Source organism: Streptomyces sp. NPDC006012 (genome assembly GCF_042871185.1).
Taxonomy (GTDB): Bacteria; Actinomycetota; Actinomycetes; order Streptomycetales; family Streptomycetaceae; genus Streptomyces.
In genome coordinates this window covers 56,899-111,831 of record NZ_JBIAIE010000022.1, presented here as the reverse complement: position 1 = coordinate 111,831, position 54,933 = coordinate 56,899, and the positions used below count along the sequence as shown (strand labels likewise).

The window sequence follows — 54,933 nt, the reverse complement described above, 5'->3', positions numbered from 1 at the left end:
GATCCCTGGCCACCCGGCGCCGCCTCCGCGGATCCGCGCCCACCCGGCGCCGCGTCCTCGGGCACCCGGTCGGTGGGGGGCGGGTTCTCGCTCGTGTGGTCGGCGAGCGGTGTCCACGGGTCGGACGTCGCCCCGTCCGACCCGGCCGACGCCGAAACCGGGGCCCAGCCTCCGCTCGTGTCCCACACCCCGGTGTCCGCACTGGCGGGCGCGGGCCAGGACACCACCGCCGCGCCGCCGCTTGCCGACCCGCCGCCGGGTCCGGCCTGCCCACCGGTGGCCGCACCGCCCTTCGCCGCCGCACCACCGTCGGCGGCGGGCACCGCGGAACGGTCATCGGGCGAGGGCGTGGGCATGGGCATGGGCCAGCCGGATCGCGAGGGCGAGGGCACGGCAGCGTCGCCGGGCGTCGCTCCGCTCTCCGCGGCGTTCTGCGGTGCCTCGTCGGACATTGCGCACGGTCCCCTCTCCTCAGCGTGCTGTCATGCTACGGGCAGCCGGGGCTGCCCCGGGCCCGGGCCTACGATGAGCCCCGAACCACCGATCAGCCGATCACCGTGCCCGGACCCCGGTCCGCCGGCGCCGCTCCCGGGGAGGGACCCCTTGACCGACGACACCACACCCGCCGCCCGCGACCTGCGAACCTTCATCGCCGGACTGCCCAAGGCCGAACTGCACGTCCACCACGTCGGCTCCGCCTCCCCGCGCATCGTCTCCGAACTCGCCGCCCGCCACCCCGACTCCAAGGTCCCCACCGACCGGGACGCGCTGGCGGACTACTTCACCTTCACGGACTTCGCCCACTTCATCGAGGTGTACCTGTCCGTCGTCGACCTCATCCGCACCCCGGAGGACGTCCGGCTGCTCACCTACGAGGTGGCCCGCGACCTGGCCCGGCAGCAGGTGCGGTACGCCGAGCTGACCATCACGCCGTACTCCTCGACCCGCCGTGGCATCGACGCGCGCGCCTTCATGGACGCGATAGAGGACGCCCGCAAGTCGGCCGAGGCGGAGTTCGGGACCGTACTGCGCTGGTGCTTCGACATCCCCGGCGAGGCGGGGCTCGACGCCGCCGAGGAGACGGCACGGCTCGCCACCGACGACGGGCTGCGCCCGGCGGGCCTGGTCTCCTTCGGGCTCGGCGGACCCGAGATCGGCGTGCCCCGGCCGCAGTTCAAGCCGTACTTCGACCGGGCCCTCGCCGCCGGGCTGCACTCCGTGCCGCACGCCGGTGAGACGACCGGTCCCGAGACGGTCTGGGACGCGCTGAACGAACTGCGCGCCGAGCGCATCGGGCACGGCACCAGCGCGGCCCGCGACCCCAAGCTGCTCGCGCACCTCGCCGACCACCGCATCCCGCTGGAGGTCTGCCCGACCTCGAACATCGCCACCCGCGCGGTCCGCACCCTCGACGAGCACCCCATCAAGGAGTTCGTCGACGCAGGCGTCCTGGTCACGGTCAACTCGGACGACCCGCCGATGTTCGGCACCGACCTCAACAACGAGTACGCGGTGGCCGCCCGGCTGCTCGGCCTCGACGAGCGGGGTCTCGCCGGCCTCGCCAAGAACGCGGTCGAGGCGTCCTTCCTGGACCCGGCGGGCAAGGCCGCGATCACCGCCGAGATCGACACGTACACGGCTGGGTGGCTCGCCTCCTGAGCCCGTCGGGCACCGGTCGACCCGCAGAATGGGGTCCATGCAGACCGTGACCGCCGTGGCGCACCGCGGCGACCCCTACCGCTTCCGTGAGAACACGATCGACTCGCTGCGTTCCGCGCTCCTCCAGGGCGCGGACGCGGTCGAGATCGACGTACGGCTCACCCGCGACGACGTACCCGTACTGCTCCACGACGCGACGCTGGAGCGGCTGTGGGGGCAGGACCGGCCGCTCAGGGCGCTGTCCGCCGCCGAGGTACGCGGGCTCACCACGGGCGGTGTGCCGACCCTGGAGGAGGCGCTGGCGGCGACGGACGACGGCCGGGTGATGGTCGACCTGCCGGGCCTGACCGAGCGCCGGGCCGCGCGGCGGATCGTGGAGGTCGTCCGCGCGTCCGGGGCGCAGGACCGCGTCTACTACTGCGCCGGCGCCGAGGCGATGCTCGCCGTCCGCGCCGCCGACCCGGCCGCCGAGATCGCCCTCACCTGGACGACCCTGGCGCCCCCGCGCCCCGCCCTGCTGGCGGCGGTGGGCCCGCGCTGGCTCAACTACCGGTTCAGCCTGGTCGGCCCGGACCTCGCCGCCCGCGTCCACCACGGCGGCCACTTGCTGTCCGTGTGGACGCCCGACACCCGCCGCGCCATGCGCCGCCTGCTCGCCCTGGGCGTCGACTCGATCACCACGAACCGCATCGACACGCTGTGCACCCTCCGCCAGGGCGCGTGGCCGGACGGGCGGCGCTGAGCGGCGGTACCTGCGGGTGCGCAGCACCTGCGGGTACCGCCGGACCAGCACCGGTCCTACGCGGTACCGCCCGACCGCAGCGGGACCCCGTTCGGCCCGCTCTGCAACGGGCGGTCGCGGCGGCCGGCGAACTCCATGGGCGGGGCGATGGCCTGGGCGTCCGCGCCCTCGCCCAGCCAGAGCCCGATGAGCAGCGCGGCCGTCGCCTCCAGCAGCCCCGCGCGGTCCAGCCCGCCGGCGTCCAGCGGGGTGCAGCCGAGGTCGCGTACGAGCCGGCGTACGACGGCCAGTGCCGCCGCGTCGTCCCCGCACAGCGGTACCGCGAGCGGCCGGCCGGCGAAGACCGGCGGGGTCAGCCGCCAGACGTCCTCGTGGCAGAGGTTGAACGCCTTGACCACACGGGCTGCGGGGGCCGCCGCGGCGATCCGCTCGGCCGCCGCAGGGCCACCCGCGGTGAGCAGGGCGAAGCCGGACCCGACCGGGTTGGTGCAGTCGATCAGCACCCGCCCGCGCAGCGCCGCTCCGAGCCCCGCGACCACGTCCACAGCGGCCGCGTACGGGACGGCGAGCAGCACCGCGTCGGTGCCGAACGCCGCCGCCTCACCGAAGCCGCCGCGCGAGCGGCTGCCCGCGACGACCTCGTGCCCCGCCTGCCGCCACCGGGTGCCGAGCGCGTCCGCCATGCCGCCGACGCCAAGAATTCCGATCCGCACAAGTCCCTCCCACTGTCCAGGCCCCGGGTGTCCCGGTCTCCGTACGACCTGACGGTAGGCGGCGGCTCGGGCACCATTCGGTGCGTGACCGACGACCAGGCGTTCCTCGCCGACTGCCGTGCCCGGCTCGCTTTCGACCTGCTCGCCAACACCTGGAACTGCGTGGTGCTGTGGGCGCTCAAGGACGAACCCGCACGACCCGGCGCGCTGCGCGTGCGGATCGGCGGAATCAGCCAGAAGGTACTGACAGAGACCCTGCGCCGGCTGGAGTCCAACGGGCTGGTCGCGCGCCGCGCGTACGGCGGCTCGCCGCCCCGCGTCGAGTACGGGCTCACTCCACTGGGACGGACGTTGCTCACCCCGATCGACGCCCTCGGCACCTGGGCCTTCGCTCACGGCGACGAGGTGGCGGCCGCCCAGGAGCGCTCCACGCGCACACCCCAGCGCCCCTGAACGGTTGGCGCGGGAGCGGATCCCCGGTCAGCCCCTTCGGCAGCACGGCAGCACCCGCACTGCCCTTGCGACCCGGTCGCCCCTGGCCTCAGGAAGCGACGGCGGCCCGTGCCCGGGCCGCCCGTACCGCCGCCGACAGACTGTCGATGTCGTACGCGCCGTAATGCCTGCGGCCGTTGACGAAGAACGTGGGTGTGCCCGCCACCGTGCTGAGATCCGCCGAGTCCACGTCCTCGGCGACCCAGGGCGCACCGGCGTGAGCGTCCAGGTCCTTCTCGAACCGCGTCGGGTCCAGCCCGGTCTGCACGGCGTAGTCCCGCAGGTCGTCCAGGTCCAGTGCGCCCTGATGGCCGAGCAGCAGATCGTGCATCTCCCAGAAACGCCCCTGGCGGGCGGCGGCCTCCGCGGCCTCCGCGGCGAGTTGCGCGTGCACATGGACATCGGTCAGGGGCAGGTGCCGCCATACGTAGCGGACGTCCCCGAAGTCCTGGAGCAGTTCGCGGACGATCGGTTCGGCCAGCCCGCAATAGGGGCATTCGTAGTCGCCGTACTCGACGACGGTCACGGGCGCGTGCCGCGGTCCCCGGACGTGGTCCCGGTCCGGGTCGACGGGCACCGCCAGGTCGACGAGCGTCTCCGCCTTCCCGAGCAACGCCCGCAGCCGCGCGGGGCGGGGCAGCGCCCCGATGACCCCGGTGACGAGCCGGCTGGTCAGGAAGGAGCAGATCAACGTACTGAGGATGCCGATCTTCGCGTACTCCAGGTCGGTGCCGCGGAAAGCGAGCGTGGCGATCAGCAGGGAGACCGTGAAGCCGACTCCGGCGAGCGTGCCCGCCGCGGTGACCGACCCCCAGCCGACCGGGAGCCGCAGCCGTCCGCGGCTGAGGGCGGTGGCCAGCGCCGACGCACCGAGGATGCCGATCGGCTTGCCCAGGACGTAGGCCAGCAGGATGCCCAGTGTGACCGGTGAGGTGAAGGCGCGGACCAGTTGCTCGCCGCCGATCGGGATGCCCGCGTTGGCCAGCGCGAACAGCGGGACCACGACATAGCTGGTCCACGGGTGGTACATGCGCTGCAGGCGTTCGTTCGGGGAGACGGCCGAGGCGAGACCGGCCCGCAGGGAGCGCTCCAGCTCGGGCGTGGGCTGCTCGCGGAACTTCCGGAACAGGCCGCTCGCCCGCTCCAGGTCGCTGCGCGACGCCGGGTACGCGTACGTCACCAGGCCCATCGCGAGACCGATGACCACGGGATCCACTCCGGATTCGAGCAGTGCGGCCCATGCCACGACCGCGAGGAGGGCGTACACGACTCCGCGATGCACCCCGGCCCGCCGCACGAGCAGGACGACGACGAAGACACCGACAGCCATCAGGAGCGCCGTCACGTCGAGGCGGGTGCTGTAGGCGACGGCGATGACGGCGAGCGCCACGAAGTCGTCCACGACCGTGATCGTGAGGATGAAGACCCGCAGCCCGGCGGGCATGCGCCGGCCGACCACGGCCAGCATGCCCAGGGCGATGGCGGTGTCGGTGGACATCGCCGCGCCCCAGCCCTGCGCCGAGCCGTGCCCTGCGGTGACCGCGAGGTAGATCACGACGGGCACGATCATGCCGCTGACACCCGCCACGAGCGGCAGCGCGAGCCGCTTGCGGTCGCGCAGCTCCCCCATGTCGAATTCGCGGCGGGCCTCCAGTCCGACGACGAAGAAGAACAGCGCCATCAGGCCGCTGTTCACCCATTCCCGCAGGCCGAGGGAGATCCCGTGGGCGCCGAGCCGGACGGACAGGTGCGTGTGCCAGAAGGACTCGTAGCCGGCCGGTGCGACGTTCGCCCAGACCAGCGCGGCGAGCGCCGCCGTCATCAGGACGGCGGCGCTGCCGGTCTCGGTCCGCAGGAAGTCGCGCAACGGTGAACGCGTGTCCATGCCGCATGCACTCTGGCCGGTGTAATCAGTGGCTTCCAAGGCCGTCCTCAGCCGCTCGTCGGTCGGTCGTCGGTCAGTCGTCGTCGGTCAGTCGGTCGGTTGCTGCTCGTACGTCGGTCGGTCGTGGCGCGTACGCCGGTGGGTCAGTCGGTCGTGGCGCGCGCGTCGGTGCGTGTCCGGGCGGTCGGCGGGTGACCCGTCGGCATCCAGTACACCGGCAGGCGCTGCCCGCTGCCCGCGGAGCGCCCCGCCACCCCGGTGGCATCACCACCCGGTCCGCGCCGCCACGACGGATCACGCCGCCACGACGGTGCGCACCGCACGACCCGTCACAGATGGCCCACCCGCCACATCCGATGGTGGAACAACAGCAGGTCCAGGGTTCATCCCCGGGCACCGAGCGGGCCGCGGGGTCCGCCAGTCGTATGACCTGGGCACCGGGTTCCGGCCGTCCCGTGGGCGGATGCTGATATCCCTTGGTCGTCGGCTGTCCCTTGGTCGTCGGCCGACCTGCGCCGGCCGGGCACGCCGCCCACGGGTCCCCGCGAAGCACTCGTCCGCCCTGGAGGTCGGCCATGGCTCCGGTCGTGCACCACCGCACCGTCGAGATCGACGGTCTGAACGTCTTCTACCGGCAGGCCGGTCCGAGCGACGCGCCCGCCGTCGTACTGCTGCACGGCTTCCCGTCCAGTTCGCACATGTTCCGCCATCTGATCCCGGTCCTGGCCGACCGCTACCACGTGCTCGCCCCCGACCACATCGGCTTCGGGTACTCGTCGATGCCCGCGCTCGGCGACTTCCCGTACACCTTCGAGGCGCTGACGGACGTGACGGAGGCATTCCTCCGGCGGGTCGGGGTCGACAGGTTCGCGATGTACGTCCAGGACTACGGGGCGCCGATCGGCTGGCGGCTCGCCACCCGCGGGCCGGAACGGGTGACGGCCGTCATCACCCAGAACGGCAACGGCTACGAGGACGGCTTCGTGAAGTCCTTCTGGGACGGCCTCTTCGCCTACGCCGAGGCCCCGGGTCCGGACACGGAGCCCGCCGTACGCGGTGCCCTCACCCTGCCGGTCACCCGGTGGCAGTACGAGAACGGCGTGGCCGACCCGAGCCTGGTCAGCCCCGACTCCTGGACCCTCGACCAGGCCCTGCTGGACCGGCCCGGCAACGACGAGATCCAGTTGCGGCTGTTCCGCGACTACCCGGCCAACGTGGCGATGTACCCGCAGCTCCACGCGTACTTCCGGACCAGCCAGGTCCCTCTGCTGGCCGTCTGGGGCGCGGGGGACGAGATCTTCGGCCCGGACGGCGCCCGCGCCTTCCGCCGCGACCTGCCCGACGCGGAGATCCACCTCCTTCAGGCGGGCCACTTCGCGCTGGAGAGCCACCTCGACGCCGTCACCGGATACATCCGCGGTTTCCTCGGCCGCGTCCTGGCGTGAGGCCGCCCCGCTGCGCCTCGCCCAGCCGAGGCGGACGAACCGCGCGCACATCCAGTCGCTGATGACGATCAGGTCGCGGAGTTGTCCGGCCCGGCGCGGTCGGCGGAGTCGACGAAGGCGGCGGGCACCCCTGGTGCCCGCCGTCATCTTCGAGCCGTCGTCCCCGAGCCGTCGTCTGCGAGCCGCCATCTGCGGGCAATCGCCCGGCAGTTGACACGGAACGGCCCCGGAGGGGCGGGATGCCCGTCCGGGGCCGTGCGACAGACCGTTCACGGCCGTACGGCAGACCCTCCGCCGCCGTACGGCAGGCGATCCGGGGTCCGATCCGGGGTCTCGCGGCAGACGTACCGGGGCCCGCCGCGGACGGGTCAGCCGTCCAGGGACGTCATGACGTGCTTGATGCGGGTGTAGTCGTCGAAGCCGTACGCCGACAGGTCCTTGCCGTAGCCGGACTTCTTGAAGCCGCCGTGCGGCATCTCGGCGACCAGCGGGATGTGGGTGTTGATCCACACGCAGCCGAAGTCGAGCTTCTTGGACATCCGCATGGCACGGGCGTGGTCCTTGGTCCACACCGAGGAGGCGAGGGCGTACTCGACGCCGTTGGCCCACTCGACCGCCTGGTCCTCGTCGGCGAAGGACTGGACGGTGATGACCGGCCCGAAGACCTCGTGCTGGATGATCTCGTCGTCCTGCTTGAGGCCCGATACGACCGTCGGGGCGTAGAAGTAGCCCTTGTCGCCGACCTGCCGGCCGCCCGTCTCGACCTTGGCGTGGGCGGGCAGGCGCTCGATGAAGCCGGAGACCTGCCGCAGCTGGCTGGGGTTGTTCAGCGGGCCGTAGAGGACGTCCTCGTCGTCCGGCTGCCCGGTCTTGGTGTCGGCGGCCGCCTTGGCCAGCGCGGCGACGAACTCGTCGTGGATGGACTCCTGGACGAGGACGCGGGTCGCGGCGGTGCAGTCCTGGCCGGCGTTGAAGAAGCCCGCCACGGAGATGTCCTCCACGGCCTTCGGGATGTCGGTGTCCTCGAAGACGACGACCGGCGCCTTGCCGCCCAGCTCCAGGTGGACCCGCTTGAGGTCCTTGGACGCGGACTCGGCGACCTGCATGCCCGCGCGCACGGAACCCGTGATGGAGGCCATCGCCGGGACCGGGTGCTCGACCATCAGGCGGCCGGTCTCGCGGTCGCCGGTGACGACGTTGAAGACGCCCTTGGGGAGGATCCCCCCGAGGATCTCGGCGATGAGGACGGTGGACGCCGGGGTGGTGTCCGACGGCTTCAGCACGACCGTGTTGCCCGCGGCGATCGCCGGGGCGAACTTCCACACGGCCATCATCATCGGGTAGTTCCAGGGCGCGACCTGCGCGCAGACGCCGACCGGCTCGCGGCGCACGATGGAGGTCAGGCCCTCCATGTACTCGCCGGCCGCACGCCCCTCCAGCATCCGCGCGGCACCCGCGAAGAAGCGGATCTGGTCGACCATCGGCGGGATCTCCTCGGAGCGGGTCAGCCCGACCGGCTTGCCCGTGTTCTCCACCTCGGCCGCGATCAGTTCCTCGGCGCGCTCCTCGAACGCGTCGGCGATCTTCAGGAGGGCCTTCTGCCGTTCGGCGGGCGTGGTGTCGCGCCAGCCGGGGAAGGCCGCGGCGGCGGCGGCCATCGCGGCGTCCACGTCCGCCTGGCCGGACAGCGGCGCGGTCGCGTACGCCTCGCCCGTCACGGGGTTGACCACGTCGGTGGTCCGTCCGTCTGCGGCGTCCCGGAACTCACCGTCGACGTAATTGCGGAGCTTGCGCAGCCGCGCCTGCTCGGTGCTCACTGCCGGCCTCCTGTCGGGTCAGAACTGTCCAATCACTGAGACACCCACCCTAATCCGGGAGCCGACGTTTTCAACACCCCCGTTCGGGCTACGGCTGCGAAATCCGCAAGTCTCGACAGCGTAAACAACGAATTTCATCGATAGCGCCTTGCGGAACTGTCGAGACCTCGTGCACAGTGAGACCGTGGCCAGTAGAAGCGCAGACCAGAAGGGCTCGTCCCGCGAGTCCCGCAACGGCACCCCGCACCTGGATGCCGTCTCCCTCGCCATCATCGAGCAGCTCCAGGAGGACGGCCGCCGGCCCTACGCCGCCATCGGCAAGGCCGTGGGCCTGTCCGAGGCGGCCGTGCGCCAGCGCGTCCAGAAACTGCTCGACCAGGGCGTGATGCAGATCGTCGCCGTCACGGACCCGCTCACCGTGGGCTTCCGCCGGCAGGCGATGGTCGGCATCAACGTCGAGGGCGATGTCGAGGCCGCGGCCGACGCGCTGACCGCCATGCCGGAAGTCGAGTACGTGGTGATGGCTGCGGGCTCGTTCGACATCCTCGCCGAGATCGTCTGCGAGGACGACGACCACCTGCTGGACGTCATCAACAGCCGCATCCGGGCCCTGCCCGGCGTGCGCTCCACCGAGAGTTTCGTCTATCTGAGGCTCAAGAAGCAGACCTACATGTGGGGAACCCGATAACCGTGAGCACAAAGGACCTGAGCCGCAGCGCGTACGACCACCTGTGGATGCACTTCACCCGCATGTCGTCGTACGAGAACGCGCCCGTCCCCACCATCGTCCGGGGCGAGGGCACCTACATCTACGACGACAAGGGCAAGCGCTACCTCGACGGTCTCGCGGGTCTGTTCGTGGTCCAGGCCGGTCACGGACGTACAGAACTCGCCGAGACCGCCTTCAAGCAGGCCCAGGAGCTGGCGTTCTTCCCGGTGTGGTCCTACGCCCACCCGAAGGCCGTGGAGCTGGCCGAGCGCCTGGCTGGCCACGCGCCGGGCGATCTGAACAAGGTCTTCTTCACCACCGGCGGCGGCGAGGCCGTCGAGACCGCCTGGAAGCTCGCCAAGCAGTACTTCAAGCTGACCGGCAAGCCCACCAAGCACAAGGTCATCTCCCGCGCTGTCGCCTACCACGGCACCCCGCAGGGCGCCCTGTCCATCACCGGCCTGCCGGGTCTGAAGGCCCCGTTCGAGCCGCTGGTGCCGGGCGCGCACAAGGTCCCGAACACCAACATCTACCGGGCGCCGATTTACGGTGACGACCCGGAGGCCTTCGGCCGCTGGGCCGCCGACCAGATCGAGCAGCAGATCCTCTTCGAGGGCCCGGAGACCGTCGCCGCGGTCTTCCTGGAACCGGTGCAGAACGCCGGCGGCTGTTTCCCGCCGCCGCCCGGCTACTTCCAGCGGGTGCGCGAGATCTGCGACCGCCACGACGTGCTGCTCGTCTCCGACGAGGTCATCTGCGCCTTCGGCCGCCTCGGCACCATGTTCGCCTGCGACAAGTTCGGCTACGTACCGGACATGATCACCTGCGCCAAGGGCATGACCTCGGGCTACTCCCCCATCGGCGCCTGCATCGTCTCCGACCGCCTGGCCGAGCCGTTCTACCAGGGCGACAACATGTTCCTGCACGGCTACACCTTCGGCGGCCACCCGGTCTCCGCCGCGGTGGGCCTCGCCAACCTCGACCTGTTCGAGCGCGAGGGCCTCAACCAGCACGTGCTGGACAACGAGAGCGCCTTCCTGACCACCCTGCAGAAGCTGCACGACCTGCCGATCGTCGGCGACGTCCGCGGCAACGGCTTCTTCTACGGCATCGAACTGGTCAAGGACAAGGCCACCAAGGAGACCTTCGACGAGGAGGAGACCGAGCGCGTCCTGTACGGCTTCCTCTCCAAGGCACTCTTCGACAACGGCCTGTACTGCCGGGCCGACGACCGCGGCGACCCGGTCGTCCAGCTCGCCCCGCCGCTGATCTCCGGCCAGGCGACCTTCGACGAGATCGAGCAGATCCTGCGCGCGACGCTGACCGAGGCGTGGACCAAGCTCTGACCCCGCGACGCCGACCGGGGCAGGGAACAAACCCTGTCCCCGCGACACCGACCGGGGCACGGACCGGGCTCTGGTCCCCGGCCCGCGGCCCCTGGCCGGACCGCGCGCCCGTACCCGGCCCCGCACCGCTGATCAGCTGATCGACACCGGCCCCGGAGCCGCCCGTTCGAGTGAGAACGGCGGTCCGGGGCCGTGTGCTGTCCGGCCGGCCGGCGACGGCTGCCTAGCGTGCCAGTGACCGATCGGCCCAGCCTTCGTTCCCCCGGAAGAGGGATAAAGCGCCGGGAAACCCGGGAAAAGCGGATCAGAAGCGAGGTGTACGCCCATGGAAGCCCCGCCGGACGACAACGTGCTCTGGGCACGGTCCCTGCACTTCACCCACCACGACGGCTCGCCCGCCCTGGGCGGTGTCTCGCTCGGCGTTCGGGAGGGCGAGATCCTCGCCGTCAGCGGACCCCGCGGCAGCGGAAAAACGACCCTGCTGCGCTGTCTGTCCGGGCTGCTGCCGACCCGGCACGGCGAGATCTGGTTCAACAGCACACCCGTGCACACCCTGCGCCCGACGGCCCGGGAGCGTCTGCGCCGCGACCGGTTCGGCTGGATCGACCCGGAACCGGCCCTGGTCCCCGAACTGAACGTCTGGGAGAACACGGCCCTGCCCCTGATGCTGCGCGGCGCCGACCGCCACCGGGCCAGGACCACCGCCCTGGAGTGGCTGGAGCGGCTGGACGTCGGCGAGAGGGCCCGCAGCCATCCGCACGAGCTGCAGCAGGCCGAACGCCAGCGCGTCTCGATCGCCCGCGCGCTCGCCCCGGCCCCCACGGTGCTGTTCGCGGACGAACCCACGGCTCCCCTGCACCGCGCAGACCGCGCCCAGGTGCTGCGTACGCTGACGACGGCCGCCCGCTCGCACGGCATCACGGTCCTGCTGGCCACGCACGAGGCGGAGACCGCGGCCCTCGCCGACCGCACGGTGGCGCTGCTGGACGGACGGTGCGTGACGACCGTGCACCTGCCTCCGGTCACCGAGTCGGAAGGCCGGGCCGCGTGCTCGCTCTCCGTCTGACCCGCGGTGCCCGCCCCGCGGTCCAACTGCGCCGCCTGCTGGTGGCGACCGCCGCGGCGGGCACGGGCTTCCTTCTGCTGAGCACCCTCGGCTACGCGCTGGGACACCCCGGGCAGCCCACGGATTCGGCGACCCGGCTGGCCTGGTGCGCGGTACCGCTGGCCGCCACCGTCCACTTCGCGGTGGCGGTCGCCCGCACCGACCCGGGCACCAAGCCCCGCCCGGGGCTGTCGGCCCTCGGCCTGGGCCCGGCCCGGCTGATGGCCGTCTCGGTCCTGACGACGGCCCTGTCCTGCACGCTGGGCTCGCTGCTGGCCCTCTTCGCCTTCCTCCATCTGCGCGGCGACCTCACGGGCACACCCTTCGACGGAGCGGCGGCGACGTTCCTGGCCGCGGGCGAGCCGCTGCCGCTGCCCGCCGCCCTCACCCTCCTGGCGCTGGCACCGGTGATCGCGTCGGGCACCGTGGCACTGGTCCTGCGGCCCCGGGACGCCCGCCCCGCGGCGCGCGGCGCGGCCTGGACGTACGGCCGCTTCGGCTCCTACGGCCGGGCGCGCTCACCTGAGGCCCTGGGAACCCACACCGGGTTCAGCGCGCAGGTGCGGGACGGCGCCGCCCGCCCGGCCACCGGGACCCGGATCGTCGCCACGGTGCCCGTCCCGCAGAAACCGGTGCCGGCCCCGCAACGGGGCGCTTCCGGGCAAGCGCTCGGTCACAACGGCGATCCGACGGCGTCCGCGGACGGCGAACCGGACGCCGAGCGGCCCGCCCCGGCCGACGGGGCGACGGACCCGGGCACCGGCTGGAGCACGGCCCTCGCCGATCCGCGCCGTTCCCCGGCCGGCTTCCCGTGGGGCATCGCGCTCCTCGCCGTCGGCCTGGCCGTGGAGGCGTACGCCGGGTTCGCGGACGAGCCCGGTCCGGCGCTCACCGGCGTGCTGGCCGGCTGGGCCCTGGCCGCGGTCGGCCTGGTCCTCGCCGGGCCGGGCCTCACGCATCTGTGCGGCCGGCTGCTGCAGGCGGTCCAGCCGGGCGCGCTGCGGCTGCTGGCCGGGCGGGCGCTGATGGCGGAGGCCGTCCGCATCGGCCGCCCGCTCGGCGTGGTGTGCGTGGTCGTCTCGGGCGCGCTCGCCATGACCGCCTTCAGCTCCGAGGACGCCGCGCCCTACGGCCAACTCACCGCGTTCGGCCTCCTGCTGGTCATCGGCTGCACCGTGGGAACCTTGCTGACGGCGGCCGTGGAGGCCCGGCAGTCCCGCGCCGACACCGTCGCCGCCCTGCTGCGCCTCGGCGCCCCCTCGACCCTGCTGCGCGGCGCCGCCGCGCTGCGCGTGGGCGCGCTGCTCGCCCTGTTCGGCCCGCTCACCGTGGTGGTGGCCAACCTGGTGGTGCTCCCGCTGGACAGCTGAACCGGCCGGGCGGCTGAACCGGCCGGGCAGTTCCACCGGCTCAGCCGGCCGGGCCGCTCATCCGGCCAAGCAGCCCGACCGGCCGTTCCGTCCACACCGGATCGACGGCCGGCCCGTCCCCTCCGGAGTGACAACCGCACAGCAGTACGAAAAAAGTCCGTGGCCGCCGATGAGTTTCCCGACGGCCACCGGTCTACCCTTCGAACAGTACGAATCCGAGGGGAGAGGCCCCATGTACCAGCAGATGATCTTCGTGAACCTGGCCACCAACGACGTCGAGGCGTCGAAGAGGTTCTTCACGGCGCTCGGCTACACGATCAACCCGCAGTTCTCCACGGACGACTGCGCCTGCGTCGTGATCAGCGACACCATCTTCGCGATGCTGCTCAGCAAGCAGCGCTACGCGGACTTCACGAAGAAGGAGATCGCGGACTCCACGAAGACCAGCGAGACGCTGATCTGCCTGAGCGCCGAAAGCCGTGCCAGCGTCGACGAGCTGGTCGACAAGGCGATCGCGGCGGGCGGCACGGAGACCGGCGAGACCCAGGACCAGGGCTTCATGTACGGCCGCGCCTTCGACGACCTCGACGGCCACACCTGGGAGGTCATGTGGATGGACCCGGCGGCGGTACAGGGCTGAGGCCGTGCAGAGCTGAGGCCATGCAGAGCTGAAACGGCGCAGAGCTGAAACGGCGCAGAGCTGAAGCGGCGCAGGCATGACGCGGCAGGCCAGACGCGCCGAAGGGCCGTCCGGCACAGGGCCGACCCCGTGAATGGCCGGTCCGCTGCCGGGCCGGCACGGTGCAGGGCTGAGACCGTCCCCGGCCGAGCGGGCCGGGCCGACCCCCGAGGCGTTGAAACGCACCGGGAGTTAACAACACGGTAAAGCCAACACCGGTGGGGGGCATATGCGTTGACAGTGCTTATGGAACACTTATAGACCTGTGATTCTCCTGGGGATGGTGACGCCGTCTTCACAACTGCTTCACCTGCCCCCCAAGCCCCCCCGCAGATGCACTCTGTAAAGGACAAACGTGTCCATAACACGCCGCAGCGCACGTCGTTCCGTGCGCATTCTGGGTGTTGCCTCCGCGACTGTCGCGCTCGCGCTGGGCGTCAGCAACTCCGCATTCGCGTGCAACATCAGCGAGTTCACCGCCAAGGCCGACTGTGACGGCACCAACGGTGTCATCGTCGTCACCGACAAGGACGCCTCCGGCACGCCGGTCACCATCTCCGTGTTCCTGAAGAACAACGGTTCCGACGAGCAGGTCGGAGAGCCTCAGGAGCTCAAGGGCTCCCGCGAGGGCACCACCGCCACGTTCACCGCGGACTGGAAGCCGAACGCGACCTACCGGGTGCACGTCAAGGGCGGACCGGTCGACGAGGACATCAAGCCCGACCTCGTCACCCCGTCCACGGCCTGCAAGACCGAGGAGACGCCGACCCCGACCCCGACCCCCTCGGAGACCAGCCCGTCTCCGTCGGAGTCCGAGTCGACCCCGGCCGAGACCCCGACTCCGTCGGCCTCGCAGAGCAGCACCGCCCCGGCGGGTACGCCGAGCAACGCGCCGTCCCCGGCGGCCGGTGACTCGAACCTCGCCGAGACCGGTGCGAACTCCAACACCACTCTGATCGCCGGTATCGCCGCTGCCTTCGTCGTCGTCGGCGGTGGCGCGGTGTTCTTCGGCATGCGCCGCCGCGGGGCGAACAGCAACCGCTGACGCCTCACTTCGGCACCCGGCCGTGGCCCGTCCCCGCACCGCGGGGGCGGGCCGCAGTCGTTCAGCCGAACGTGGCCCGCTCCAGCCAGAAGTCCAGCACCTCCCGCTCGCCGACGATCTCCAGCCCCGGTCCGGCCGGCGGGATGCGGAGGTAGAAGGCGAGCAGTACCGAGGTGAGCGGACCGCGCAGCGCGACCGTCGCCTTCTCATGGCCACGGCGCCAGACGATGCCGTCCTCGGCGAACTCGACGAGCCACTCGGCGTTCAACTCCGGTGCGGTGTCGGTGGCGTGCAGATGGATGCTGCGGCCCGGCCCGCGCAGTTCCCCGGCCGTCTTGCTCAGCCCCGACCGCTGCACCAACTCGATGATCTGCAACCACTCGTCGATCGCGTCGACGGCCACGTCCGGGGCGACGTCGTACGACAGTCCGGCGGCGAGCGCGGCATCGGCCCGGTGAATGGTGATCTCGTGGGTCATACGACGGGCCCAGAAGCCGGCGTCGAGGGTTCCGGCCCACGTCCACACCTTCGTGTCCGGCCCGGCCTCGCGCAGGGTGTCGACGAGCAGCCGGCCGCTCTCCGCGAGCCACGCGTCCAGGGCCGCGGCGTCGCCGCGCGCCTCGGGCCGCCCGGCATCGGGGACCCGCTCCGCGGGGATGTCCTCCTGGGCCCGGGTCCTGACCAGCACCTCCACCCAGCGCAGAGCGCCGCCCAGGTGCCGCAGCAGGTCCTCCAGCGACCAGTCGGGGCAGGTGGGCACGGTGGCGGACAGATCGGCGCCGGAGCTGAACACGGCCCTCAACTGCCCCATCTGGTGAGCGATCTCGTCGCAGTAACGGTCATGCGTGAGAAGCGTCATACTCCGAACGCTACGGCCCCGCGGTCATCCCAGCACGACGATTTCCGCCGGGTCGAACTCCACCCCGACCTCGTCCCCGGTCTCCGGCGCCGCCCGCAGCGCGCACGCCGCCTCAAGACGCGGACCGCCCTCCGGCTTGAGGCGTACGGCCACATGGGTGCCCTTGAAGGTGCGGGCGGTCACCGTGCCGCGCAGACCCTCGCCGGCCGGTCCGAGCCGCACACCGGCGGGACGCACCAGCAGCGTGCGCCGGCCCTGGGGCGCGGGCTCGGGCACCGGGAGCTTGCCCCACTCGGTGACCGCCACCGCTCCGGTGATCTCCGCGGCGACGACGTTCTCGAAACCGAGGAAGCGGGCGACGAACTCGTCCGCGGGCCGCTGCCACACCTCAAGGGGCGTACCGGACTGGGCGATCCGGCCGTCCCGCATCACCACCACCCGGTCGGCCAGCGCGAACGCCTCGCCCTGGTCGTGGGTGACGGCGAGCACGGTGGTGCCCAACCGGCCGAACAGCTCGCGCAGTTCGACCACGAGCCGTTCCCGCAGCGAGCGGTCGAGCTGGCCGAGCGGTTCGTCGAGCATCAGCAGCCGCGGCCGGGGCGCGAGGGCCCGGGCGAGCGCCACCCGCTGCTGTTCGCCGCCGGAGAGCCGGGCCACGGCCCGCCGGGCGGCCCCGGGCAGCCCCACCAGTTCCAGCAGCTCCGCCACCTCGGCCCGCTGCCGCTCCTTCGAGGCACCGCGCATCCGCAGCCCGAACGCCACGTTGCCGCCGACGTCCCGCTGCGGGAACAGCTGGTGGTCCTGGAACATCAGCCCGACCTCGCGCCGGTGCGCGGGTACGCCCGTCTGGTCCCGCCCGTCGAGCACCACCCGCCCGCGGTCCAGGGGCTGCAGTCCGGCCACCGCCCGCAGCAGCGTCGACTTGCCGCTGCCGCTGGGTCCGAGCACGCAGACGGTCTCGTGCTCGGCGACCTCCAGATCGACGGCGTCGAGCACGGCCCGCCCGCCGAAGCGCACGGTCGCGGACGTGAGGCTGAGCAGCATCAGAACTCCCCCCGGTCGACCGGGTTCCCCCCGGTCGCCTCTGTTCGAGACGAGGGGTGCAGGCGCTCCAGGACCAGCAGGGACGCCGCGCACACCACCATGAGAATCGTCGAAAGGGCCATCGCCTGGCCGTAGTTGAGGTCGCCCGGCCGGCCGAGCAGCCGGGCCACGGCGACCGGCAGCGTGGGATTGTCGGGCCGCGCGATGAACACGGTCGCGCCGAACTCACCGAGCGAGACGGCGAACGCGAATCCGGCCGCGATCAGCAGCGCCCGCCGCACCAGCGGCAGATCGACCTCCCGCCACACCCGCCAGGGCGATGCACCGAGCACGGCCGCCGCCTCCCGGAGCCGACCGTCGACGGCCCGCAGCACCGGCAGCATGGTCCGTACGACGAAGGGCACGCCGACCAGCGCCTGGGCGAGCGGAACGAGGATCCAGGACTGCCGCAGGTCCAGCGGCGGCTTGTCCAGCGCGATCAGGAAACCGAAGCCGACGGTCACGGCGGAGACGCCGAGCGGCAGCATCAGCAGCGCGTCGAAGCCCCGTACGATCCGGCCCGCGCCGCGGGAGAGCGCCGCGGCGGCGAGGGAACCGATCAGCACCGCGATGGCGGTGGCGACGACGGCGTACCGCAGGGAGTTGCCGACCGCGGCGATCGGCGCCACCAGGAACGTACCGCCGTCCTCGCGGGTCAGCGCCCGGTAGTAGCCGAGGCCGGGGGCGGCGAGGGAGCGCTGCACCAGCACCCCGAGCGGCAGCAGCACCAGCCCGCCGACGGTGGCCAGGACACCGGTGAGCAGCGCCCACTGGCCCGCCCCGCGCGGTGGACGCGCCGTCAGCGACGCGTCGACCAGGCGCAGCGCGCTCTCCCGCCGCCGTACCGTCCAGGCGTGCACGGCGAGGATCACGCCGACCGCCGCGAACTGGACCAGGGTGAGGACCGCGGCCGTGGGCAGGTCGAAGATCTGGGACGTCTCCCGGTAGATCTCGACTTCGAGCGTGGCGAAGGTGGGGCCGCCGAGGATCTGCACCACGCCGAAGGAGGTGAAGGTGAACAGGAACACCATCAGCGCGGCGGCGGCCACCGCCGGGGCCAGCGCCGGCAGGGTCACCGTGCGCCAGGCGGTCAGCGGCGACGCGCCCAGCATCCGCGCGGCCTCCTCCTGGCGCGGGTCAAGGCCGGACCACAGTCCGCCGACCGTGCGAACGACGACGGCGTAGTTGAAGAAGACGTGCGCGAGCAGGATCGCCCAGACGGTGGTGTCCAGCCGCACGCCCCACAGGTCGTCGAGGAGGCCGCCGCGCCCGACGAGGGCGAGGAAGGCGGTGCCGACGACGACGGTCGGCAGCACGAACGGCACGGTGACCACGGCCCGCAGGACCCGTTTGCCCGGGAAGTCGAGGCGGGCGAAGACATACGCGCCGGGCAGCGCGACCAGCAGGGTGAGCACGGTGGAGGCGAGCGCCTGCCAGGTGGTGAACCACAGCACGTGCCGGATGTCGGAACGGGCCACGACGTCCGCGATCCGGCCGGGTTGCCAGGCGCCGTCCGGTTTGAGCCCGCGGGCGACGATCGCGGCCACCGGCCAGGCGAAGAACACGGCGAAGAACACGACGGGCCCGGCCAGCAGCGCGAGCCGCACCAGGCTCCCGCTGCCGCGCCGCCCGCGCGGCAGGGAACCGGCCGCCTTCGCCGGCGCGGTCCCCTCGTCCGCGCCGGTCAGTTCAGTACGAGTGAGGTCCACGACTTGACCCACTGGTCACGGTCGGCGGCGATCCGGTCGGGCGCCATGGTCTCGGGGTCCTTGGCCTGCGGACCGTAGGTCCGGAACTCCTGCGGCACCGCGGCATCCGCGCGCACCGGGTAGACGAACATGTTCAGCGGCATGTCCTCCTGGAACTCCTTGCCGGTCAGGAAGTCCAGGAACGCCTTGCCGCCCGCGCTGTTGCGGGCGCCCGAGAGCAGGCCGGCGTACTCGATCTGCCGGAAGCAGGTACCGGCGGCCACTCCGGTGGGCGCGGTGGCCGGTTTCGGGTCGGCGTAGACGACCTCGGCGGGCGGCGAGGAGGCGTACGACACGACGAGCGGCCGGTCGCCGCCCGCCTTCCTGCCGCCGGCCGAACCGGAGAACTCCTCGTCGTACGCCTGCTCCCAGCCGTCGACCACCTTGACGCCGTTGGCCTTGAGCTTCTTCCAGTACGCGTCCCAGCCGGCGTCGCCGTACTTCGCGGCGGTGCCGAGCAGAAATCCGAGGCCGGGCGAGGAGGTGGCGGCGTTCTCGGTGACGAGCAGGTCCTTGTACCGGGGTTCGACCAGGTCGTCGAAGGTCCGCGGCGGGGCCAGCCGGTGCTGCTCGAAGTACGCCTTGTCGTAGTTGACGCAGATGTCACCGGTGTCGATGGGCGTGACCCGGTGCCCGGACGTGCCGTCGCGGTACTCGGGCCGGATCCGGTCGTAGTCCTTCGGCTCGTACGGCTGGAACGTCCCGTTGTCGAGCGCGCGGGACAGCAGGGTGTTGTCGACGCCGAAGAAGACGTCGCCCTGCGGGTTGTCCTTGGTCAGGATCGCCTTGTTGACGGCCTGCCCCGCGTCGCCGTCCTTGAGGACCCTGACGGTGTAACCGGACTGCTTCTCGAAGTCCTTGAGCACGTTCTTCGAGACCGCCCACGAATCGTGGCTGACGAGGGTGACCGTCCTGGAGTCGGCGCCCCCGTCGTTCGTGGTCCCGCACGCGGACAGCGTGACCAGGCCGAGCCCGACCGCGACGGCCACGAAGGTCTTGGTGTGCAACTGATGTCCTCCTGGGGTTGACCAGGAAGAGACGCGGCCCTGCCCGGACCGTACGAGGCGGATCCGGGCAGGGCGCAACAGCTTGAGTGAGAACCGATCTCCCTACCCAGAATGACCTGGGCGAGGTTCGGAGGGTCTGCGGCCGGTGTGCCGCACTCTCAGCGCTGTGGCGCTCCCCTGTCGGAATATTCAACATGTTCGGAACACGAGGTTCCCGATATGACGTTATGACCGGGCTCAGACTACCGTCCGGCTACCGTTCGGCGGCAGCCAGCTGACCGCAGGCGCCGTCGATCTCCTGCCCGCGGGTGTCCCGGATGGTCACCGGCACCCCGTGCGCCTCGATGGCCGCCACGAAGGCCCGCTCGTCCTCGGGCCTGGAGGCGGTCCACTTGGAGCCCGGTGTCGGGTTGAGCGGGATGAGGTTGACGTGCACCGGCTTGCCCTTGAGCAGCCGGCCGAGCCGGTCGCCCCGCCACGCCTGGTCGTTGATGTCCCGGATCAGCGCGTACTCGATGGACAGCCGACGCCCGGACCTGGCGGCGTACTCCAGCCCGGCGTCCAGCACCTCACGCACCTTCCACCGCGTGTTCACGGGGACGAGGGTGTCGCGCAGTTCGTCGTCGGGCGCGTGCAGGGAGATCGCGAGGCGGCACTTGAAGCCCTCGTCGGCGAACCGGTGGATGGCCGGGACGAGCCCGACGGTCGAGACGGTGATCCCCCGCTGGGACAGCCCGAGCCCGTCCGGTTCGGGATCGGTGAGCGCCCGGATAGCGCCCACGACCCGCTTGTAGTTGGCGAGCGGCTCGCCCATGCCCATGAACACGATGTTGGACAGCCGCGCGGGGCCGCCGGGCACCTCGCCGTCCCTGAGGGCCCGCATGCCGTCCACGATCTGGTGCACGATCTCGGCGGTCGACAGGTTCCGGTCCAGACCGGCCTGCCCGGTGGCGCAGAAGGGGCAGTTCATCCCGCATCCCGCCTGCGAACTGATGCACATCGTCACCCGGTCCGGGTACCGCATCAGCACCGACTCGACGAGCGTCCCGTCGAACAGCCGCCACAGCGTCTTGCGCGTGGTTCCCTCGTCGGTCGACAGATGCCGCACGACCGTCATCAGCTCGGGGAACAACGCCTCCCGCAGCCGGCCGCGGGAGGCAGCGGGAATGTCGGTCCACTGCTCGGGGTCGTGCGCGTACCGCGCGAAGTAGTGCTGCGAGAGCTGCTTCGCCCGGAACGGCTTCTCGCCGATCGCGGCGACGGCCTCCTTGCGTTCGGCGGGCGAGAGATCGGCGAGATGCCGCGGCGGCCGCTGGGCGCCGCGCGGGGCTGTGAAGGTGAGTTCTCCGGGTTTAGGCATGGCCGTATCAGTGTCGCAGATCCACTCGGGTGACCTGCGGCGGAAGGCCCGAACGGTGGTCGTTATCTGTCGTTCTCGGTCGCCGTTGGCCGCCCTCGGACGGCCCACAGACGGCCCGGCGGAAGCGCCGAGAGACACTGCCCTCACGCCTGTGACCTGCGATTTCCGGGCCTGGCCAACGGCATGGGACATCCTTCCGCGACGGGCCGTCTGTCGGCCCGGCCCATGCTGGCGGTAGCGTCGGCCCCATGATGTCGGGCGACGGAGACACCCAGGGCAGCGTGACGCCGTTCACGGCGGAGGCAGCGGAAGACGTTCTCAGGGAGGCATGCCGACAGGCCGAGCTCGATCCGACGGATGCCGAGCTGCTGAGGCTCGGGTCAAACGCCGTGTACCGGCTCAACCACTCCCCCGTCATCGTGCGCATCGCCCGTGACCCTGACGCCCTGCTGGAGATGGAGCGGGCTGTCGACGTGGCCCGCTGGCTGGCAGAGCACGACTTTCCTGCCACCCGTGTACTGCCCGGCGTCCGGCAATCGGGGGCAGAGTCGTCACGTACTGGGAGAGCGCCCAGGACCGCGAGGAATACGCGACCGTGACCGAGCTGGGCGACCTCCTTCGGCGTCTGCACTGGCTCGAAGAACCGCAGTCACTCGGTCTCCCCTACCACGACCCGATGGCCAAGGTGACGGCAAGCCTCGGGGAACTGAAAGGCGTCACGGACGACGACCGGGCGTTCTTGGAGGAGCGAGCCGAAAAGCTCGGCAAGGAGTACGGCCGGTTGGATTTCGTGCTCCCCTTCGGAATGATCCACGGGGGACGCGAGCATCGGAAACATCCTTCGCCACCGGAACGGCCAAGCCATTCTGAGCGACCTCGACGGCTTCACCCTCGCTCCGCGCGAGTGGGATCTCATCCAGACGGCGATCTTCTACGACCGGTACGGCTGGCACGATCGATCACAGTACGAAGGATTTGTTCACCACTATGGGTTCGACATCATGAACTGGCCGGGCTACAAGGTGCTGGGCGACATCCGCGAACTCATGATGACGCTGTGGATGGGGCACCAGGGCGCCACGAACGAGAAGGCCGCGGAGGAGTTCACGCATCGTGCGGCTGAGATCAGGAGCGGCGACCGTCGGCACGACTGGCAGCCTTTCTAGGTTTTTGCAGGTCGGGCTGGGCTGGGGAGCGTAGGTACTCACTGAGATACCTCTTGCCTACGGCTCCCGTGGCGATCTCGATCATGATGAGCAGCGTGACCAATACGGTAGTTATCTCACGATTCCTGGGCCACTACTACCCAAGGCTTTCCGTGCCGCCTCCATGAAGGAATGGCGATACTCACGCTTCGTGGGTTCCCCCTGAGGTGGAACGGCGCCGCGCATACGAATGTGTAGCGCCTGGGTGTAATCCTGGGCAGCCTGAGCTGTCTCATGTGAACAGGTCAGCTCTAATGTCTTCTTTGCCAGCCACAGATCGTGCAATTTCTCATCTGCCGGATCTTCAGTGACCAGTAGACCAATTTCTCGGCGGTCAAGTATCAACTCGACGCGTTGCGCGGCAGTGAGGAAGTCAACGATTGCTGTCTTACGTTCGGCACGCTGCAACGCCGCGCGTTGCCCTCGATCACGTTGTCTCTCGACACGCGTGGCCAGGTACTGACCTACGAGCGTGCCCGAAGTCCCAAGAAGGACACCAGCCAGAGCCAGAACCGTTCCGCCAGTAACCCCGTCCATGGCGTACAGACTGTTCTAGGGCAGCTGCCTCAGGGCAGGGTTCGCGAAAAATCGCCCTGCTCTGATTCTGCGATCACGGCTGAGAGGGGATCGAGCTCTTGGGCCTATACGAGTCTGTGGCGCTCCACAGTCTGTGTTCCCTGGCCTGCTCATGGAAGTACTGAACAGAAGCCACGTCACTGAATCGCCCGAGGTGCTGACGGAACTCGCCGAGATAGGCCACGCAGCGCGCGGACTTGAGCTGTTCCCCCAGGTCCAGGGCATCGAGCGCCACGCGGCACGCCTCATCGGGCTCTCCCGCGTGCAGGTGAGCGTCTGCCAGAACCATGGTCACGAAGAAGTCGCTTCGGACATGGCTGCCGCTCATGGCGTTCTCGGCGTGCGCCACGGCCTGACGAGCGCTCTTCACGTCGCGGAAGCAGTGAGCGGACTCGGCTGCGAGTTCAGTTTGGTCGAAGTACGTGATCCACTCGGGCTCGTCATCGCTGTTTCACGCTCTCCAACGCCTTTGCCGACGCTGCAAGGGCAAGCTCACAGGCCCGTACATCACCCGTACGGGCAAGGGCACGAGCCTCCATCGCGTGGAACTGGGCCCGGAGAGTAGGAGTCGCTACGCCCGAGATGCCCATGAGAGCACCGCGTGCCAGCGTGGCACCGTGTGTGAAGTGGCCGAGGAAGGTTGCCTGATGGCTCATGGCTGACAGGATGCTGTGAGGTGACCCCTGCAGTGTGGACACTCTGATGGCGGATCTTGATGGTCCGGGAAGATGGTTCACATGGCAGGGCGGATATACACCCCGGAGTTTCGGGCGGATGCGGTGGCGTTGTGGCGGGCCTCGGCGGGACAACGGACGATGAAGGCCATCGCCGCTGACCTGGGCATCACCCGCGAGACGCTGCGGCTGTGGGTGCGAGCGGCAGAGGGCGGCGGCCAGGCCGCGGCGGGAGGTTCGGGGCAGGCCGGATCCCAGGAGGCCGAAGTGGCCCGGCTGCGGACGGAGAATGCCCGGCTGCTGAAGGCCGAGGAGGAATGGCAGCTGGAACGGGAGATCCTGCGCCGGGCAGCCCAGTATTTTGCCAGGGAGATGAAGTGAAGTCCCGCCGCTGGGACTTCATCTCCGCACAGGCCGGCGAGTTCGGCGTCCAGCGGCTGTGCCGGGTGCTTCAGGTCTCCCGCTCGGGCTACTACCGGTGGGTGGCCGGCACGGATGCCCGGGCCGCCCGGCAGGCGGCGGACGACGCCCTGGTGGCCGAGATCCGCGAGATCCACACCGAATCCGGTGAAGCGTACGGAGTCCTGCGGGTCCACGCTGACCTGATGGGATTCGGACACCACGTGAACCGCAAACGGGTGGCGCGGCTGATGCGCGAGCGCGGCATCATCGGCCGCCACCTGCGCCGCAGGCAGCGGACGACGGTTCCGGACCCGGTCGCACCGCCGGCGCCGGACCTGCTGCAGCGGGATTTCACCGCTGCCCGCCTCGATGAGCGGTGGTGCGGCGACATCACGTACATCCAGGCGGGTGGGCGGTGGCTGTTCCTGGCCTGCGTGATCGACATCTGCTCGCGTCGGGTGCTCGGCTGGTCCATGGCCTCGCACATGCGGACGGAGCTGGTCATCGACGCGCTGCAGATGGCGGTGGCCGCCCGGGGCGCCAACGTGGCCGGTGTGGTATTCCACTCCGACCGCGGGTCGCAGTACACCTCCGCGGCGTTCGCGCAGGTCTGCAGCCGGTTCGGGGTCCGCAGGAGCATGGGCCGGGTCGGCTCCAGCTACGACAACGCGCTGGCCGAGAGTCTGTGGCAGAGCCTGAAACGAGAGGCTGTGTACAAGACGGTGTTCCCGACGATGAGTCAGGCCCGACTGGAGATCTTCCGATGGCTCACGTACTACAACGCGTGACGGCGGCACAGCGCACTGGCCTACCTCTCTCCCATCGAGTTCGAACAGCAGCACCACAACACGGCTAAACTCTCACTCGCGGCATAAACCCCTGTGTCCACATTCCGGGGGTCACCTCAGATCATTTACGGGACAACACTTAGACCGTACCCAGTCACGACGGTTTGCACGATCCTCGGCTGAAGCCGCTCGAGGCGAAACTCTTGCGTCCGTAGCGCTGTTCGACATCCGGACGGGGGTAGATCAGGCGGAAGCGTTCGCCGGGGTTGTAGCAGGTCACAGTGGCAATCGAGATGAGGCGTCGGGGGCGGCCGCGGACCCGGATGACCGGGCGCGGCCGCGCCACCTGTCACGTTCGAGGGCGCGCCCGACCGGGATCTGGTAGGAGAAGCTGTGACGTATCAGTAGCTTGCGGACGCCCTGAAGTCAGCCCACCGCCCTGTGCATACCTCATGACAACGGCGTACCGCGACGATCAAGGCTCGTCAGCAGCTACGACTTCACGCTCAATAGCACCTCAAAGAAGGGAATGCGTCAGAGGGCGAGAAATTGGTTGAACGCGACATGACCCCCGATTGTTCACCTTGGCTTTTTTTCGACTTTGCTAAATGTTCACTCGCCCCGTACGCTCAGGGGGCGCAAAATGCGGAGTCAGGACGCAGTCCCTTCGGCGAGATTGTTCGGTTTTGCGCTCATGTTTCTCTAAACAACGGAGAGCGATAAAGATGAGAGCGACGACGCGACGCATCAGTACGGCACTCGGTTTAGCTGCGGTGACCATGCTCGCCCTTGCGTCCAATGCGCAGGCGAATTGGACTGGAAGTTTGAAGAACGTCTCCCAGGGCTACGAATCCACACGATGGAAGGACGAGCTCTATTCTCAGATCACGTGGCACGGATGCGAAGCCGGTACGCCTATCGATGGGAGCCAAGAGCGATTCACGGCTCAAATATGGGAGGACATCAGTCTTCAGCCGGATGAGTCCTACGACCGCAAGAGCTTCACTGCTTGTTTCAATAACGAGGTCAGCAATGGGGAATGGACGGACCTGCCCAGCGGCATAAAGGATTACTACTTCCAGATCATGGACATCAATGGATGGAGTGAAGGCGGATACGACCTGTCTGTAGAGAAGTTTGTGCAGGATACCACCAAGGCAGATGGATAACACCAAGGCAGACTAACTACTTCGGTATTAATTACTTCGAAAATAGGCAGGAAGGGGTCGACCCCAAGAGGGTCGACCCATTCTGCATTGTCACCCCCCCACATCCTGAGGGATACAATGAAGTTCAGTACTGCCGTGCGCAGTGGCATCACTCTGTGGGCAGCGCCATTCGCTATCCTGCTAACACTCTTCTACTACTTTGCAGGTAGTAGTGTTCCGCTTGACAGCTACTTGGGGTATGCGCCATCGCTCGTGGCTGAGCCACTGAGAGCCACCTATGCACTCGCATACGCGATTGCGGCTTCCCTGGCTGTCTGGGAAAGCGGCCGTGTCCGACGTGACGGCGTCTTTCTGCTTGCACCTGCCCGGTCACGATTTCGAGTTGCAGCCAATGTTATCTGGCCAACCGTGACGATCTCCTGGCTTGTTGTTCTCCTACCGCCAGCTATTTCTCTGGTTCGAACTGGCACGATGCCGACAGCGGTAAGCTTGCGCCTTCCTCTAGTTGCCCTGTTGCTCTGCGTGGCGCATACCATCATTGGCTTTGGTATCGGGCTCAGGGTGTCTCGGGTGATCGCAGCACCCCTAGTGGCGGTTACTATCTGGGTGTTGGTTGCGTTTTCTCGAACCGTTCAGCCGTACTGGATTCGTCACGTGTCAGGGCAATTCGGCTCATTCGGGTTCAGCGAAATCCCCAGCATCATTACGCTGCTGCCGCCACTCTTTCTGGCAGGAGGGATAGCTACTGGCGTGATCCTCCTCTGGCTTCCGCTGCGGGACAGGAGGGTCCCCCGCGTTCTCGCTTGCGTCATAGCGGTAGCTGGTATGAGCGTTGCCTACTCGGTTTCGAATAGCTGGCCACACACCCCACCCTTGGTCGTGGGACAGGCTGCAACCACCTGCCTCGGAACCAATCCGCGTGTTTGCATGCCGGAGGTCACGGCTGGAAACCTTGCCGAGGTGAGGAGGGACGTTGTGGCCGTTATGGCAGACCTACGGAAGAGCGGGATCGATGCGAATCCATCTCTTGTCACCGACCGGATGCTTGATGGTCGTAAGCAGAAATCATCTACATCGCATACGTGGTATCTGGACCTGTCCGCAGCGGATAGGTCGAAGGCAGTCCGCTACGAGACCATGCGTTCGGTCGTGAAGTTTCCCTGCGCTTCTCCGGATCCATTTGCACAAATGGTAGCTTTGCGATGGGCCGCATCGGTCACGGGGCAAGGTGATGTTTACGACAAGAACAGTAAGCGGACCGTCACTGGTTCTGCGGCCACAAAAACTGAGCAGCAGATTCGCACGGTCGTTGCCGATGTGCTTACGGAGCCAATCGCGGCACAGGCGAACTGGTTCAAGCGCACCCTGACGCTGGGTTGTTCCGGGAGCCAGTCTTGATCTACTGGTTCAAAGTACGACGGGCCCACACGGTCCTCCCGGCGGCAATAGTTGCATTTGCGATTCTTGCCGCGCTGGTTCAGAACGTCACCATCATGCTGCCGTCGATTATGGGTAGAAGTCAGGTAGCACTTTCCCTGTTCATCCCGATTCCGCTAGTCGCCGGCCTGATGCTGAGCCTCGAATCACGGTTGTCTTCCTTCGAGATGTCTGGAAGCCGTCCAGTGCAGGTCCTGGATGCCCTTCTCGTTCTGGCTTGCGCGGGTACGGCCCTGCTAAGTAGTGCTTTCGTAGGCTTCCTATTCGATGTCCCACAAATTTCTACAGCTGGACGAAACGCGTGCTTCCTCATGGGGCTCATGCTTTGCGGAAGCGCTTTTGCCGGTGAAGCAGCTGTGATGTTTCCCGTCGCGTGGCTGCTTCTCGTGGTCTTCTTTGGATTTCGCGGTCCAGGCGACCCCTACCCTTGGACGATCATTCCGGAGCCTCGCGGAACCCTCCATGCAACCGTTGGTTCGACGCTTCTTTTCGCTGTCGGTAATCTTATCCAGCTGCGCCCTTCGAGGAAAATCTCATGACTCTAGAACTCGTTTCCTGCACGTACGGTTACAGGCGCCGCCAAGCTCCGGTACTTGAGGGATTGGACTATCGTCTTGAAAACGGAATGACGGTTCTCCTCGGCCCTAATGGTGCGGGAAAATCAACGCTGCTCAAGCTCGCCGCTTCCGTTACCCGTCCTCGCTCGGGAACCGTTTCCCTTGACGGTAAGGCTGCTGGCACGAATGAGTTCCGCACCGCCGTTGCCTGGATGCCGCAGGATGTCGTCCCGATGCCCAGTCTGACGGCGCGCGAATACGTCTCGTATGTCGGTTGGCTGAAGGGGATGAGCCGTAGCGACGCATGGGACGGTGCCCGTGAGGCTCTAATGCGCGTCAACCTCAGCAAGGAGTCTGAGACGAAGAGCAACCGTCTGAGTGGAGGTCAGCTCAGGCGGGTGGGTGTCGCGAGCGCGCTCGTTCACGAGGCGCGCGTACTTCTCCTAGATGAGCCGACGGCGGGAATGGATCCGCACCAGCGCAGGGTATTCCGGGACATTCTCAGTTCCCTCACTGGCGATGTGAAGGTTCTCTTGTCAACTCACGATGTGGCAGACCTGGCAGAAGAGGCAGATCACGTCACCGTATTGCACAGTGGTCGAGTGCTTCACCATGGCACCACGGACTCATTCCTCAACTACGCTCCGGCGGAAGTTGCTGCGGGGCGTATGGCTGAGGGCGCATACTCGGCTCTCCTTGCCCAGCACAGTGCCGAGTACCGGTACTGAGCTATGAGCGGCAGACGGCCCAGAGACGGCCCAGCAACACGGAACAAGCCCCCTACCGGTTGCTAAAGACCAGGTAGGGGGCCTGTTGCTGCCGGATCGCTGCCAGTTCTCCGGGTTTAGGCATGGCGCTATCAGTGTCGCAGATCCAATTGGGTGGCCTGCGACTGTCGGTCCGGACGCCTGTCGTCACTGGTCGTCACCGGTCGTCACTGATCACCCTCGGACGGCCCACGGACGGCCCAGAGCTGGAGCGCTTCCGCACTACTCGAAGCCGGGGCCCGCCAGCTCTGTATCTGACTCATCCTCCTGCCGCCGGACCCGACCCTGTTCGGAAGCCAGGCCAGCGGCAACCGCGACGGCAATAATTCGAACGTAGTTACGAATATGGTCGCCGGCGCCTACGCTAAGCAGCGCCCAGTACGCTCGTAACGACTGGACCAACACCGCAGCGCCCTCCCCTTTGACCACCCCGGCGGAGGGCGCTGCGTGCGTGTGGGCCGCCTGCCGGACAGCCCCTAGTGGGGTTTAGTCGACCATCTGCCCGTCGTACGTACCGCCCCTGCAAGTGTTGTTCGCCCAATTGACCGTTCCGCCGCCCTGCTCGCACTCACCCGGGGTGAGGCTGGCGGCGGTGGCGGTGGCGGCGCCTGTGAGGCCGAGACCAGCGAGGGCTGCCGTGGCAATGACGGCGGCGAGGATTCGTCGAATACGCATTTGGTTCCCCTTTCACGGATTGCCTCGGTGGGGCACTAGCCAGCTTGATCTTCACCCATGTGGGTGGCACGTCATGTTGCGCCGTTCGAGTGACATTGCTGTCGGGTGCGGGGTCGGTGACGCGACCCGTCAGACAGGCCCTGGTGGCGAATCGGCGTTGAGGTCCTTCAAGAACTTGGAGCGCTCTGCGTCGGCCATGAATCGAGAGCACGAGGGCATCGCCACTGCCAACAGCCGCTTTTCCCATCTCAGCCCACCACTCACCCCGACTCTCATCCCGTACGCACGCCGGCCACGGCCACACCCCCGGCGAATCCTGGCTCGCCGCCAATATCCGCCGCGACATCCAGCACAACCGCAAAACCGCCCGCGAAGAACTACCCGCTCCGCTCGTCGACGAAAGGAACTGTTGACCATGGCTTCAGAGTTGCCGAACCGGTTCCTGACCCCTGAGGACCTGGTCGAGATGTTCGAGCTTCCCCGCGTGGAGACGGTGTACCAGTGGCGTAGGAAGCACACCGGTCCGCGCGGCTTCCGGGTCGGGCGGCACCTGCGCTTCGACCCTGGTCATGTGCGGGGCTGGGTGGAATCCCAGCTTGGGGAGGCTGCCTGATGGCCGGCCATATCCCAGACCGCTGGTACAAGACCGAGACCGGACCGGACGGTGTAGAGGTCAAGGTCAAGACCGACCGGTACGGCACCGGTATGCGCTACCGCGCTCGGTATATCGGGCCCGACGGCACCGAGAAGTCCAAGAGCTTCCCGGATCGTCAGAAAGGCCTCGCCGAGAAGTGGCTGATCGGCTCGCGTCCGCTCGATTCATTCCGCCCGGAGCACATCCGTGGGTTGGTGAGCGCACTGGAGAATGACCCGGCTGTGAGTGGCGGCTATGCGCGGAACATCTACGGCGACGTTCAAACCGTGCTCAGTGCTGTTGTTGACGACGGACTGTTGCCCCGAAAGCCGTGCTCGGGTAAGTCCGTCCGTCGGTGGCCGAAGCCCTCCGTTCCCACATGGCCGCACACAAGCCCGTCGAGATCACGTTGCCCTGGCGCAAGCCAGACGGTCCGAAGGTGACCGCTCGCCTCCTGTTCACCAATACGGCGAGCGGGTAGAGGGAGCAGTGATCCCGCAGCATCTCGCCGAGCGCCTGACGCTGCCGGACTGTGGGGCGAAGGAGGAACTTGCAGGCGCGTATCAAGCCCTGTCCTCCTTCTGCTTCTTCGTCCAGGGGCGTTCCCACTGGGTGTTGATGCACTGCTAGACGGCGCCGACCGAGGCGACGAAGAACGACGACGACCACAACGTAGGCATCTGGCTCTTGAGGTGCGGGAACTCTGAGCGGAGCACGCGGGAGGTGAAGCCCTTGAACTGGTTGGCGACGTAGGAAGCGGAAGCCTTCGGCCCCGTGCTTGACGAACAGGTACACGTGATCGGGCATCACCTCAAGGGCGATGACCTCCCAGCCCTTCTCTCCCGCCTTCTGCTCGATCAGCTTCGATCAGCTCACGCAACCGGACCGCGACCCGGCCACCGAGCACGCGACGGCGGTACTTGGGGCACCACACCACGTGAAGCCCCAAGTCATACACGCCGCCGGAGTACCGGCGAACCTTCCGCGTCACGGTCACGACGATCACTACACACATGACGCATATCTAGCCAGCACGGGGTCAACAGCGCAGACCCATGGGCACAGGTGAAGTCAGATCAGCAGCGCCCGTCGATTCGACGTTCTGACCCGGCTGCGGACGACGTAGCGCCAACCAGCGCTCCACCGGGAGACAGCGAGGAAGTGGACGCGGTCGGCCCCAGGCCGGCCTCCGGCCAAAACCCCCGCACCATGCACCGCAACGGACGAACCCCCCGCCCGACGACGGGCAAGGGGTTCGCATGCGTACCGGATGTGTACCGGCTGCCGTGTCCGTCAGGCGGATCCGACGAACAGCACCAGCAGCAACCAGACCACGGGCGCCGTCGGCAGGAGCGAGTCGAGCCGGTCCATGATGCCGCCGTGACCGGGGAGCAGGGTGCCCATGTCCTTGATGCCCAGGTCCCGCTTGATCATGGATTCGCCGAGGTCACCGAGGGTGGCGCTGGCCGCGACCGCCAGGCCGAGGAGCAGGCCCTGCCACCAGGTGCCGTCGTCGATCAGGAACTGCATGCACAGGGCACCGGCGACCATCGCGAACAGCACGGCACCGAGCAGTCCCTCGCGGGTCTTGCCGGGGCTGATGCGCGGAGCGAGCTTGTGCTTGCCGAAGCGCCAGCCGACGGCGTACGCGCCGGTGTCGCTGACGACCGTGAGTATCAGGAAGGTCAGCACCCGGAACGGGCCGTCGGCGGCGTCCAGCATCATCGCGACGAACGTGGCGAGGAACGGCACGTAGAACGCCGCGAAGACGCCCGCCGTGACGTCCTTCAGATAGCCCTCCGGTGGCTGCGTCATGCGCCAGACCAGGACCGCGAGCGCGGTCAGCGCCATGGCCACCCAGGCGCCCTGGGCACCGCGGACGTATCCGGCGACGACCATCGCGGCGCCGCCGACGGCCAGGGGGACCAGGGGCGCCTTGATGTTCTTGCGCTCCTGGAGCCGGTTGGTCAGCTCCCACAGCCCCACCACGACGGCGACCGCTATGACGCCGACGAAGACGGCCTTGACGATGAACAGCGACGCGACGATGACCACGCCGAGTCCGACGCCGACGCCTATGGCCGCGCCCAGGTCCCGGCCCGCGTTCTTCTTCTGCGGTGCGGGGGCGGGTTGCGGTGCGTCGGACATGGGCTCCGGATTCTGCGGCGGCGCCCCGTGGGGGTACGCCGAGGGGGGCTGCTGGTAGTACGCACCGTGGTGGTGCGCACCGCTGCGAAACGTCTCGTCTCGGGTCGGGGAGCCGCCCGGCCGAGCAGCCCCCCGGCCACCGTCCTGGTCACCGCCGTGCGCGGGTACGCCGTCCGGGACGATGGGCATGGGGCGAGTCTGCTGGGCGTCCTGCGCATCGTACGCGGGAGCCGCCGGGGCGGCTCCTTGGGCGTACGCCTGCCCGGGCCCGTCGTGGGTGGGCCCCCAGTACCCGGCCGGTGGCGGCGCCCCCCAGGAAGAGTCGTTCATCAGACCTCAAGCAGCTCTGCTTCCTTGTGCTTGAGGAGTTCGTCCACCTGGGCGACGTACTTCGCCGTGGTGTCGTCGAGCTCCTTCTCCGCACGCCGGCCCTCGTCCTCGCCGACCTCGCCATCCTTGATCAGCTTGTCGATGGTCTCCTTGGCCTTGCGGCGCACGGAGCGAATGGAGATCTTGGCGTCCTCGCCCTTGCCCTTGGCGACCTTGATGTACTCGCGGCGACGCTCCTCGGTCAGCTCGGGGAACACCACGCGGATGATGTTGCCGTCGTTGGTGGGGTTGACCCCCAGGTCGGAGTCGCGGATCGCCTGCTCGATGTTGCGCAGCGCGCTCTTGTCGAACGGGGTGACGACCGCCATGCGCGGCTCCGGCACGGAGAACGAGGCCAGCTGGTTGATCGGCGTCGGTGCGCCGTAGTAGTCGGCCACGATCTTGTTGAACATCGCCGGGTGCGCACGGCCGGTGCGGATCGCGGCGAAGTCCTCCTTGGCGACCACGACGGCCTTCTCCATCTTCTCCTCGGCTTCGAGGAGGGTCTCTTCGATCACCACTTGCTCCTGCGTGTCTTGAGTAGGCCCGGCTGCGGATCCCTGTCGGGGTTCACGGCCGGCTGCGTCGCGTCTTCTTCCTGCACGGTTCCCGACCGGCAGGTCCTTGTCCATCCCCCGGTCAGGGTCGGGGTGGTTCTCCGGTCAGTGCCGAGCGTCCTGGTCGCCCACGAGTGTGCCGATCTTCTCACCCTTGACGGCCCGGGCGATATTGCCTTCCGCGAGAAGCTCGAAGACAAGGATCGGCAGCTTGTTGTCGCGGCACAGTGTGATGGCCGTGGCGTCGGCGACCTTGAGGTCGCGGGTGATGACCTCGCCGTAGCCGAGGGAGTCGAACTTGACGGCGTCCGGGTTGGCCTTCGGGTCGGAGTCGTAGACCCCGTCCACCCCGTTCTTGCCCATCAGCAGCGCCTCGGCGTCGATCTCCAGGGCACGCTGGGCCGCGGTGGTGTCGGTGGAGAAGTACGGCATGCCCATACCGGCGCCGAAGATCACCACGCGCCCCTTCTCCAGGTGACGCACGGCGCGCAGCGGGATGTACGGCTCGGCCACCTGGCCCATGGTGATGGCCGTCTGCACCCGGGACTGGATGCCCTCCTTCTCCAGGAAGTCCTGGAGGGCGAGGCAGTTCATCACCGTACCGAGCATGCCCATGTAGTCGGAGCGGGCCCGGTCCATGCCGCGCTGCTGGAGTTCGGCACCGCGGAAGAAGTTGCCGCCGCCGATGACCACGGCGATCTGCGCGCCGTCCCGGACGACTGCGGCGATCTCGCGCGCGATCTTGTGCACCACGTCGGGATCCACGCCCAGGCCGCCACCGCCGGAGAACGCCTCTCCGGACAGCTTCAGCAGAAACCGGCCGCGTACTTTGCCGTCGTCACTCTTCTGGGCCTTGGTGGTCATGGGATCCGCCTCTTTCACCTCGTGCGCATACGAAGAAGGCCATTGCCGGTGGGGTCGCTTCTCGCTCCCATGCGCGGCAATGGCCTCCTCGTCAGATCTGCTGCCGTCCGCCGCGCGCCCGGGTGCGGCGCTGTGCGCGGACGACTGCTGTCGACCCTATCGGGGTCGCGTGTCGATCGCGGTACGGACTCAGATGCCGACCTTGATGCGCGAGAAGCGCTTCAGGGTGACACCGGCCTCGTCCAGAACCTTCTGGACCGACTTCTTGTTGTCGAGCGCGTACGGCTGGCCGAGCAGCGTCGCGTCCTTGAAGAAGCCGTTCAGACGACCGTCGACGATCTTGGCGATGGCAGCCTCCGGCTTGCCCTCCGCGCGCGTGGTCTCCTCGGCGATGCGGCGCTCGGACTCGACGACCTCGGCCGGGACGTCCTCCTTGGCCAGGTACTTCGGCGCGAAGGCGGCGATGTGCTGGGCGATGCCCTTGGCGACCTCGGCGTTCGGCTTGTCCAGCTCGACCAGGACACCGATCTGCGGCGGCAGGTCGGGCATGGTGCGGTGCATGTACGCGGTGACGAAACCGTCGGCGAACTGCGCGAAGCGGTCCAGGACGATCTTCTCGCCCAGGTTGGCGTTGGCCTCGTCCACGAACGCCTGGACGGTCTTGCCGGCCTCGATCTCGGAGGCGAGCAGGGCCTCCAGGTCGGCCGGGGAGGTCTTGGCGACGTGCTCGGCGATGGCGGTGGCGACGGCCTGGAACTTCTCGCCCTTGGCGACGAAGTCCGTCTCGCACTTCAGCTCGACGATGACGCCGGAGGAGTTGTCGTCGGCGATGATCGAGACCACGGCGCCGTTCTCGGCGGAGCGGCCCTCGCGCTTGGCGACGCCCTTCTGGCCCCTGATGCGAAGCGCCTCGATGGCCTTCTCGACGTTGCCGTCGGCCTCGTCCAGCGCCTTCTTGCAGTCCATCATGCCAGCGCCGGTGAGCTCACGGAGCTTCTTGACGTCGGCGGCGGTGTAGTTCGCCATGAGTGTGTGAATCTCTCTCGAAGTCTGAAGGATCGAAGATCTGCACGGTCCGTGGTCCACATGCAGGTGCAGATCCCCGACCTGGTGCTGACCTACGGGTGAACGGCGGGAGCGAACTTCATGTCGCCGCTCCCGCCGTCGACGCGGCGCTGACGGGTCAGGCCTGCTCGCCCTCGGCGGCCGGGGCCTCAGCGGCGGGAGCCTCAGCGGCAGGGGCCTCGGCGACGGGAGCCTCAGCAGCCGGGGCCTCGGCTGCCGGAGCGTCCTCGGCCTTCTTCTCGCCCGCGAGCAGATCGCGCTCCCACTCGGCCAGCGGCTCGCCCGCGGCCTTCTCGCCCTTGCCTTCGGTCGCGACACCGGAACGGGCGATCAGGCCCTCGGCGACGGCGTCGGCGATCACCCGGGTGAGCAGGGTGACGGAGCGGATCGCGTCGTCGTTGCCCGGGATCTTGTAGTCGACCTCGTCGGGGTCGCAGTTGGTGTCGAGGATGGCGACGACCGGAATGTTGAGCTTCCGGGCCTCGCCGACCGCGATGTGCTCCTTCTTGGTGTCCACGATCCAGACGGCGCTGGGCACCTTCTGCATCTCGCGGATACCACCGAGGGTCTTCTCCAGCTTGGTCTTCTCGCGGGAGAGCACGAGAAGCTCCTTCTTGGTCAGACCGGAGGAGGCGACGTCCTCGAAGTCGATCTGCTCAAGCTCCTTCAGGCGCTGCAGACGCTTGTAGACGGTCGAGAAGTTGGTGAGCATGCCGCCCAGCCAGCGCTGGTTGACGTAGGGCATGCCGACGCGGGTGGCCTGCTCGGCGATGGCCTCCTGCGCCTGCTTCTTGGTACCGACGAACATGACCGTGCCGCCGTGGGCGACGGTCTCCTTGACGAACTCGAAGGCGCGGTCGATGTACGACAGCGACTGGAGCAGGTCGATGATGTAGATGCCGTTGCGCTCGGTGAAGATGAAACGCTTCATCTTCGGGTTCCAGCGACGGGTCTGGTGACCGAAGTGGACGCCGCTTTCCAGCAGCTCCCGCATCGTGACGACGGCCATGGCCGTAACTCCTTGGATTTCTCGGTTGTGCCGCGGATGCCCGGGCGGCTTCCGCGCCTGACGCCCACCTGCGCCGTTGCCACGTGAGGACCGAGAGGCGCTGACCCGAACGGACCGTTGCCGGCCGCTTCGTGTCGGGGCGTGCGAAGTCGACCCGGTGACCCGGGTCGCCACCAGAAGTGTACGGGACCGGCGGGGCACCGGGTGACGCCGCTGTCCACAACCGGGGAGTAGTCCACCGGTCCCGGCCGTGTTCGTCACACGTGCGGGACCGTTCTCGCATGTGTGCGATGTCTGTGAGGCGTGCGGTAAGGACCGGATGGACGGGATGGATCGGATGGACCCGGCCGGGGGCACGGGTGGGGATGTGGGTGTGGGTGTGGGCACTGACGACGGTGGTTGCGGTTGCGGTCCTGGGCGGACCCGCTCCCCCGGCCCGTGCACAGGCGCCGGGTTCGCGGGTCCCCGCGTCGTCTCCACCCGCGGTCCCGGCCGTCGCCCGCGCCTGGCCGGTGGGGACGCGGCCCGCGGTGGTACGGGGCTGGGAACCTCCGGCGACGCCGTACGGACCCGGGCACCGGGGCGTCGACCTGGGGGCCGCGCCCGACGCTCCGGTACGGGCGGTGGCGGCGGGCCGGATCTCCTTCGCGGGCAAAGTGGCCGGGCGGGGCGTGGTCTCCGTCGCACTGCTGGGGACGAACCTGCGGACGACCTACCAACCGGTGAGTCCGTCGGTACGCGCCGGGGACGAGGTGGCGGCGGGCGAGGCCGTGGGCCGGGTCGAGCCGACCGCGCCGCACTGCGCCGCCGGCCCTTGCCTGCACTGGGGGCTGCTCAGCGACGACAGCTACCTGAACCCGCTCCGGCTGCTGCCCCCGTGGCTGCTGTACCGGGGCCCGTCAAGACTGCTGCCGGTCCTCGGGGTACCGCTTCCCTGAGATGCTCGGGTACCGCTTCCGTGAGACCGGATACCTGGCCGAATCCGGGCCTCCCCTTCGAGGAATGACGAGGTGACACCTAGCACCGACGGTGGCACGGGCGGCCGCACCTCCAGGGAACCGGAGCCGGCCACCACCCCTGGCCGGCGAATCCCCGACAGACGGAATCATTCGTCATGCTTCCGTCTCGGCCCGGACGGGGCACGTACGAGGCTCGGCAGGTCAGCCCCGTACGCCCCGCAGGACCATCGTCACGGCGGCGTCCGTGATGGTCTCGGGGTTCTCGGCAGCGCCCAGTTCGATGCGGCGGACCGCCGCGTCCACGACGCCCTGCAGCAGCATCGCCGCCAGTCGTGGCTGGGCGTGCCCCAGTTCCTCCAAGGCCTCGACGATCATCGCGACGAGCCCGCCGTGCGCCGCACGGATCTTCTCCCGTGCCCCGGCGTCCAGTTCGCTCGCCGAGATCGCCACGACGGCACGGTGGCGCCGGTCGCCGACGAGCGCCAGTTGCCGGCGCACGTACGCCTCCACCTTGCCCTCGGCCGAATCCGCCCGTTCCATCGCCGCCGCCACCTCGGCGGCCCACACGGGGAAGTCGACCTCGCACAACTCCTCGACGACCGCGGCGCGCGAGCGGAAGTACTCGTACACGGACGAGCGCGCGAGTCCCGTACGCTCGGCGAGGGCCGGGAAGGTCAGCGCCTCCGTACCGCCCTCGGACAGCAGGCTCCGGGCCGCGTCCAGCAGAGCGGCTCGCTGCATCGACCGGTGCTCGACCACGGAGGCCGCTCGAATCCTTGGCACGCCCTCCACTGTACGGACGCGCCCGCCGACGCGGGAGTCACCCGATGGCGTACGGGCTGTCCCCGCCCCTGGGGCCGGTCACGGCCGTGACCGGGTACGGCCCGGGAGCAGTACGGCCAGGGAAGGACACGGCGGCCCGGCAGCAGCCGGCACCCGTCCCGATCGCAGGTCACCGTCCAAAACCGGCCAGCTTCGCCCGCAGCTGGAGCACGGACTTCGTGTGGATCTGGCTGACCCGGCTCTCGGTCACCCCCAGCACGTTCCCGATCTCCGCCAGTGTCAGTCCCTCGTAGTAGTACAGCGTCACCACGGTCTTCTCCCGCTCCGGCAACGTGTTGATCGCCCGCGCCAGAAACCGCCGCAGCTCCCGGTCCTCCGCCACCTCCACCGGATTGTCCGCCGCGGTGTCCTCCAGCGTGTCCATGAGGCTCAGCCGGTCCCCGCTCTCACCCCCCACATGCAGCAGTTCTTCCAGCGCCACCACGTTCGCCAGGGACAACTGGCCGAACACGGCGTGCAGCTCGTCCACCCCGATTCCCAGTTCCGCCGCCACCTCGCCCTCCGACGGCGTGCGCCGCAGCCGCGCCTCCAGCGTCGCGTACGCCCGCTCCACGTTGCGCGCCTTCTGCCGCACCGACCGCGGAATCCAGTCCAGCGCCCGCAACTCGTCGATCATCGCGCCCCGGATCCGCGTGATCGCGTAGGTCTCGAACTTGATCTCCCGCCCGATGTCGAACTTCTCGATCGCGTCGATCAGCCCGAACACCCCCGACGACACGAAATCCGCCTGCTCCACGTTGGGCGGCAGTCCCACGCTCACCCGGCCCGCCACGTACTTCACCAACGGCGAGTAGTGCAGGATCAGCTGCTCCCGCAGCCGCTCGTCCCCCGTCGCCTTGTACGACCGCCACAGTTCGTCGAGTGTCGAAGGAGCGGGCGGTCGTGCGCTGGCACCGTCGCGGGCGGCGGGGGGGATGGCCGCACGGTCGGACCCGGAGGTGTGCTGGGGCATTCGTCGCCTTGTGCCGTTCTGCCGTGAAGTGCCGTGAAGTGCTGTGGAGCAGCGTGAGTGGGCGGGCCGTCGGTCTGGTATCGAGTGGGGCCGGTCTGCGCCGGAGTCCTCGTGAGCGTAGCGTGACTGAGGAGTCGCGGTGTGCGAACGCCGGGGCTCCACCCGTGGGCGGGCGTGCTCCGGGGCCCGTTCCAGCAGGCCCGGCGCATCGCCGTGGGTGACCGGCCCGACGGGTCAACTCCGGGGAATCGCAAGGGCATCGGGGTTCCCCCGGACGGCCGAACACCCTCGGTCAGCAGGGCCCCGGACCGGCCCGTACCGACATCACCGCCTGGCGTGTCAACTTCCAGCCGTCGCCGTGTCGTTCGACGTATCCAAGTGCTCTGAGTTCGTACAGCCTCGCGATCACCTCGTCCTCGGTGGTCTGCGCGTCGCACGCGATCTCCCGCGGGTGTGCCGCCCGGCCCGCGGGCAGAGCGGCCAGGACCCGACGGGCGCCGGGTTCCAGCAGGTCACGCGGGAGGACCGGGCCGCGTCTGGCCGGGGCGAGTTCTCCCATGTCCCCGACGAGCTCGACGACGTCCGCGGCATCGGTGACCAGCACGCCCTCCGCGCGCAGCAACTCGTGGACGCCCGCGGAGCGTGAGCTGGTGGCGGGCCCGGGCACCCCCATCGTGAACCGCCCGAGGCGCTGTGCCGCCCGCGCGGTGGCCAGGGATCCGCTGCGGTGGGCGGCCTCGACCACGACCGTGCCCCGGGTGAGCGCCGCGATCACCCGGTTGCGCAGGATGAATCTGCTCGGCGTCGGATGGTCGCCGGGCGGCAGTTCCCCCACGACCAGTCCCTGCGCCGCGATCCTGGTGATCAGCTCAGCGTGTCCGCGGGGGTAGGGCCGGTCGACGCCGCAGGCCAGGACGGCGACGGTGGCCCCGCCCGCACCGAGGGCGCCCCGGTGGGCGGCGCCGTCGATGCCGTAGGCGCCGCCCGACACCACGACCCAGCCGCGCTCGGCGAGCCCCGCGGCGAGAGTGGCCGCCATGTGGGCGCCGTACTCGGTGCAGGCCCGGGCGCCGACGACGGCGACCGATCTGAGCGCCCACATCCGCAGCCCGGGCCGGCCGCGCACCCACAGGCCCAGCGGCCGGGCGTCCCCCAGGTCGTCGAGCTGGACCGGCCACTCGGCGTCTCCCGGTGCGACGAACCGCACCCCGGCGGTGCGCGCGGCCTCCAGGTCCCGGCCCGGCTCCGCTCGCAGTGCACGCGCCCGCAGGCCGGCCCAGCGCCTCCCGCTCACCCCGGGCAGCGGCCGTCCGCCGTCGCACAGCCGCCGGGCGACCTCCCGCACCCCGTGCTCCCGCAGCCACCGCCCGCCGACCTCGTCGCCGGGTTCGACGACGCGGGTGAGCAGGACACGGGAGAGCAGGCTGTCGTCCGAAGCGGCGTCGCCGGTCACGCCGGTGCCCCGATGACCATGGGCACACCTCGTGGAACCCTGGTGCGCAGTTGCAGGGCCAGGGCGACGTCACCGGAGTCGGGCCGGTCGTGACCGGCGAGGTCGGCGACCGTCCAGGCCACGCGCAGGACCCGGTCGAGCCCCCGGGCCGTCAGGACGCCCCGCTCCAGATTCCGCTCCGCCTCGGCCAGCGCGCCGCTCGCCGCCTGCCAGCGGCTGCGCAGCTCACGTCCGGGCACCTCGCTGTTGGTCCGCCACGGAGTTCCCATGAGGCGTGCCGCGGCACGGTCCCGGGCCTCCCGGACCCGGTCGGCGACCGCCGCGGTGGACTCGCCCCGGGCACCGGGCCGGGTCAGTTCGGCGCGCGTCACGGGATCCACCTCGACGCGGAGGTCGACCCGGTCGAGCAGCGGCCCGGACAGCCGCGCCTGATAGCGGCGGACCATCGACGGCGGGCACTCGCACAGCATGTCCCGCTGCGAGAAACGGCCGCACGGACAGGGATTCGCCGCGAGCACCATCAGGAAACGGGCGGGGAACCGGACCACCCCGGCGCTGCGCGCGATCACCACGTGCCCCGACTCCAGGGGCTGCCGCAGCGCGTCCAGGGCCTGACTGCGGAATTCCGGAACCTCGTCCAGGAAAAGCACTCCTCTATGAGCCAACGACACCGCGCCGGGGCGTGCGATGCCCTGGCCGCCGCCGACCAGCGACTGCATCGTGGCCGAGTGGTGCGGAGCGCAGTAGGGCGCGACGTCGATCAGCGGTTTGCCCGGGGGCAGCAGTCCCGCCACCGAGTGGACCGCCGTGACCTCCAGCGACTCCTCCCGGCCGAGCCGGGGCAGCACGGCGGGCAGCCGTTCCGCGAGCATCGTCTTGCCCGCTCCGGGCGGGCCCTCCAGGAAGAGGTGGTGACCGCCCGCGGCGGCCACCTCCACCGCCGTGCGCGCGGAGCGCTGTCCCACCACGTCGGCGAGGTCGTGGTCGTGGTGTGCGACACCGACGCCCTGCATGCCGGTGGCCGCGCCCGCGCCGAGCGCCCGCAGCCCCGCACGGAGCGAATCGGGACGCCCCGGCTCGTCGGGTTCCTCATCCGGTACGGGCTCGTCCGCCAGCACGGCGATCAACTGGCGCAGGCTGCGGATGCCGAGCACCGACACCCCCGGCACCAGCGATGCCTCGGCCGCGGCGCACTCGGGCACCACCACCTGTTCGTATCCGGCGTCGGCCGCGGCCAGCACCGCCGGCAGGATGCCCCGGACCGGGCGCACCCGGCCGTCGAGGCCCAGTTCGCCGATCATCACGATGTCGGCGAGCACCCTGGGGTCGATCCGCTCGGCGGCGCCGAGCACCGCGCAGGCCACGGCCAGGTCGAAACCGCTGCCCGCCTTCGGCACCGAGGCCGGGCTGAGGCCCACGGTGAGCTTCTTCGACGGCCAGGACCCGCCGGAGTTGACCACCGCGGCCCGCACCCGGTCCCGGCTCTCCGACAGGCTCTTGTCCGGCAGCCCCACCAGCGTGAACGCCGCCACTCCCGGTTCCAGGTCGGCCTGGACCTCGACCACCACGCCCTCGACGCCCACCAGCGCCACGGAGCACGTACGGGCGAACGCCATCTCAGGCCACCCCCCGCGCGTGCTCGACCAAGGGGGCTCCGCGGTCCGGCAGGAGGACGCCGACCAGGTCGATGCGGACGCCGCCGGGCGGTGTGCCGCCATGGGTCTGGATCCAGCGTTCGGCGAGGTCCCGCAGCCGCTGCGCCTTCCGTGGGGTCACCGCGGCCATCGGATGCTCGTAGCACCCGCCACGGCGCGTCTTCACCTCGCAGAGGACGACCGTGTCCCCGTCCCGGGCCACGATGTCGATCTCACCGGATCGGCCGCAGCGCCAGTTGCGCTCAAGGACCGTCATCCCGGCCCCGGTCAGCCGCCGAGCGGCCAGGTCTTCGCCGTACCTGCCGATTGCGTTGCGTGCCTGCTGTGCGTTCATGTGGGCACCACCTCCGCGCCCACCGTCACGTATCCGGCCGGAAGAAGTGGATCTTGGTGGGTTACCCGCCGGTTGTGGACAACCTCGTCACCCACCCGCGCACGCGCGTCGCCCTGGACTCGCCCACGCCGCGCTCGTCGGCCCGGGACCCGCCCGCAGCACCCCTCGCCGGCCCGGGCCCGCCCGCGCATCCCTCGCCGGCCCGGGGAATCACCATCGGCCGGGAGTGCCGTATGCCCCCGAGGACCCCCATCGACCCAGGGAAAGCCATACGGCCCAGGGAATCCCGTACACCGTGCGACAAACCCCTACGGCCAGGGAATCCCGTACGTACGGCCGGGAAAATCCGCGCGCCCGCCCGGATTCCCTTCAGCCGCCCAGGGCCCCGTCAACCGCCCCGGACGTCTCTTCAGCCGCCCGGCAGTTCCAGGTCGCTCTTGTTCAGCTCCTCGATGTTCACGTCCTTGAACGTCAGGACACGCACCTGCTTCACGAACCGGGCCGGCCGGTACATGTCCCAGACCCAGGCATCCGCCATGGACACCTCGAAGAACACCTCGCCCTGTACCGAGTGCACCTGCATCTCGTAGTCGTTGGTGAGGTAGAAGCGCCGCTCGGTCTCGATCACGTATTTGAACAGACCGACGACATCGCGGTACTCCCGGTAGAGCTTCAGCTCCATCTCGGTCTCGTACTTTTCGAGGTCCTCGGCGCTCATGGCATGTTCCCCTTCAGCCGTGCGATCCCACCATTGTGCGCCAGTCCCGCGCGCCTCTAGACGATTTCCGTGTCAAGGGTCACGGGCTTGGCCGGGGGACCTTCGTCGAGCAGCGTCCGGAGCAGCTCGGCGAGTCTGGTCGGGTACACCGTCTCATGCGCCCGGGCGAGTTCCCGACAGGTCCACCACCTCGCTCCGGCGACGCTGCGGCGCTCCAGCTCGGTCAGGGCCAGCGCCCCGGGGTCCCGCTGGGGCGTACGGGCCGTACGGGCCAGGTAGTACCACTCGTCCTGGTTCCAGCGGCGGCCGGCGAACGGGAAGGAGCACTGCCGGCGCCACAGCACCGGGCCGAGCTCGACGTCGGTGATACCGGTCTCCTCGGCCAGTTCCCGCATCGCGGCCTGCTCGCGGGTCTCCTCGCCCTCCAGGCCGCCGCCGGGCGTGAACCACCAGTCGTCGGCCGGGTCGTCCGGCTCGTGGCCGTGCAACAGCAGTATGCGGTCACTGGGGTCCAGCAGCACCACCCGGGCGACCCTGCGCAGGCCGCCCGGGAAGGAATCCGCGCCCGGCTCCCGGGCTTCAGCGGGCACCGGCGGGCTCCGGGCGGGTACGGGAGCGGGTCAGCAGCTTGGCGACCGGGCCGTAGGCGCCGCCGGCGAGGACGAGCACCGCTCCGGCCACGATCAGCACGACGATGGTGCGCAGCGGCCCCGGCTGGGAGAGGGCGCCCAGCGCCTCGAAGCCGACGGGACGCTTCAGCATGCCCTTCACGGGCCAGACGACGGCGTCGACGCGGGCGGACACGGCACCGGCGGCGACGGTACCGCGGGCGGCGTCGGTGAGGTGGGCGGTGGAGTCCAGCGAGCCCTGCCGCTCGTCGCCGAGGAGGAAAAGGCGGTCCTCGGGGACCTTGACGGTCGGGATGCCCATCAGCTCGGCTGCGCTGCCCTCGGGGAGGTAGGGCTCGTCGATCTGCTTGCCGTTGACGGTCAGCTTGCCGTCAGTGCAGCAGGCGACGGTGTCCCCGCCGACCGCGACCACGCGCTTGACCACGTCGGAGCCGGTGACCCAGGTCTTGTCCTGGAAGACGACGACATCGCCCCGGCGGATCTCGCCACCGTCGACGCGCTCCGCGAGGACGCGGTCACCGGCGTGGATCGTCGGGGTCATGGAGCCGGTGGGCACGGTGTACGGCCGGTAGACCACCGCTCCCCACGCGAATCCCCCGAGGAACAGCACCAGGCCCAGTGCCACGGCCACCCCGGACAGCCGCTGCCCGAGCGCGCTGCCGGCCTGTGCCGTGCCTGTGCCACCGCGGTGCGGGGCCGTACGTGTCGTGCTCTCGCCACCCATGGACCCGCACCCTACCGGGCGGTACCGAGCGGCCCCAGTCTCCCTCACCCTCGGACAGGAGGAGGGCCAGACCGGGCCTCGCACGCTTCCGGGCGGTCGCGCTGTACCGAGCGCACCCCGGATGGACACCCCAGGCCCACGTCCCGGACGGACAGGCAGACTTCCAAGGCGCACGGCCGGGGATTCACCCGCCGACCCCCGGGGTTCTCAGCCGACCCGGGGGTTGCCTCGTTCCGGTCCGGTCCTCAGCGGGTCCGGCTCGCCGCGGCCCGGCGGCGGCGCCACGCCACCACCGGCAGCACGCCCACGAGCGCGATGCTCTCGGGGCCCACCGGCAGCGGGACGGCAGCGGAGGAGGCGGCGGAGGACTGCTGGTCGAGACCCGGCTGATCGAAGGTGTCCGGGACCGGCAGGGTGCCCCAGCGGTTGATCGGCCAGGCCCGGACGATGGCGCGGCCGACGACATCGGCGACGGGGACCATGCCGTGGTTCTTGTCGGACTGGTTGTAGCGCGAGTCACGGGAGTTCTGGCGGTGGTCGCCCATCACCCAGAGGTAGCCCTTGGGAACCGTCACCTTGAACTGGCCGCCCTGGTCGTCCACGCTGCACGGCGTGTTCCCGGGGTAGACGAACGGCTCGTTCAGCGGCTTGCCGTTGACCAGCAGCGGGCCGGTGTTCTTGCACTCGACCGTGTCACCGCCGACGCCGATGACCCGCTTGATCAGGTCCTTCTCCTCCGCGGACGGCATCAGGCCGATCCAGCTGAGGACCTTCTGCACGGGGTTCGGATTCGGCGCCGGTTCCCCCGCGAGCCAGTTGTCCGGGTCGTGGAAGACGATGACCTCGCCGCGGTCGGGCTTGGAGCCGAACCACGGGGTGAGCTTGTCGACCAGGACCCGGTCACCCTGCTGGAGGGTGTTCTGCATCGAGTCCGACGGAATCGAGAACGCCTGCACCAGGAACGTCTTGATCAGCAGTGCCAGCACCAGTGCGATGACGACCAGGATCGGCAGCTCCTTCCAGAAGGAGCGCGGTTTCCTCGGCCCGGGAGCAGAGCCGCCCGGCCCCTCGTCCGGAGTGCCGACAGCCGGGGGCTGCCCCTCGGCCGGCGTTCCGCTCGGGGTCGATTCAGGGTCATTTCCGGAGGTCACGGCGTTCTCCGCCGTGGGTTCGCTCGATTCCACGGGGCGCCCGCGGTGTTCTTCGCCGTCGTATCCCGACCGTGCGCCAACCGCCACATCCCCCACGCCAACTCCTTACGCCGTGCCGCCGCCTGCTCCGGGTACGGTGCAGGCCCACCACTCCCATAACGAGCGGGAGTTCCGCAGGAGTCGGGAGCTGGATCATTCCGTCCGGATCGTCGGAGGCAACCCTATGCGACAGGCGGGGGGCCGCGGTCGACCCCGGCGCCGAGTCGGAGACGCTTGCGAAGGTTTTAGGTTCGGTCAGACGGGACCAGTGGCCGATCGGCCAGCCGATGATGATGGCCCGGCCCACCACGGAGTTCAGGGAGACCGTGCCCCCGTAGTCGGTGTCCTGGTGGGCGCGGGAGTCCGCGGAGTTTCCGCGATGGTCGCCCATCACCCACAGTCGTCCCTGGGGGACGGTGACGTCGAACGGCGTGCTGGAGGGGGCGTTGCCCGGATACAGGTAGTCCGACTCGGACAGCGGAACGCCGTTGACGGTGATCCGGCCCTGCGTGTCGCAGCACTTGACATGGTCACCGCCGACACCGATGACCCGCTTGATGAGGTCCTTCTCGTTGTCGGAGGGCAGCAGCCCGATGAAGCTGAGCCCCTCCTTGATCTGCTTGACGACGACGGGGTCGTTCTTCTTGCCGGTCTGCTCACCGGCCAGCCAGCGGCCCGGGTCGTGGAAGACGACGACGTCCCCGCGCTGCGGTTCGGAGCCGAACCACGGGGTGAGCTTGTCGACCAGGACGCGGTCGCCGATCCGGATCGTCTGCTCCATGGAGCCCGACGGGATCACGAAGGCCTGGACGAGGAAGGTCTTCAGGACCAGCGCTATCAGCACGGCCACGCCGACCAGGAGCGGTATCTCACGCGCCGCGCTGCGCCTGCGCTTGCGCTTGACCTTGCGCTGCAGCTGGCGCCGCTCCGCGCGGGTGCGGCCGCCGGCCGGACCGGCCGCGCGCCGCCCGGTGGGGGGCGGGCCGTCGGCCGCCTTGCGGGGCGCACCGCGGGGCTTGCCGCGGTTACCCATGCGGCTGCTCCGCGGCGGGCACGCGCGCGTAGGCGGCCGGCCGGCCGAGGCGCGTCCAGTGGGCGGCGGGCCAGACGATCCAGTCGGCACGCCCGATCACGTCGGCGACGGGGATCATGCCACCGCCCGGGGATCCCAGGTGGTCGCGGGAGTCGCTGGAGTCGTCGCGGTGGTCGCCGAGGACGAACAGCCTGCCCTGGGGTACGACGACGTCGAAGGGCACGGTGGACGGGCTGTCCCCGGGATGGAGGAACGCCGTCTCGTCGACCGGTCGGCCGTTCACCTCGATCCTGCCCTCCTTGTCGCAGCAGACCACGTGGTCTCCGCCCACACCCACCACGCGCTTGATGTAGTCCGCGTCCCCGAAATACCCGGTTCCGTCGAACACGACCACGTCACCACGGCGCGGCCCGGCACCGAAACGGTACGCCACCTTGTTCACGAGCACGCGGTCGCCGATCCGCAGCCCGTTCTCCATGGATCCGCTCGGGATCTGGAACGGCTGCGCCACGTACGTGTTGAGGAGCAGCAGGAACAGCAGGCAGGCGAAGAGGGTGAGGGTGATCCGTCCGCCCGGCAGCCAGTCCGCGAAACGCGACGCGAACGCGAAACGCGACCGTCCCTCCGTGCCCGGTGCGCCGGGGCTGGAGGAGGAACGGTCGCGTCTCGTCGGCTGTGCTTCGGTGTCCATCGCGGGCTGATGTTATCCGGCCCGGCTGGGAACTCCCGGGAGCGCTCAGCGCTCGCGCTTCTCCTTGATCTTCGCGGCCTTGCCGCGCAGGTCGCGCAGGTAGTAGAGCTTGGCGCGACGCACGTCACCCTTGGTGACCAGCTCGATCTTCTCGACGATCGGGGTGTGCACCGGGAAGGTGCGCTCGACACCGACGGAGAAGGAGACCTTGCGGACCGTGAAGGTCTCGCGGACACCGGAGCCCTGGCGGCGGATCACGACGCCCTTGAACTGCTGCACACGGGAGCGGTTGCCCTCGATGACGCGGACGTGGACGTTGACGGTGTCACCCGGGCGGAAGGCCGGGATGTCGCTGCGCAGCGCAGCGGAGTCGACAGAGTCGAGCAGGTGAGACATGTCGTCTGCTTTCTTCGCGGATGCCACAGGTCATCAACGGGAACTAGATGTTCGTCATAGGAGTGCCGTGCGGGTCGGGACGGGCGTCGTCTCCCCCTGTGGCAGGGGCGCACGCCGACCGGATGCACAACAGCGGGCTATTCTTCCATGCCCTCTGGCCTGCGCCAAAATCGGCCGTACGGCTCCCCGTCCGGGTCCGGCGCCCAGCCGAGGATGGAGAGCATCTCGCGGTCCTTCTTGTCGAAGGCCCGGGGGTCGCAACGCTCGATCAGGTCGGGCCTGTTGGCGGTCGTACGCTTCAGCGCCTCGTCCCGGCGCCAGCGGGCGATCTTCCCGTGATGGCCACTGAGCAGCACGTCCGGGATGCCCCGGCCGTGCCAGCGGGGCGGCTTGGTGTAGACGGGGCCCTCCAGGAGGCTCGCCATGGCGCCGGGCGCGAAGGAGTCGTCCCGGTGGGACTCGGCGTTGCCCAGGACGCCGGGCAGCAGCCGTGCCACGGCCTCGGTGACGACCAGGACGGCCGCCTCGCCGCCGGCGAGCACATAGTCGCCGATGGACACCTCGTAGACGGGTATCCGGGTCGCGTACTCGTCCATGACGCGCCGGTCGATGCCCTCGTACCGGGCCGGTGTGAAGATCAGCCAGGGGCGCTCGGAGAGTTCGACGGCCAGTTCCTGGGTGAAGGGGCGGCCGCTCGGGGTGGGCACGATCAGCGCGGGCGTCCCGGAGCCGGTCTCGTAGCCGTCGGCCAGTACGCAGTCGAGGGCGTCGCCCCACGGCCCGGTCATCATGACCATGCCGGGGCCGCCGCCGTAGGGCGTGTCGTCGACCGTGTTGTGCCGGTCGTACGTCCAGGTCCGCAGGTCGTGCACGTGCACGTCGAGCTGCCCGCGCGCGCGTGCCTTGCCGACGAGGGAGACGTTCAGCGGCTCCAGGTACTCGGGGAAGATGGTGACGACGTCGAGCCTCATGCGCCCTCGTCCCCGGCGCCATGTTCGGCGGCGGTGTCCTCGCGGGCCGCGAGGTCCAGCAGGCCCGGCGGGGGCGCCACGACGGCTTTCTGCTCCGCCAGGTCGATCTCGGTGACGATCTCCTCGACGAAGGGGATCAGCACCTCGCTGCCGTCGGGCCGTTCGACGATGAACAGGTCCTGGGAGGGCAGGTGGGAGATCTCGGTGATGCGGCCGACCTCCGTGCCGTCCTCGGTGACCACGTCGAGGTCGATCAACTGGTGGTCGTAGTACTCGTCCTCGCCCTCGGGCAGTTCCTCCGGGTCGATCTCGGCGATCAGGACGGTGTTGCGGAGGGCTTCGGCGCCGTTGCGGTCCCGCACGCCGGCGAAACGCAGGAGCAGGCGGCCGCTGTGCACGCGGCCGGTCTCGATGGTGAGCGGTCCCGCGGAGGCGGGATCGGTGGTGAGTACGGCGCCGGGCGCGAGCCTGAGTTCCGGCTCGTCGGTGCGTACCTCGACGGTGACCTCGCCCTTGATGCCATGGGCACGGCCGATCCGTGCGACTACCAGCTGCACGTTTCCAGATCTCCTGTCATACGGCTACGGGCCGGGGACGGCCCAGTGGCCGTCCCCGGCCCGAGCCGGTTTGCGAAAGCGTCAGCGGACGTGGTCGACGTCGACGAGGTCGACGCGGACTCCACGGCCGCCGATGGCACCCACGACGGTACGCAGGGCACGCGCGGTGCGGCCGTTGCGGCCGATCACCTTGCCGAGGTCGTCGGGGTGGACCCGGACCTCAAGGACGCGCCCACGGCGCAGGTTGCGCGAGGCGACCTGCACATCGTCAGGGTTGTCGACGATGCCCTTCACGAGGTGCTCAAGCGCCTCTTCGAGCATGCTGCTCAGGCCTCGGTCGACTCGGAGGACTCGGCGGCGGCCTCGTCCTTCTTCTCGGCCTTCTTCCGCTGGGTGATCGCCTCACCCTTGCCCTCGTCCTCGCCGCCGAGAGCCTCGAAGGTCGGACGCGCGGCCTTCGGCGCGGCGACGAGCAGCGGCGCCGGAGCGGGCTCGCCCTTGAACTTCTGCCAGTCGCCCGTCTTCTTCAGAATGGCGAGCACGGGCTCGGTCGGCTGGGCGCCGACACCGAGCCAGTACGCCACGCGGTCGGCGTCCACCTCGATGACCGACGGGTTGTAGGTCGGGTGGTACTTGCCGATCTCTTCGATGGCCCGGCCGTCACGGCGGGTACGGGAGTCGGCGACGACGATGCGGTAGTGAGGCGAACGGATCTTGCCCAGACGCTTCAGCTTGATCTTGACTGCCACGGGAGTGGGTTCTCCTGGATTTGACGTGGTGGGGCACAACGAGATGCCGCGTGGGGTTGCGGACCCGAGTGGCCCGATGGACGCGTCAGCCGGAGGAGAGAGGGGTCCTGTGCGACTGTCGAGTACAGCTAGCCATTGTGCCACACGCCGCGGGTCGCTTCCGGCCGGGGCCCGGGCATGCCGGACAGGCACCCGGCGCGGAGACGACCGCACGTCGGGTGCGCTGCCCGGCACCGGCGAGCCGGCGCACGCGGCTGCCACGAGCAGCCGCGTGGCTAGTTCGCCGCCGCTCCCACGGCCTCCGGGATCCGGAACGGCTTGCCGCAGCCACCGCACATGATCGGCGCCTGGGCCAGGACGGACGGGACGACCCGAACATTGCGCCCGCAGTCGCAGACGGCCTTGACCCGGACGCCGCCACCGGAGGAGCCGTGACGGGCGGCCGGGCCGCGGAAGGTGCGGGAGGTGTCGGCGGAGGTGGCTGCCACGTGGGCCTTCAGGGCGCGCTGCAGCCGCTCCGTCGTCGGGCGGTAGCGCCGCTTCGCCTCGGGGTTGAGCGTCACCAGTGAGAAGCCGCTGCTCGGGTGCGGCTCGTCGGGGTGGTCCAGGCCCAGTTCCTCGGCGATGGCGAGGAATCTCCGGTTGTGGTAGCGGCCGGCCCGGGAGGTGTCGCGTACGCCGCGGGCGGCGGCGATGCCGTGGACTGCCTCGTGAAGCAGTCGCTCGAAGGAGAGCTCGTGTCCGCACGCGGACGACGACTCCCCGATCAGGGACTCTGGCGCGGCAAGGTCGGGCAGCTCGGGGTGGTACCGCTGAATGTCGGCCCACGCCTGTGCCAGCTCTGCGGCGAGTACAGGTGGTGTCTGTGTCGTGCTCACGTAATGAGAACGAGCCGGACCGCCGCTGTGTTCCGATTCCGGGGCATCCCAAAATAATTTTGCACGTACCCGTCAGTTGCCACTGATGCGACCTGACGAGGGCGGGAGCGCTGATCTGCGGAGAAGCCGCACAGCTCCTACCAACCCGGTACGTAGTCCGACGTAGAACCCGGCACGCGGAACGCGTCCGCGTGCCGGAGCGGCTGTGGCCGGCTGGTGCGCAAGAGCCGTTTCGGCCGCTCTCGCCGCGAAGGGCGCCGGCTCAGTATGCGCGCGCGACGATCGCCACGTCACCCGGGCCGCCGTCCGTGTCCGGCACCGACCCGTCCGCCGCGACCAGACACCGTACGGTCACGGCGTGCTCGGCCAGTTCGGCCTCGCCCTCCTCGCCGAGGTCGGCCCACGGGATGCGCGCCCAGCCGCCGGCGGTGGCGGCCTCGACGGCCTCCGCGACGGTGGCCACGTCGACCGTGCGGGACTCGCGGCGCTCGCGGGACTGCCTGAGCAGCAGCGCTTGGTCCGCTTCGAGGATCCCCGGGAGCAGGGCGGGCAGCGCGTCCAGGGCGACCGGTTCCTTGCCGCCGGGGATGCGGCGGGCCAGCATCGCTCTGCCGCTCTCCAGGTCGCGCGGCCCGACCTCGATGCGGACGGGCACGCCCTTCAGCTCCCAGTCGACGGCACGCCGGCCGAACGGGGTGTCCGTGCGGTCGTCCACCCGTACCCGGATCCCGGCCGCGGTCAGCCGCTCGCCGAGCTCGCGGACCTCGGCCAGGACCGCTTCGTCGTCCTTGACGGCGATGACCACGGCCTGGATCTGCGCCAGCCGGGGCGGGACGCGCAGTCCGTCGTCGTCCCCGTGCATCATCACCAGGGCGCCGATCATGCGGGTGGTGGAGCCCCACGAGGTCTGCCAGACGTACTCCTGCCGGCCGTCCTTCGACAGGTACCGGGTGTGGAAGGCCTTGGCGAAGTTCTGGCCCAGTTCATGGCTGGTGGCGACCTGGAGGGCCTTGCCGTCGCCCATCATGCCCTCCAGGGTGAGGGTGTTGACTGCGCCGGCGAACCGCTCACGGGCGGTCTTGCGGCCCGCCAGGACGTCCATGGCGAGGACGTTCTCCATGAAGTCGGCGTACACCTCACGGTGGATGCGCGCGGCGTAGTCCCGGGCGTCCTCGTAGGTGGCGTGCGCGGTGTGGCCCTCCTGCCACAGGAACTCCGTCGTGCGCAGGAACACGCGCGGGCGCAGCTCCCAACGCACCACGTTCGCCCACTGATTGATCAGCAGCGGCAGATCGCGGTAGCTCTGCACCCATTTGGCGAAGTAGTCGTTGACGATCGTCTCGGAGGTGGGCCGGACGACGACGGGTTCCTCCAGCTCCTTGCCGCCGGCGTGCGTGACCACGGCCAGCTCCGGCGCGAAGCCCTCGACGTGCTCGGCCTCCCGGGTCAGGTACGACTGCGGGATGAACAGCGGGAAGTAGGCGTTGGCGGCGCCGGCCCCCTTGATCCGGGTGTCCATCTCGGCCTGCATCCGCTCCCACAGCCCGTACCCGTACGGTCGGATCACCATGGTGCCGCGCACCGGGCCGTTGTCGGCCAGCTCCGCCTTGTTGATCAGGTCCTGGTACCAGCGGGGGAAGTCGACCGCCCGGGGGGTGAGAACGGGTGCCTTTGCCATGGCGCGATGGTACGGGTCCATGTTGCCGGGATGTGAATTCCGGCCACGGCCGCCGGGCAGCGGCAATCCGCGCTCCCGGACCCCTGGACGCCGTCGCGGGCCGGGAGTTACCTGGCTTGGGTGGAACGTGCGAGCGCACGGCACGGGGGCCACGCAACCGGTCGCGGCGGCGGCCTTCGGCGGATTGGGGCGCTGATCCATGACACCTACGCTCGTGCGGCAGCATCCGGCCCCTGCGGGCACCGCGTCCGGTGCGGACCGGCGCGCACGCGCGCGTGACTGGTCCGAGATCCAGGAACGGATGCTGGTCCCGCTCCACGAGGCCGTCTACGAACGGCTTGAAGTGGGCCCGGCCACCCGGCTGCTGGGCCTGCGCTGCGGCTCCGGACTCGCCCTGCTGACGGCGGCGTCCAGAGGGGCCGCGGTGACCGGTGTCGACCGGGGGCGGCCCGAACTGCTCGCCCTCGCGCGCCGGCGCCTGCTGCCGGAGGCGCGGGACACGCGCGCGCGTACGCGTGCCCGGATCGTCGACGGCTCACCCGGGGACGCGGCCGACGCGGAGACGCCCGCGTACACCCTGGTGACCGCCTTCGAACCGATCGGATGCCGTGCGGGCGGCCCGGAGGGGCTCGGCGGACTGCTCGCCGCCGCGCTGCCGCTCGCCGCGCGCGGCGCGGCCGTGGTACTGGCCGGCTGGGGTCCGCCGGAGCGCTGCGCCACCTCGGACGTGCTGCGGGTGGCCGCCGGGCCGGCCGGTCCGGCGCACGCCGCGGACCGGCCGCGCCCGGCCGGCCGCGACGACCTGGAGGAGGCCGCCCGGCGGGCCGGGCTGCGGCCGGACGGTTCCGGGCGGGTGGCCTGCCCGTTCGGGTACGCGGACGTGGACAGCGCGGTACGCGGTCTGCTGTCGACGGGGTGGTTCGACGCCGCGCTCACGGCCACCGACCGGGCGCGGGTGGACCAGGAACTGCGCGAAGCGCTGCATCCCCACCGACGGCGGGACGGGACGGTGTGGATGCCGAACGTGTTCCGTTATCTGATCGCCCGCGTTCCTTAGGACGCCTCTCGGGGCGCGGCCCGAGCGGGGCGCATCGGCTCAGGGTTCGTCCTTCGTCAGGCGGGTGATCCCGGCAAGGTGGCGGGCGTCCCTCTCCTGCAGGGTCTCCCGTTCCCTCAGGGCCCTGGCCGGCGCGGCCGGCCGGCCGCGGTGCTCGCGGAGTTCGCGGCACGCCTCCTCGTAGCAGTCGTCGACGTTGCGGCGCCTCGGCGGGCATGGCCGACGGCACCCTCGCACACGCCGGAGGGCGTCCCCGCTCAGCAGGGGACGCCCTCCGGTCACGTACCGCCGGGCCCGCGCGGGCCCCCGCCGGGCTCAGCCCATGAACTTCTTGAACTCGTCCGGCAGCTCGAAGTCCTGACCGCCCTGCTGCGGCAGGCCCAGGGCTCCCCCGCCCTGCGCGGCGGCCTCGCGCCGCTGGGCCTCCTCCAGCTCCTGCTGCTTGCGCTTCATCGGGTTGCCGGAGCGCTGCTTGCCCTTGGCCTTCTTCTGCTGCTTGCGCTGCCGGCCGGGACCGCCGCCCATGCCCGGGATGCCCGGCATGCCCGGCATCCCGCCGCCCTGGGCCATCCTGGACATCATCTTGCGCGCCTCGAAGAACCGCTCGACGAGGTTCTTCACCGCGCTGACCTCGACACCCGAACCCTTGGCGATACGGGCGCGGCGCGAGCCGTTGATGATCGTCGGTTCCTGGCGCTCGCCCGGGGTCATCGACTTGATGATCGCGGCGGTGCGGTCGACGTCGCGCTCGTCGAGGTTGTTGATCTGGTCCTTGATCTGGCCCATGCCGGGCAGCATGCCGAGCAGCTTCGAGATGCTGCCCATCTTCCTGACCTGCTCCATCTGGGACAGGAAGTCGTCGAGGGTGAAGTCCTGACCCTTCTTCGACGCCAGCTTGGAGGCCATCTTCTCGGCCTCTTCCTGGCTGAACGTCTTCTCCGCCTGCTCGATCAGGGTGAGCAGGTCGCCCATGTCGAGGATGCGGGAGGCCATCCGGTCCGGATGGAAGGCGTCGAAGTCGTCGAGCTTCTCGCCGTTCGACGCGAACATGATCGGCTTGCCGGTGATCTGGCGGATCGACAGGGCGGCACCACCGCGGGCGTCACCGTCGAGCTTGGAGAGCACCACGCCGTCGAAGCCGACGCCGTCGCGGAACGCCTCCGCCGTGTTGACCGCGTCCTGACCGATCATCGCGTCGACGACGAACAGGATCTCGTCCGGGGAGACCGCGTCGCGGATGTCCGCGGCCTGCTGCATCATCTCCTGGTCGATGCCGAGGCGGCCGGCGGTGTCGACGACGACGATGTCGTGGACCTTGGACTTCGCGAAGTCGATGGAGTCCTTGGCGACCTTCACCGGGTCGCCGACGCCGTTGCCCGGTTCCGGTGCGAAGACCGCCACGCCCGCGCGCTCGGCGACGACGCTCAACTGGTTGACGGCGTTCGGGCGCTGCAGGTCGGCGGCGACGAGCAGCGGGGAGTGGCCCTGCTCCTTGAGCCAGCGGCC

The 54,933-nt window shown here is 69.7% G+C and carries 53 protein-coding genes, 7 pseudogenes and 1 riboswitch (2 of these 61 cut by a window edge); of the genes and pseudogenes, 22 read left to right on the top strand and 38 right to left on the bottom strand.

Translation table 11 applies throughout. The features are described from left to right. Nucleotides 1-452: the beginning of a hypothetical protein gene (locus ACFYPJ_RS29765; protein WP_389023661.1), read on the bottom strand. It extends 802 nt beyond the left edge of the window; only the first 452 of its 1,254 coding nucleotides appear in the window; the start codon lies at nucleotides 450-452; the stop codon falls past the left edge of the window. Nucleotides 453-503: 51 nt separating this feature from the next. Here ACFYPJ_RS29765 and ACFYPJ_RS29760 point away from each other — a divergent pair. After that, nucleotides 504-1,659: pseudogene (locus ACFYPJ_RS29760) on the top strand (adenosine deaminase). A gap of 37 nt (nucleotides 1,660-1,696) precedes the next feature. After that, nucleotides 1,697-2,401 (top strand): glycerophosphodiester phosphodiesterase, encoded by a 705-nt coding sequence (locus tag ACFYPJ_RS29755; RefSeq protein WP_389023658.1) that lies wholly within the window; start codon nucleotides 1,697-1,699, stop codon nucleotides 2,399-2,401. A 56-nt stretch (nucleotides 2,402-2,457) separates the two neighbouring features. Here ACFYPJ_RS29755 and ACFYPJ_RS29750 read toward each other — a convergent pair whose 3' ends face one another. Continuing rightward, complete coding sequence (locus tag ACFYPJ_RS29750) at nucleotides 2,458-3,084, bottom strand: NADPH-dependent F420 reductase (RefSeq protein ID WP_389023655.1); 627 nt, start codon at nucleotides 3,082-3,084, stop codon at nucleotides 2,458-2,460. Nucleotides 3,085-3,198: 114 nt separating this feature from the next. On the opposite strand from ACFYPJ_RS29750, the gene ACFYPJ_RS29745 reads away from it, so the two are divergent. Further along, the gene (locus ACFYPJ_RS29745; protein ID WP_389023652.1) at nucleotides 3,199-3,567 is read left to right on the top strand and encodes a winged helix-turn-helix transcriptional regulator; all 369 of its coding nucleotides are present in this window, start codon (nucleotides 3,199-3,201) and stop codon (nucleotides 3,565-3,567) included. Nucleotides 3,568-3,655: 88 nt separating this feature from the next. On the opposite strand, the gene nhaA is transcribed toward ACFYPJ_RS29745, so the two are convergent. After that, on the bottom strand, nucleotides 3,656-5,491 hold the full coding sequence (nhaA, locus tag ACFYPJ_RS29740; protein WP_389023649.1) for a Na+/H+ antiporter NhaA: 1,836 nt from the start codon (nucleotides 5,489-5,491) through the stop codon (nucleotides 3,656-3,658). Between the two features lie 575 nt (nucleotides 5,492-6,066). Here nhaA and ACFYPJ_RS29735 point away from each other — a divergent pair. Continuing rightward, entirely contained in the window at nucleotides 6,067-6,936 is an 870-nt protein-coding gene (locus ACFYPJ_RS29735) for an alpha/beta fold hydrolase (protein WP_389023646.1), read from the top strand. A 368-nt stretch (nucleotides 6,937-7,304) separates the two neighbouring features. On the opposite strand, the gene ACFYPJ_RS29730 is transcribed toward ACFYPJ_RS29735, so the two are convergent. Next, nucleotides 7,305-8,753 carry a gamma-aminobutyraldehyde dehydrogenase gene (locus ACFYPJ_RS29730; RefSeq protein WP_389023643.1) on the bottom strand — a complete coding sequence of 483 codons (1,449 nt, stop codon included), beginning with the start codon at nucleotides 8,751-8,753 and terminating at the stop codon, nucleotides 7,305-7,307. 169 nt (nucleotides 8,754-8,922) lie between these two features. Between ACFYPJ_RS29730 and ACFYPJ_RS29725 the strand changes: the two genes are divergently transcribed. The 6 genes from ACFYPJ_RS29725 (at nucleotide 8,923) to ACFYPJ_RS29700 (ending at nucleotide 15,007) form a co-directional block, all read left to right on the top strand. Next, the gene (locus tag ACFYPJ_RS29725) at nucleotides 8,923-9,441 is read left to right on the top strand and encodes an Lrp/AsnC family transcriptional regulator (RefSeq protein ID WP_389023640.1); all 519 of its coding nucleotides are present in this window, start codon (nucleotides 8,923-8,925) and stop codon (nucleotides 9,439-9,441) included. Next, the gene (locus ACFYPJ_RS29720; RefSeq protein WP_389023637.1) at nucleotides 9,426-10,808 is read left to right on the top strand and encodes an aspartate aminotransferase family protein; all 1,383 of its coding nucleotides are present in this window, start codon (nucleotides 9,426-9,428) and stop codon (nucleotides 10,806-10,808) included. The genes ACFYPJ_RS29725 and ACFYPJ_RS29720 overlap by 16 nt, the downstream gene beginning before the upstream one ends. Nucleotides 10,809-11,133: 325 nt before the next feature. After that, complete coding sequence (locus ACFYPJ_RS29715) at nucleotides 11,134-11,874, top strand: ABC transporter ATP-binding protein (RefSeq protein ID WP_389023634.1); 741 nt, start codon at nucleotides 11,134-11,136, stop codon at nucleotides 11,872-11,874. Further along, nucleotides 11,856-13,283 carry a hypothetical protein gene (locus tag ACFYPJ_RS29710; protein ID WP_389023631.1) on the top strand — a complete coding sequence of 476 codons (1,428 nt, stop codon included), beginning with the start codon at nucleotides 11,856-11,858 and terminating at the stop codon, nucleotides 13,281-13,283. The genes ACFYPJ_RS29715 and ACFYPJ_RS29710 overlap by 19 nt, the downstream gene beginning before the upstream one ends. 232 nt (nucleotides 13,284-13,515) lie before the next feature. Next, nucleotides 13,516-13,923, top strand: a complete 408-nt coding sequence (locus ACFYPJ_RS29705; RefSeq protein ID WP_389023628.1) for a VOC family protein — start codon at nucleotides 13,516-13,518, stop codon at nucleotides 13,921-13,923. A gap of 394 nt (nucleotides 13,924-14,317) precedes the next feature. Further along, on the top strand, nucleotides 14,318-15,007 hold the full coding sequence (locus tag ACFYPJ_RS29700; protein WP_389023625.1) for an LAETG motif-containing sortase-dependent surface protein: 690 nt from the start codon (nucleotides 14,318-14,320) through the stop codon (nucleotides 15,005-15,007). Between the two features lie 61 nt (nucleotides 15,008-15,068). Here the strand turns inward: ACFYPJ_RS29700 and ACFYPJ_RS29695 are convergent, their stop codons facing one another. From ACFYPJ_RS29695 to rlmN, 5 genes are all read right to left on the bottom strand, one after another. Further along, on the bottom strand, nucleotides 15,069-15,866 hold the full coding sequence (locus ACFYPJ_RS29695; RefSeq protein WP_389023623.1) for a maleylpyruvate isomerase family mycothiol-dependent enzyme: 798 nt from the start codon (nucleotides 15,864-15,866) through the stop codon (nucleotides 15,069-15,071). 24 nt (nucleotides 15,867-15,890) lie between these two features. Continuing rightward, entirely contained in the window at nucleotides 15,891-16,910 is a 1,020-nt protein-coding gene (locus tag ACFYPJ_RS29690; protein WP_389023620.1) for an ABC transporter ATP-binding protein, read from the bottom strand. After that, nucleotides 16,910-18,541 (bottom strand): ABC transporter permease, encoded by a 1,632-nt coding sequence (locus ACFYPJ_RS29685; RefSeq protein WP_389023727.1) that lies wholly within the window; start codon nucleotides 18,539-18,541, stop codon nucleotides 16,910-16,912. Before ACFYPJ_RS29685 ends, ACFYPJ_RS29690 begins: the two co-directional genes overlap by 1 nt. 92 nt (nucleotides 18,542-18,633) lie before the next feature. Then, a complete protein-coding gene (locus ACFYPJ_RS29680; RefSeq protein ID WP_389023617.1) occupies nucleotides 18,634-19,704 on the bottom strand; it encodes a thiamine ABC transporter substrate binding subunit in 1,071 nt (356 codons plus the stop codon). 81 nt (nucleotides 19,705-19,785) lie between these two features. After that, nucleotides 19,786-19,893: riboswitch (TPP riboswitch) on the bottom strand. Between the two features lie 64 nt (nucleotides 19,894-19,957). Then, nucleotides 19,958-21,064 carry a 23S rRNA (adenine(2503)-C(2))-methyltransferase RlmN gene (rlmN, locus tag ACFYPJ_RS29675; RefSeq protein ID WP_389023614.1) on the bottom strand — a complete coding sequence of 369 codons (1,107 nt, stop codon included), beginning with the start codon at nucleotides 21,062-21,064 and terminating at the stop codon, nucleotides 19,958-19,960. Nucleotides 21,065-21,312: 248 nt separating this feature from the next. Between rlmN and ACFYPJ_RS29670 the strand changes: the two genes are divergently transcribed. Next, nucleotides 21,313-21,663, top strand: a complete 351-nt coding sequence (locus ACFYPJ_RS29670; RefSeq protein ID WP_389023611.1) for a hypothetical protein — start codon at nucleotides 21,313-21,315, stop codon at nucleotides 21,661-21,663. Nucleotides 21,664-22,065: 402 nt separating this feature from the next. Beyond that, complete coding sequence (locus tag ACFYPJ_RS29665; protein WP_389023608.1) at nucleotides 22,066-22,230, top strand: hypothetical protein; 165 nt, start codon at nucleotides 22,066-22,068, stop codon at nucleotides 22,228-22,230. 111 nt (nucleotides 22,231-22,341) lie between these two features. On the opposite strand, the gene ACFYPJ_RS29660 is transcribed toward ACFYPJ_RS29665, so the two are convergent. Next, nucleotides 22,342-22,806: a hypothetical protein gene (locus ACFYPJ_RS29660; protein ID WP_389023605.1), complete on the bottom strand. Its 465-nt coding sequence runs from the start codon at nucleotides 22,804-22,806 to the stop codon at nucleotides 22,342-22,344. Between the two features lie 73 nt (nucleotides 22,807-22,879). Then, nucleotides 22,880-23,516, bottom strand: a pseudogene (locus ACFYPJ_RS29655) (hypothetical protein); the annotation flags it as partial. Nucleotides 23,517-23,582: 66 nt separating this feature from the next. Here ACFYPJ_RS29655 and ACFYPJ_RS29650 point away from each other — a divergent pair. The 5 genes and pseudogenes from ACFYPJ_RS29650 to ACFYPJ_RS29630 all read left to right on the top strand — a co-directional run bounded on the left by ACFYPJ_RS29650 (nucleotide 23,583) and on the right by ACFYPJ_RS29630 (nucleotide 28,600). Beyond that, nucleotides 23,583-24,796: pseudogene (locus ACFYPJ_RS29650) on the top strand (IS3 family transposase). Nucleotides 24,797-25,434: 638 nt separating this feature from the next. Next, complete coding sequence (locus tag ACFYPJ_RS29645) at nucleotides 25,435-25,878, top strand: hypothetical protein (RefSeq protein ID WP_389023602.1); 444 nt, start codon at nucleotides 25,435-25,437, stop codon at nucleotides 25,876-25,878. A gap of 984 nt (nucleotides 25,879-26,862) precedes the next feature. Beyond that, nucleotides 26,863-27,276: a hypothetical protein gene (locus ACFYPJ_RS29640; protein ID WP_389023599.1), complete on the top strand. Its 414-nt coding sequence runs from the start codon at nucleotides 26,863-26,865 to the stop codon at nucleotides 27,274-27,276. Further along, complete coding sequence (locus ACFYPJ_RS29635) at nucleotides 27,273-27,854, top strand: hypothetical protein (RefSeq protein WP_389023595.1); 582 nt, start codon at nucleotides 27,273-27,275, stop codon at nucleotides 27,852-27,854. Before ACFYPJ_RS29640 ends, ACFYPJ_RS29635 begins: the two co-directional genes overlap by 4 nt. Further along, on the top strand, nucleotides 27,851-28,600 hold the full coding sequence (locus tag ACFYPJ_RS29630; RefSeq protein ID WP_389023592.1) for an ATP-binding cassette domain-containing protein: 750 nt from the start codon (nucleotides 27,851-27,853) through the stop codon (nucleotides 28,598-28,600). Before ACFYPJ_RS29635 ends, ACFYPJ_RS29630 begins: the two co-directional genes overlap by 4 nt. Before the next feature lie 525 nt (nucleotides 28,601-29,125). Here the strand turns inward: ACFYPJ_RS29630 and ACFYPJ_RS29625 are convergent. Beyond that, nucleotides 29,126-29,314 carry a hypothetical protein gene (locus ACFYPJ_RS29625; RefSeq protein WP_389023589.1) on the bottom strand — a complete coding sequence of 63 codons (189 nt, stop codon included), beginning with the start codon at nucleotides 29,312-29,314 and terminating at the stop codon, nucleotides 29,126-29,128. 269 nt (nucleotides 29,315-29,583) lie between these two features. Between ACFYPJ_RS29625 and ACFYPJ_RS29620 the strand changes: the two are divergent. From ACFYPJ_RS29620 to ACFYPJ_RS29610, 3 genes and pseudogenes are all read left to right on the top strand, one after another. Further along, nucleotides 29,584-29,727: pseudogene (locus ACFYPJ_RS29620) on the top strand (replication initiation protein); the annotation flags it as partial. Between the two features lie 2 nt (nucleotides 29,728-29,729). Next, nucleotides 29,730-29,927 (top strand): helix-turn-helix transcriptional regulator, encoded by a 198-nt coding sequence (locus ACFYPJ_RS29615; RefSeq protein ID WP_389023586.1) that lies wholly within the window; start codon nucleotides 29,730-29,732, stop codon nucleotides 29,925-29,927. Continuing rightward, nucleotides 29,927-30,426 (top strand): annotated as a pseudogene (locus tag ACFYPJ_RS29610) (hypothetical protein); the annotation flags it as partial. The gene ACFYPJ_RS29615 and the pseudogene ACFYPJ_RS29610, both read left to right, overlap by 1 nt. Here the strand turns inward: ACFYPJ_RS29610 and ACFYPJ_RS29605 are convergent. From ACFYPJ_RS29605 to rpsB, 7 genes and pseudogenes are all read right to left on the bottom strand, one after another. After that, a pseudogene (locus ACFYPJ_RS29605) lies at nucleotides 30,416-30,515 on the bottom strand (RNA-guided endonuclease TnpB family protein); the annotation flags it as partial. The pseudogenes ACFYPJ_RS29610 and ACFYPJ_RS29605 sit on opposite strands and share 11 nt — an antisense overlap. 59 nt (nucleotides 30,516-30,574) lie before the next feature. Further along, nucleotides 30,575-30,939: pseudogene (tnpA, locus tag ACFYPJ_RS29600) on the bottom strand (IS200/IS605 family transposase). Nucleotides 30,940-31,241: 302 nt separating this feature from the next. Further along, nucleotides 31,242-32,426 carry a phosphatidate cytidylyltransferase gene (locus ACFYPJ_RS29595; protein ID WP_389023583.1) on the bottom strand — a complete coding sequence of 395 codons (1,185 nt, stop codon included), beginning with the start codon at nucleotides 32,424-32,426 and terminating at the stop codon, nucleotides 31,242-31,244. Beyond that, entirely contained in the window at nucleotides 32,426-32,983 is a 558-nt protein-coding gene (gene frr, locus ACFYPJ_RS29590; protein ID WP_376533289.1) for a ribosome recycling factor, read from the bottom strand. The genes ACFYPJ_RS29595 and frr overlap by 1 nt, the downstream gene beginning before the upstream one ends. Nucleotides 32,984-33,127: 144 nt before the next feature. Further along, nucleotides 33,128-33,886, bottom strand: coding sequence for a UMP kinase (gene pyrH / locus ACFYPJ_RS29585; protein WP_389023580.1), 759 nt, complete (start codon nucleotides 33,884-33,886; stop codon nucleotides 33,128-33,130). Nucleotides 33,887-34,075: 189 nt separating this feature from the next. Beyond that, the gene (gene tsf / locus ACFYPJ_RS29580; RefSeq protein WP_389023578.1) at nucleotides 34,076-34,912 is read right to left on the bottom strand and encodes a translation elongation factor Ts; all 837 of its coding nucleotides are present in this window, start codon (nucleotides 34,910-34,912) and stop codon (nucleotides 34,076-34,078) included. Between the two features lie 157 nt (nucleotides 34,913-35,069). Beyond that, entirely contained in the window at nucleotides 35,070-35,960 is an 891-nt protein-coding gene (gene rpsB / locus ACFYPJ_RS29575) for a 30S ribosomal protein S2 (protein WP_389023575.1), read from the bottom strand. Between the two features lie 365 nt (nucleotides 35,961-36,325). Here rpsB and ACFYPJ_RS29570 point away from each other — a divergent pair, with 365 nt between their 5' ends. Then, complete coding sequence (locus ACFYPJ_RS29570; RefSeq protein ID WP_389023724.1) at nucleotides 36,326-36,898, top strand: murein hydrolase activator EnvC family protein; 573 nt, start codon at nucleotides 36,326-36,328, stop codon at nucleotides 36,896-36,898. Between the two features lie 222 nt (nucleotides 36,899-37,120). Here ACFYPJ_RS29570 and ACFYPJ_RS29565 read toward each other — a convergent pair whose 3' ends face one another. From ACFYPJ_RS29565 to proS, 18 genes are all read right to left on the bottom strand, one after another. Then, the gene (locus ACFYPJ_RS29565; RefSeq protein WP_389023721.1) at nucleotides 37,121-37,678 is read right to left on the bottom strand and encodes a TetR/AcrR family transcriptional regulator; all 558 of its coding nucleotides are present in this window, start codon (nucleotides 37,676-37,678) and stop codon (nucleotides 37,121-37,123) included. 193 nt (nucleotides 37,679-37,871) lie between these two features. Continuing rightward, a complete protein-coding gene (whiG, locus tag ACFYPJ_RS29560; RefSeq protein ID WP_376533285.1) occupies nucleotides 37,872-38,714 on the bottom strand; it encodes an RNA polymerase sigma factor WhiG in 843 nt (280 codons plus the stop codon). A 292-nt stretch (nucleotides 38,715-39,006) separates the two neighbouring features. Continuing rightward, a complete protein-coding gene (dprA, locus tag ACFYPJ_RS29555) occupies nucleotides 39,007-40,167 on the bottom strand; it encodes a DNA-processing protein DprA (protein ID WP_389023571.1) in 1,161 nt (386 codons plus the stop codon). After that, nucleotides 40,164-41,783 (bottom strand): YifB family Mg chelatase-like AAA ATPase, encoded by a 1,620-nt coding sequence (locus ACFYPJ_RS29550; RefSeq protein ID WP_389023567.1) that lies wholly within the window; start codon nucleotides 41,781-41,783, stop codon nucleotides 40,164-40,166. Before ACFYPJ_RS29550 ends, dprA begins: the two co-directional genes overlap by 4 nt. 1 nt (nucleotide 41,784) lies before the next feature. After that, nucleotides 41,785-42,156 (bottom strand): YraN family protein, encoded by a 372-nt coding sequence (locus ACFYPJ_RS29545; RefSeq protein ID WP_389023564.1) that lies wholly within the window; start codon nucleotides 42,154-42,156, stop codon nucleotides 41,785-41,787. A 409-nt stretch (nucleotides 42,157-42,565) separates the two neighbouring features. Further along, nucleotides 42,566-42,874, bottom strand: coding sequence for a DUF2469 domain-containing protein (locus ACFYPJ_RS29540; protein ID WP_003965949.1), 309 nt, complete (start codon nucleotides 42,872-42,874; stop codon nucleotides 42,566-42,568). A 56-nt stretch (nucleotides 42,875-42,930) separates the two neighbouring features. Continuing rightward, nucleotides 42,931-43,464 (bottom strand): NUDIX hydrolase, encoded by a 534-nt coding sequence (locus ACFYPJ_RS29535; RefSeq protein ID WP_389023561.1) that lies wholly within the window; start codon nucleotides 43,462-43,464, stop codon nucleotides 42,931-42,933. Further along, a complete protein-coding gene (gene lepB, locus ACFYPJ_RS29530; RefSeq protein WP_389023558.1) occupies nucleotides 43,454-44,227 on the bottom strand; it encodes a signal peptidase I in 774 nt (257 codons plus the stop codon). Before lepB (ACFYPJ_RS29530) ends, ACFYPJ_RS29535 begins: the two co-directional genes overlap by 11 nt. A gap of 245 nt (nucleotides 44,228-44,472) precedes the next feature. After that, on the bottom strand, nucleotides 44,473-45,474 hold the full coding sequence (lepB, locus tag ACFYPJ_RS29525) for a signal peptidase I (RefSeq protein WP_389023555.1): 1,002 nt from the start codon (nucleotides 45,472-45,474) through the stop codon (nucleotides 44,473-44,475). Next, nucleotides 45,362-46,450 (bottom strand): signal peptidase I, encoded by a 1,089-nt coding sequence (gene lepB / locus ACFYPJ_RS29520; RefSeq protein ID WP_389023552.1) that lies wholly within the window; start codon nucleotides 46,448-46,450, stop codon nucleotides 45,362-45,364. The genes lepB (ACFYPJ_RS29525) and lepB (ACFYPJ_RS29520) overlap by 113 nt, the downstream gene beginning before the upstream one ends. Continuing rightward, entirely contained in the window at nucleotides 46,443-47,141 is a 699-nt protein-coding gene (gene lepB / locus ACFYPJ_RS29515) for a signal peptidase I (protein ID WP_389023549.1), read from the bottom strand. The genes lepB (ACFYPJ_RS29520) and lepB (ACFYPJ_RS29515) overlap by 8 nt, the downstream gene beginning before the upstream one ends. A gap of 45 nt (nucleotides 47,142-47,186) precedes the next feature. Continuing rightward, the gene (rplS, locus tag ACFYPJ_RS29510; RefSeq protein ID WP_389023546.1) at nucleotides 47,187-47,537 is read right to left on the bottom strand and encodes a 50S ribosomal protein L19; all 351 of its coding nucleotides are present in this window, start codon (nucleotides 47,535-47,537) and stop codon (nucleotides 47,187-47,189) included. A gap of 137 nt (nucleotides 47,538-47,674) precedes the next feature. After that, nucleotides 47,675-48,508: a tRNA (guanosine(37)-N1)-methyltransferase TrmD gene (gene trmD, locus ACFYPJ_RS29505; protein WP_389023543.1), complete on the bottom strand. Its 834-nt coding sequence runs from the start codon at nucleotides 48,506-48,508 to the stop codon at nucleotides 47,675-47,677. Further along, nucleotides 48,505-49,065, bottom strand: coding sequence for a ribosome maturation factor RimM (gene rimM / locus ACFYPJ_RS29500; protein WP_389023540.1), 561 nt, complete (start codon nucleotides 49,063-49,065; stop codon nucleotides 48,505-48,507). The genes trmD and rimM overlap by 4 nt, the downstream gene beginning before the upstream one ends. An 81-nt stretch (nucleotides 49,066-49,146) precedes the next feature. Then, on the bottom strand, nucleotides 49,147-49,386 hold the full coding sequence (locus tag ACFYPJ_RS29495; protein ID WP_003973401.1) for an RNA-binding protein: 240 nt from the start codon (nucleotides 49,384-49,386) through the stop codon (nucleotides 49,147-49,149). Between the two features lie 5 nt (nucleotides 49,387-49,391). Beyond that, complete coding sequence (gene rpsP, locus ACFYPJ_RS29490) at nucleotides 49,392-49,814, bottom strand: 30S ribosomal protein S16 (RefSeq protein ID WP_389023537.1); 423 nt, start codon at nucleotides 49,812-49,814, stop codon at nucleotides 49,392-49,394. A gap of 275 nt (nucleotides 49,815-50,089) precedes the next feature. Beyond that, complete coding sequence (locus tag ACFYPJ_RS29485; RefSeq protein ID WP_389023534.1) at nucleotides 50,090-50,692, bottom strand: hypothetical protein; 603 nt, start codon at nucleotides 50,690-50,692, stop codon at nucleotides 50,090-50,092. Between the two features lie 262 nt (nucleotides 50,693-50,954). Then, nucleotides 50,955-52,370: a proline--tRNA ligase gene (gene proS / locus ACFYPJ_RS29480; protein WP_389023531.1), complete on the bottom strand. Its 1,416-nt coding sequence runs from the start codon at nucleotides 52,368-52,370 to the stop codon at nucleotides 50,955-50,957. A 199-nt stretch (nucleotides 52,371-52,569) separates the two neighbouring features. Between proS and ACFYPJ_RS29475 the strand changes: the two genes are divergently transcribed. After that, nucleotides 52,570-53,427, top strand: a complete 858-nt coding sequence (locus ACFYPJ_RS29475; RefSeq protein WP_389023529.1) for an SAM-dependent methyltransferase — start codon at nucleotides 52,570-52,572, stop codon at nucleotides 53,425-53,427. Nucleotides 53,428-53,742: 315 nt separating this feature from the next. Here the strand turns inward: ACFYPJ_RS29475 and ffh are convergent, their stop codons facing one another. Beyond that, nucleotides 53,743-54,933, bottom strand: partial view of a signal recognition particle protein gene (gene ffh / locus ACFYPJ_RS29470; protein ID WP_389023526.1) — the 3' portion only. 360 nt of this gene lie beyond the right edge of the window; 1,191 of the gene's 1,551 nt are visible here — the last part of the coding sequence; its start codon lies beyond the right edge, outside the window; the stop codon is at nucleotides 53,743-53,745.

What these genes read in the sequence shown, in the direction of transcription:
- ACFYPJ_RS29715 (WP_389023634.1), top strand. Translation starts at nt 11,134, where the DNA reads ATGGAAGCCCCGCCGGACGACAACGTGCTCTGGGCACGGTCCCTGCAC.
- whiG (WP_376533285.1), bottom strand. Translation starts at nt 38,714, where the DNA reads ATGCCCCAGCACACCTCCGGGTCCGACCGTGCGGCCATCCCCCCCGCC.
- tsf (WP_389023578.1), bottom strand. Translation starts at nt 34,912, where the DNA reads ATGGCGAACTACACCGCCGCCGACGTCAAGAAGCTCCGTGAGCTCACC.
- ACFYPJ_RS29475 (WP_389023529.1), top strand. Translation starts at nt 52,570, where the DNA reads ATGACACCTACGCTCGTGCGGCAGCATCCGGCCCCTGCGGGCACCGCG.
- rplS (WP_389023546.1), bottom strand. Translation starts at nt 47,537, where the DNA reads ATGTCTCACCTGCTCGACTCTGTCGACTCCGCTGCGCTGCGCAGCGAC.
- ACFYPJ_RS29550 (WP_389023567.1), bottom strand. Translation starts at nt 41,783, where the DNA reads ATGGCGTTCGCCCGTACGTGCTCCGTGGCGCTGGTGGGCGTCGAGGGC.
- rpsB (WP_389023575.1), bottom strand. Translation starts at nt 35,960, where the DNA reads ATGGCCGTCGTCACGATGCGGGAGCTGCTGGAAAGCGGCGTCCACTTC.
- ACFYPJ_RS29695 (WP_389023623.1), bottom strand. Translation starts at nt 15,866, where the DNA reads ATGACGCTTCTCACGCATGACCGTTACTGCGACGAGATCGCTCACCAG.
- rlmN (WP_389023614.1), bottom strand. Translation starts at nt 21,064, where the DNA reads ATGCCTAAACCCGGAGAACTCACCTTCACAGCCCCGCGCGGCGCCCAG.
- ACFYPJ_RS29570 (WP_389023724.1), top strand. Translation starts at nt 36,326, where the DNA reads ATGTGGGTGTGGGTGTGGGCACTGACGACGGTGGTTGCGGTTGCGGTC.
- ACFYPJ_RS29540 (WP_003965949.1), bottom strand. Translation starts at nt 42,874, where the DNA reads ATGAGCGCCGAGGACCTCGAAAAGTACGAGACCGAGATGGAGCTGAAG.
- pyrH (WP_389023580.1), bottom strand. Translation starts at nt 33,886, where the DNA reads ATGACCACCAAGGCCCAGAAGAGTGACGACGGCAAAGTACGCGGCCGG.
- ACFYPJ_RS29755 (WP_389023658.1), top strand. Translation starts at nt 1,697, where the DNA reads ATGCAGACCGTGACCGCCGTGGCGCACCGCGGCGACCCCTACCGCTTC.
- ACFYPJ_RS29630 (WP_389023592.1), top strand. Translation starts at nt 27,851, where the DNA reads ATGACTCTAGAACTCGTTTCCTGCACGTACGGTTACAGGCGCCGCCAA.
- ACFYPJ_RS29735 (WP_389023646.1), top strand. Translation starts at nt 6,067, where the DNA reads ATGGCTCCGGTCGTGCACCACCGCACCGTCGAGATCGACGGTCTGAAC.
- ACFYPJ_RS29690 (WP_389023620.1), bottom strand. Translation starts at nt 16,910, where the DNA reads ATGCTGCTCAGCCTCACGTCCGCGACCGTGCGCTTCGGCGGGCGGGCC.
- proS (WP_389023531.1), bottom strand. Translation starts at nt 52,370, where the DNA reads ATGGCAAAGGCACCCGTTCTCACCCCCCGGGCGGTCGACTTCCCCCGC.
- ACFYPJ_RS29645 (WP_389023602.1), top strand. Translation starts at nt 25,435, where the DNA reads ATGAGAGCGACGACGCGACGCATCAGTACGGCACTCGGTTTAGCTGCG.
- ACFYPJ_RS29670 (WP_389023611.1), top strand. Translation starts at nt 21,313, where the DNA reads ATGATGTCGGGCGACGGAGACACCCAGGGCAGCGTGACGCCGTTCACG.
- ACFYPJ_RS29705 (WP_389023628.1), top strand. Translation starts at nt 13,516, where the DNA reads ATGTACCAGCAGATGATCTTCGTGAACCTGGCCACCAACGACGTCGAG.
- lepB (WP_389023549.1), bottom strand. Translation starts at nt 47,141, where the DNA reads ATGGACACCGAAGCACAGCCGACGAGACGCGACCGTTCCTCCTCCAGC.
- ACFYPJ_RS29615 (WP_389023586.1), top strand. Translation starts at nt 29,730, where the DNA reads ATGGCTTCAGAGTTGCCGAACCGGTTCCTGACCCCTGAGGACCTGGTC.
- ACFYPJ_RS29750 (WP_389023655.1), bottom strand. Translation starts at nt 3,084, where the DNA reads ATGGCGGACGCGCTCGGCACCCGGTGGCGGCAGGCGGGGCACGAGGTC.
- ACFYPJ_RS29665 (WP_389023608.1), top strand. Translation starts at nt 22,066, where the DNA reads ATGAACTGGCCGGGCTACAAGGTGCTGGGCGACATCCGCGAACTCATG.
- lepB (WP_389023558.1), bottom strand. Translation starts at nt 44,227, where the DNA reads ATGGGTGGCGAGAGCACGACACGTACGGCCCCGCACCGCGGTGGCACA.
- lepB (WP_389023552.1), bottom strand. Translation starts at nt 46,450, where the DNA reads ATGGGTAACCGCGGCAAGCCCCGCGGTGCGCCCCGCAAGGCGGCCGAC.
- nhaA (WP_389023649.1), bottom strand. Translation starts at nt 5,491, where the DNA reads ATGGACACGCGTTCACCGTTGCGCGACTTCCTGCGGACCGAGACCGGC.
- ACFYPJ_RS29495 (WP_003973401.1), bottom strand. Translation starts at nt 49,386, where the DNA reads ATGCTCGAAGAGGCGCTTGAGCACCTCGTGAAGGGCATCGTCGACAAC.
- trmD (WP_389023543.1), bottom strand. Translation starts at nt 48,508, where the DNA reads ATGAGGCTCGACGTCGTCACCATCTTCCCCGAGTACCTGGAGCCGCTG.
- ACFYPJ_RS29595 (WP_389023583.1), bottom strand. Translation starts at nt 32,426, where the DNA reads ATGAACGACTCTTCCTGGGGGGCGCCGCCACCGGCCGGGTACTGGGGG.
- ACFYPJ_RS29545 (WP_389023564.1), bottom strand. Translation starts at nt 42,156, where the DNA reads ATGAACGCACAGCAGGCACGCAACGCAATCGGCAGGTACGGCGAAGAC.
- ACFYPJ_RS29660 (WP_389023605.1), bottom strand. Translation starts at nt 22,806, where the DNA reads ATGGACGGGGTTACTGGCGGAACGGTTCTGGCTCTGGCTGGTGTCCTT.
- ACFYPJ_RS29625 (WP_389023589.1), bottom strand. Translation starts at nt 29,314, where the DNA reads ATGCGTATTCGACGAATCCTCGCCGCCGTCATTGCCACGGCAGCCCTC.
- ACFYPJ_RS29640 (WP_389023599.1), top strand. Translation starts at nt 26,863, where the DNA reads ATGGCAGACCTACGGAAGAGCGGGATCGATGCGAATCCATCTCTTGTC.